Origin of the sequence: Paracoccus sp. (in: a-proteobacteria), from assembly GCF_035556475.1 — a bacterium.
Taxonomy (GTDB): domain Bacteria; phylum Pseudomonadota; class Alphaproteobacteria; order Rhodobacterales; family Rhodobacteraceae; genus Paracoccus.
The window spans coordinates 1-55114 of record NZ_DATMFA010000013.1 but is presented as its reverse complement, the minus strand read 5'-3'; the positions used below and the strand labels follow the sequence as shown (position 1 = coordinate 55114).

The following is a 55114-nucleotide window of genomic DNA, read 5'->3' as shown; positions in this document are numbered from 1 at the left end:
TGATCGACACCGATTTCTACAAGCTGCTGATGTGCCAGTCGGTGTTCAGGAACCGCCCGGACACCAATGTCACCTTCAGCCTGATCAACCGCACGACCCGCATCCGGCTGGCCGAGCTGATCGACGAGGGCGAGCTGCGCGAGCAGCTTGATTACGTGCGGGGCTTGCGGCTGACGCGGGGCGAAAGCACCTGGCTGCGCGGCAATACCTTCTATGGCAAGCGCCAGATGTTCCGCCCGGATTTCATGGAGTTCCTCGAGAATCTGCGCCTGCCGGCCTATCATCTGGAAAAGCGGGACGGGCAATATGAGCTGACCTTCGAGGGCAAATGGCCCGAGGTGATGCTGTGGGAGATCCCGGCGCTGGCGATCATCATGGAACTGCGCTCGCGCGCGGTGCTGAAGGATATGGGCCGGTTCGAGCTGCAGGTCCTCTATGCCCGCGCGATGACCCGGATCTGGGAAAAGATCGAGGCTTTGGGCGAGCTTGGGCCGGAATTGCGCATCGCCGATTTCGGCACGCGCCGGCGGCACAGCTTCCTCTGGCAGGACTGGTGCGTGCAGGCCATGATCGAGGGGCTGGGCGAGCGGTTCACGGGCACCTCGAACTGCCTGATCGCCATGCGCCGCGACATCGAGGCGATCGGCACCAATGCGCATGAGCTGCCGATGGTCTATGCCGCGCTGGCACGGACCGAGGAGGAGCTGCGCGAGGCCCCTTACCGCGTCCTTGCCGACTGGCACGAGGAGCATGAGGGCAACCTGCGCATCATCCTGCCCGATACCTACGGGACCGAGGGCTTCCTTGCCAAGGCACCGGACTGGCTGGCGAAATGGACCGGCATCCGCATCGATTCCGGCGACCCCGCCCAAGGGGCCGAGACCGCCATCGCCTGGTGGAAAAGCCGGGGCGAAGACCCGCGTGAGAAGCTGATCATCTTCTCGGACGGGCTGGATGTCGAAAAGATCAAGGAGCTGTTCCACCGGTTCCACGGCCGTGCCAAGGTCAGCTTCGGCTGGGGCACGCTGCTGACTAATGATTTCCGCGGCCTCGTTCCCGGCGACGGGCTCGCGCCGTTCTCGCTGGTCTGCAAGGCCGCCTCGGCCGAGGGCAGGCCGACCGTGAAGCTTTCGGACAATCCCGAAAAGGCGACCGGCCCCGAGGATCTGGTGGCCGAGTATCGGCGCATCTTCGGGATCGGCGAGCAGCAGCCGATGGAGGTGGTGGTCTGAGGGCCGGCGGCTACAGTCGGTCCCTCCAGCGGTTCACCAAGGGATAGCGCCGGTCCAGCCAGAACGCCTTGGGCGAGATGCGCGGGCCGGGCGCCGACTGGTAGCGTTTCCATTCGCTGCCATAAAGCAGCGTCTCGACCCGCTTCACGGTCTCGGGGTCGAAGCCCTTCGCGACCAGATCCCTCAGCGCCAGATCCTGCTCGACCAGCCCGTCGAGGATCGCGTCCAGCACCTCATAGGGCGGCAGGCTGTCCTCGTCCTTCTGGTCGGGGCGCAATTCGGCCGAAGGCGGTTTCGCGATGATGCGGGGCGGGATCACCTCTCCGCCGCGGCCCAGCATCCAGTCGCGGTGGTTGAGGTTCCGCCAGCGGCAGGTCTGGAACACGCGGGTCTTGTAAAGGTCCTTGATCGGATTGTAGCCGCCCGCCATGTCGCCATAGATCGTGGCATAGCCCACCGCGACCTCGGACTTGTTGCCGGTGGTCAGCAGCAGTTCCCCGAACTTGTTCGAAATGGCCATCAGCATGACGCCGCGCAGGCGGGACTGGATGTTTTCCTCGGTAATGTCGGGTTTCGTGTCCGTCATCAGATGCGCGAGCGCGTCGCCCACGGCATCGCGCGCCCCCTCGATATGGACGGTATCCAGCCGTGCCCCCAGCCGCGCCGCGCAATCGGCCGCATCCTCGAGGCTTTCCGCCGAGGTATATTCGCTGGGCAGCATCACGCAGCGCACGTTCTCGGGTCCGATCGCGTCGCAGGCGATGGTGGCGACCAGCGCCGAGTCGATGCCGCCCGACATGCCCAGCACCACCTTGCTGAAGCCCGACTTGCGCATGTAGTCGCCAAGGCCCAGGGTCATGGCGCGGTAATCCTGCTCCCATTCGTCGGGCTGGTGGTCCAACTGGCCCGGCGCCGCGCGCCAGCCTTCCGGGCCGCGCTGGAAATCGACATGCACGACCGCCTCGTCAAAGGGCGCAAGCTGCACCACCTTGACCGCGCCGCCATCGGGGCCGGGGTTCAGGACGAAGCTGGCCCCGTCATAGACCTGATCGTCCTGCCCGCCGACCGCGTTCAGGTAGACCAGCGGCAGGTCGCTTTCGACCACGCGGGCGACCATGTGGCCGATGCGCTGGTCCTGCTTGCCCCGGTGATAGGGGCTGCCATTCGGGACCAGCAGGATCTCGGCCCCGGTCTCGGCCAGCGTCTCGGCCACTTCGGGCCACCATGCGTCCTCGCAGATCGGGCTGCCGATCCGCAGCGGCCCGATGCGATAGGGACCGCTGATCGGCCCGGCATTGAAGAGCCGCCATTCGTCGAAAACCTGCTTATGGGGAAGGACATGCTTCAGCACCCTTGCCGCGACCTTGCCTCCGGCGAGGATCCAATAGGCGTTGTAGAGGCTCTCGCCCTCGGCATAGGGGCCGCCGATGCCGATTGCCGGGCCGTCCGCGCAGTCAAGGGCCAGACGCTCGATCGCGGCCATCGCGTCCTGGGTGAAACCGGCCTTCAGCACCAGATCCTGCGTCTGGTAGCCGGTGATGAACATTTCGGGCAGGGCCAGCATGTCCGCCCCGGCCTCGCGCGCGGCCTGCCATGCCTTGCGCGCCTTCGCGGCATTGCCGTCCAGATCGCCCACCGTGGGGTTCAACTGGCCAAGGGTAAGGCGGAAACGGTCGACCATGCCGCGGTCCTTTCGGAAAGATTGCGCCGCCGTGATAGGGCAGGGACCGCCAAAGGGAAAGTCGGGCTTTGCGCCGCAGCCGGCCTTGCGGTAAACGGTGTCAAAAGAAGCATGAAGGCGGAGGCAGGACCGATGAAGGCAGCCCTTCTCGCTTGCGCGATCATCCTGACGGGTGGCGGCATGGCCGCGGCCCAATCCGTCGTGACCAAGCAATATGACGATGGCGGTGTCTATGAAGGCACCTTTCGCAATGGCAAGCAGCACGGGCGCGGGGCTTACCGCCTGCCCTCGGGCTATGAATATGACGGCGACTGGGTCGATGGCGAGATTCTGGGACAGGGCCGCGCCAAGTTCCCGAACGGCTCGGTCTATGAGGGCAGCTTTGCCAAGGGCAAGCCGAACGGCAAGGGCAAGATCACCTATCCCGACGGCGGCACCTATGAGGGTGACTGGCTCGACGGCCAGATCACCGGGCAGGGCGTCGCGAATTATGCCAATGGCTCGGTCTATCAGGGCGGCTTCGTCAATGCGCTGCATGACGGCAAGGGCCTGATGACGCAGCCGAACGGCTATCGCTATGACGGCGACTGGAAGCAGGGCGTCAAGGAAGGCCGCGGCAAGATCACCTATCCCGACGGCGCGACCTATGAGGGAGAGATGAAGGCCAACCTGCGCTCGGGCGCGGGGCGGCTCGCCATGCCGGACGGGCTGGTCTATGAGGGCGGCTGGTCCGCCGGCCAGATGGCGGGGCAGGGCAAGCTGGTCCAGCCCTCGGGCGACAGCTACGAGGGGCGCTTCGCCAATGGCAAGCGCGAGGGACGGGGCCTTGCGCTGTTTTCCAATGGCGACCGCTACGAGGGCGAGTTCCGCGCCGACCTGCGCGCGGGCACCGGCACCTTCACCGGCGCGGATGGCTATGTCTATACCGGCGACTGGGCCGAGGGCCGGATGGAGGGGCTTGGCCGCATCACCTATCCCGACAAGTCGGTCTATGAGGGCGGGCTGAAGAATGACCTGCCCGAGGGGCGCGGCCTCATCACCTATCCCGACGGCGCGAATTACGACGGCGAATGGCTGGCGGGCGTCATCGAAGGACAGGGCGTCGCGAAATATGCCAATGGCCTCGTCTATGAGGGCGGCTTCAAGCGCGGCCGGAACGAGGGGCAGGGGCGCATGACCTATCCCGACGGCTATGTCTATAACGGCGCATGGCGGGACGGGCAGCGGCATGGGCAGGGGCAGGCGACCTATCCCGATGGCACGACCTATGACGGCTCGTTCGTCGCGGGCCTGCGCCAAGGCAAGGGCCGGCTGATCACGCCCGACGGTTTCCGCTATGAGGGAAGCTGGAAAGAAGGCGAGATCGACGGCGAAGGGGTCGCGACCTATGCCAATGGCGACGTCTATACCGGCCATTTCGTCGACGGAAAGCGTCAGGGCACGGGCGTCATGCGCTATGCCACGGGGCAGGTGGCGGCGGGGGACTGGAAGGACAACAGCCTCGCCAAGCCCGCGCCGGTCGATGGCGTCGCCCCCGAGGGGGGCGCCGCGCCCGGTGCGACGCCCGAAGGGAATGTCCCCGACGAGCCGCCGCCTGCATGATGCCGGTCAGATGATCGCGCTGGCCTCGCTCTCGGGCCAATGGGCGAAGGGCAGGACGCGGCCGTCCTCGCGGCTCTGGCGGATCTTTTCCAGATCGATGCGCGCCTTGACCCAGCCGGGACGGTCCATCTCGCCCTCGGCGAGGATGCCGGTCTCGGGCCAGATGCCGTCCGAGGGGGCATAGATCGCGGCCTTGCCGCGGTTCTCATCCACCGCCGGGTTCCAGTCGCAAAGCCCGACCGTGGGCGAGTGGACGACGATGCACTGGCTTTCCAGCGCCCGCGCCATCGCGCCGATGCGCACGCGGTTGAAGCCCGCGACGGTATCGGTGCAGGAGGGGGTCAGGATCACCTCGACCCCGGCCTCGGCCAGTTGGCGGGCCAGCAGGGGAAATTCGCTGTCATAGCAGATCAGGATGCCAAGCTTGCCGATGGCCGTGTCAAAGACGCGCAGGCCCGGCGCGCCCTCGACCTTCCATTCGTCGCGCTCGAACCGGGTCATGATCTGCTTGTCCTGATGGCCGATCCGACCCTCGGGACCGAACAGGACCGCACGGTTCAGCGGGCGCTCGCCCGCGAAATAGGGCCCCGATGCGGCAAGGATATGGATGCCGTGTTGGGCGGCCAGCTCGGCATGGATGGCGTCGCGCTCGGCCTCGTGGCGGGCGACCTCCTGCAGCGAGGCTTCGAGGTCGTTGGCGATCTCGCGCCCGCCCAGCGAGGCCAGCTCCATCGCGCCATATTCGGGAAAGACCAGCAGGTCGCAATCGGCGGCTGCCTCGACCCAGCGGATCAGCTTGGCGCGATAGGCGTCGATATCCTCGAACCAGTCAAGGTTATAGGCGGCGGCGGCGATGTTGATTTCGCGTTTCACAGTCTTTTCATCCAGAATTGCAGCGTTTTTCGCGTCGGAGCCGTCTCGTCGATGTCCTTCCATTCGAACTCGGCGGCCACGCCGGAAAGGGGTTCATAACCCCTTTTGCGCCAGAAGTCATCCAGTGGGCGGTATCCCCCCGGGCGGAGGGGATGATCCGCCGGCCGGATCACGCTGCAAAAGGCGCTGAAGCTGCGTCCAAGGGCGCGCGCCTGCGCCTCGCGCCCGTCGAAGAATGCGTGGCCGAGGCCCTGTCCGCGCCAGTCGGGAAGCAGGACGGATTCGGCGCAATAGAAGATCTCCTCCAACCGCTCGGGCCGTCCGGCGAAGGCTGCGGCGAAATCCTCGGCGTGATCCTCCATCGGGGCGCCGGTCGCTGCGCCGACCATCCGGTCGCCGTCATATGCCGCGACCACGACCGCGCCGGGCGACTGGTAGGCCTTGAGGTATTCGCGCTCATATTCCGCGTCGCCGTCATAGAGATAGGGCCAGTCGCGGAACACCCTGATCCGCAGCCGGGCGAGGTCATCCAGCACCTCGCCCACGGCCTCGCCGGTCAGGACGCGGGTGCGGATCACGCCGAAACCTGACGGGTCCAGTCGGCGAGGTTGTAATAGGTGGTGACCCGCGCGATCTTGCCGTCCCGGATAGTGAAGAACGCCCCGGCGGGCAGGACATAGGTTTGCCCTTTCGCTTCCGGCAGGCCTTCGTCGGTGCGCAGATAGGCGCCATTCACCACGAACTCGGCCGCGGCGCGGTCGCCGGCCTCGTTGGCGAAGATGACCATGTCGGTCAGCTCCTCGCGATAGCTGGCGGTCATGTGGGCATTGAACTCGCGGAACTTCTCCTTGCCGCGGCGAATCCCGCCCTCGTTGACGTGATGCTCGACCTCGTCATGCAGAAAACTCAGCATTTCCTCGGTCTTGCCGGCGTTGAAGGCGGCGTAATAGGCGGCGATCAGGGCTTTGCTGTCCATGGTCTTTCCTCTTCAGCGTCGGGCAGTGTTAGCGCGGGTCGCGCGCGCCGTCACCTGCGTCCTTGGGATGACATTCCCAAGCCCGCGCGGCTGGTGTAGCGATGGGCAGCACAGCAAAGGAACCCGCGATGTCCCCTGCGAACCCGACCATGCCCGCCCGCCGGATCGACTGCTTCAAGGCCTATGACGTCCGCGGAAGGCTGGGTGTCGAGCTTGACGAGGACGTGGCCTATCGGATCGGGCGCGCCTTTGCCCAGATGCGCGCGGCGCGCGAGGTGGTGGTGGGCCGGGACGGGCGCGAAAGCTCTCCTTCGCTGGCGCTCGCGCTGATCCGGGGGCTGACGGATGGGGGCGCGAATGTCCGCGACCTCGGCCTTGCCGGGACCGAGGAGATGTATTTCGCGACCGCCCATTACGGCGCGGATGGCGGGATCGAGGTGACGGCCTCGCATAATCCGATCGACTATAACGGCATGAAGCTGGTGGGCGCGGGGGCCGCGCCGCTGGACCCCGAGACGGAGTTCGCCGAACTGGCGGATCTGGCCCGCTCGGGCGCCTTCACCCCGGTCGCGACACGCGGAACGGTGACCGCGTTCCCCGAGGCGCGCGCCGCCTATGCCCGCGCCGTGGTCGATTTCGTCGATGTCGCGGCGCTGCGGCCGATGACGGTGCTGGTCAATGCCGGGAACGGCACCGCCGGGCCGACCTTCGACGCCATCGCGGCCGAGCTTGAGCGGCGGGGCGCGCCGCTGCGCTTCATCCGCATCAACCACCAGCCGGATGCCAGCTTCCCGAACGGCATCCCCAATCCCTTGCTGCCGGAAAACCAGCCGATGACCGCCGATGCGGTGCGCGTCGAGGGGGCGGATCTCGGCATCGCATGGGACGGCGATTTCGACCGCTGCTTCTTCTTCGACGAGAAGGGGGATTTCGTTCCGGGCGAATATATCGTCGGCCTGCTTGCGACCGCATTCCTTGAGAAACATCCGGGCGAGCGGATCGTCCATGACCCCCGCGTGGTTCTGAACACCCGCGCCATGATCGCCGAAGCCGGGGGCGAGGCGGTGCAGGCCCGGACCGGTCACGCCTTCCTCAAGCGCGCCATGCGCCAGAGCGACGCGATCTATGGTGGCGAGATGTCGGCGCATCACTATTTCCGCGACTTCCATTTCGCCGATAGCGGCATGGTGCCATGGCTTCTGGTGGTCGAGCTTCTGTCGCGCAAGCGCGCCTCGCTGGGCCAGCTTCTCGCGGCGCGGATCGCGGCCTATCCGTCGTCGGGAGAGATCAACTTCCGGCTGGAGGATCCCAAGGCGGCGATTGCCCGCGTTCTCGACCGTTTCGCGCCGCTGGCGGTCAGCAGGGACGACACCGACGGCGTCAGCCTGGAATTCGCTGGCTGGCGTTTCAACCTGCGTTCATCGAATACCGAGCCGGTGGTGCGGCTGAATGTCGAGGCAGAGGGCGACGCCGATCTGGTGCGGGCGCGGGCGGATGAGATCGGCGCGCTGCTGACGGCGGGCTGATCAGTCGCCGGCCACGTCCGGCGGCACGCGCAGGATCGATTCGTGCATGGCGATGGCCTCGTTCAGATCGTCGAAGACCAGCAGGCGGCCGCGATCCAGCACCGCGCCCATGGTGCACATCTGGCGGATCATCGGCATTGAATGGCTGACGACGATCGCGCCGGAGGTTTTCATCCGGTCATTGAAGACCCGCTGCGATTTGACGCGGAAATCGGCATCGCCAACGCTCGTCACCTCGTCGACGAGGTAGGTGTCGAAATAGATGCCCATGCTGGTCCCCATCGCGAGGCGCGAGCGCATCCCCGAAGAGTAGCTGGAGAAGGGCTGGTGAAAATGCTGGCCCAGTTCGGCGAAGTCCTGAACGTAATCGACCAACTCGTCGGTATCGACGCCATAGATGCGCGCGACGAAGCGCACGTTCTGCGCCCCGGTCAACTCTCCGTGAAAGCTGCCCGCAAAGCCCACCGGCCAGGAGATCGTGCCGTCCGATGTGACCCTGCCCGCATTGGGCGAGGCGGTGCCCGCGATCACGCGCAGAAGCGTCGACTTGCCCGCGCCGTTCCGGCCAAGCAGCGCGACCGAGGAGCCGGTCGGGAACACGGCATTGATATTGTCCGCAACCAGCGTCTTTCGGCCCTTGATCCGATAGAACTTGGTCAAATTCTCGAGGCGGATCATGTTCAGGCGCGGTCGCGGATACTGTAATAGATCAGGGCGAGGATCGACCAGCCGGCCAGCAGAAGGCCCAGCCCCACGCAGAAAAGCCACGGACGGTTCGGCACGATCGAGCTTTGCGCGACCTTGGGCTGGATATGCGCCGCAAGATAGCGGGACTGCCGCCGCGCCTCGACCACCGCGGTTTCATAGGCGACGCGGGCCGCGTGGAAGGCGCCTTCGGCATATTCGCGGTCGACCATCAGCTTTTCATATTCCGCGACCATCTGGGAATAGCTCTCGCCATTCGGCCCGGCGGCCGCATGGCCGAACTTGTCTCGCTCCGCGTCGATCATCCGGCGCAGGGCGTCGATTTTTTGCTGCGACTGGATGACGCGTTGATCGGTCGGCTTGGCATTTTCGGTCAGCAAATCATGCGCGACCAGAATCTCGGCCAACTTCTGTTGCAGCCCGGCAAGCACGCCCATCTGCCCGGTCAGGTCGGCCTGGGGGTCGACGATCTGCGTGCGCATTCGGAAGTCGGTCATCGCCTGCCGCGCCGTGGTCAGTTCCGCCCGGGCCTTGTCCAACTCGCTCTGGGCGAGCCTCGTGGCGTCCGCACGGGCGATCGAGGAGAGCTCGTTGATCTTGTCTGAGCTTTCCTTGAAGACCGCCGCGGCGATCTGCTGGGCATCCTCGGGCGAGAAGGCGTTGATCTTCAGCGTGATCAGGTCGCTCGACGTGTCATAGAGCACCTTGACCTGACGGTCCCAATATCTGGTCAGATCCTCGATATGATTGTCGGGATCGAAGGCAAAGATGAAGTCATGGGGCCAGTCGCGCGAGAAGCGCGAGCGCAGGTCAAGCTCGTCATCGATCTTCTCGACCATGTCCTGACTGCGGATATATTCGTAAAGAACGCTCGTGTCCGAAGCCCCGCTCGACCCGCCCAGAGGCGCAAGCCCGCTCAGCAGCTCGATTGAGGAAGTCGCATCCTCCTTGCGGACCGAGAAGCCCACCGTCGAGACATATTGGTCCGAAGCACGGGCCCAGAGATACCAGGCCCAGAAGAGGGCCGGGACCACGACGAGCAGCAGGAAGGACAGCAGGATGAACCAATGGCGGCGGCGTGGATAGGCGGTCGCGACCGTGCCGCGCACCGCGGCAGGGGGCGGCGCGGATCGCACCAGAGGTTTGCCTCCCTGGCGCAGGGCAACGGGATTGCGGGAGGCGTCCGACGCCGGAGCCGGCATCGGGCGGACCGGGATCGGCTGAGGAACTGCGGCATCCCCCTGTGCCGGAACCGGGGATGCGGCGCGGACTGGTCCGTCGCTGATGGCCTGAATGCGTGGGGCGGTCTGGAATGGCCGGTTGACCCGTCCGGCCGGAGTTTGGCGGGGTCCCTCCCCAGCGGCGGCGAGGTTGCCCGGACCCGGAATGCTGTCGCTCGGATCGGATGGGGTGTTCATCTTGCTCACGGCCGGGACGCTTTCACTGGTTTACCTTTTTTTGGCAGTTGATACATATTGCCATACGTCTAGACCAGTCTTTGCAATCAAATGTCCGAGATAAGCCACGAGCGCCGCATGCCGCTGCGCCCCGCCCGACGCGGCCCCCGCTTCCGCACCATCCGTATCCTTGCGGCGCTGGTCCTGCGCGAGATGGCCACCACCTACGGCAAATCCGCCGGCGGCTATGCATGGGCAATCATCGAGCCCGTGCTGGGTGTCGTTCTGCTGTCGGTCATCTTCGGCATGGTTCTGGCCCATCCTGGTCTCGGCACGAATTTCCCTCTGTTCTATGCGACCGGCTTCCTGCCATTCGCGATGTTCAACGACATGACGAACAAGGTCGCGTCGTCGATTCGGTATTCCCGGCCCTTCCTCGCCTATCCAAGCGTCACCTATATCGATGCGATCCTGGCGCGCGTCATCCTGAACACCATTACACACATAATGGTGATGACGGTGGTGATCGGAGGCATCTTCCTGATCTACCAGATGCCGGTCGTGGTGAATCTGGGCGAGTTCTTCGAGGGGCTGTTGATGATTGTCGCGGTCTCGGTCGGGGTCGGCACCCTCAATTGCTACCTGATGACCTCCTTCCCGGTCTGGGAACGGATTTGGCACATCCTGATGCGGCCGATGTTTCTTGCCTCGGGGATCTTTTTCCTTTATGAAATGATGCCTTACAAGGCGCAGCACCTTTTGTGGTTCAACCCGGTGATGCATGGCATCGCCCAAGTGCGCAAGGGGATCTACCCGACCTACGAGGCGGATTTCGTCTCTCCCTTCTTCGTCTTCGGCACCTCGATCGCGCTTTTTCTGGTCGGATTGATCCTGCTTGAGCGCAACCATCGCGACCTGCTCGAGCGCTAGAGCAGAAAGTCCCCGCGCCCGAGTGCCGCGAGGCCGTTGAGCATCAGGCTCAGGTCGGCGCGATGATCGCCGTTCAGGTCGACCTCGACCAGCATCCCGCCGGGCATGTGATGGGCGCGGACCTGTCTTGCGGCGCTGAATTCGGCATCCGCGACATAGCGCAGTCCCAGACCGACCATGTCGATGCGGTCGACGCCCCGGACAAAGTCGGTGATGACGTCCCGACTGCCGTCATGGTCTGCGGCGGCGCGGAAGACGAAGACATCGGCCCCGCCACCGCCGGTCATGGTATCCTTGCCCCGGCCGCCTTGGATGCGGTCCATGCCGCTGCCGCCGCGGATCTGGTCGTGACCGTCGCCGCCCACAAGCAGATTGTTGCCGAAAAGATCCACCAGCACATCCGATCCGGCCCCACCATATAGCGAATCATTGCCGGGCCCGCCGTCGAGCCGGTCGTTGCCGCCATCTCCATAAAGGACGTCGTGGCCGTTCTGGCCCAAAAGCGTGTCACTATCCGCGCCACCGCGCAGCAGGTCGTGGCCATCGCCGCCGAGCAGGCTGTCGCGCCCGGCGCCGCCCCAGAGGGTGTCATTGCCGGCCTGGCCGTTCAGCGTATCGTTGCCGGGCCCGCCGTCCAGGGTGTCATTGCCGTTGCCGCCGAACAGCCGGTCCCGGCCATACTCGCCCCGCAGCAGGTCGAAACCATCCTGCCCGTAGAGCCAGTCGTCCCCGATACCGCCAAGCAATGTATCCGCGCCCGCACCGCCGGCCAATGTGTCATTGCCCTGATTGCCAAGCAGCCGGTCATTGCCGTTCTGTCCGTTGAGTTTGTCGTTGCCGGCATTGCCGCTCAGGACATCGTTTCCGTCCCCGCCCGCGGCGATGTCATTTCCGCCGCCCGCGTAGATCGTGTCGTGACCGCCTCCGCCCGCAATCGTGTCATTGCCCTCGCCGCCCCAGATCGCGTCATTCTCCGCACCGGCATTGATCCTGTCGTTTCCCGCTTCGCCATAGATGCGGTCACGACCGGTTCCAGAGGTGATGGTGTCGTTGCCCGGTCCGCCCCAGATCGCATTGGCCCCGCCCATGGCCGAGATGAGGTCGTCGCCCGCCTCGCCATAGATGGTGTCGTCGCCGGAGGGGTCGGTGATCGTGTCCCGGCCGTCGCCGCCATGGATCGTGTCCCGCCCCGCCCCGCCGGCAAGGCTGTCATTGCCCGCGCCGCCGCGGATCAGGTCATTCCCGGAGCCGCCGAGCAGCGTGTCGTTTCCCGCCGCGCCGTTCAGCGTGTCATTCCCGCTTCCCCCGCTTAGCAGATCGTGGCCGATATTCCCGTTCAGCAGGTCGTTTCCGGCCAGCGCATACACGGTCGAACCAGCGGCCGAGGCGGCAAGCCTGTCGTTCCCCGATGTGCCAAGCAGGCTCGTGCGCATCCCTGTCAAGTTGTAATGGGCGATCGGGAAAAGTGAATTGTCGAAATAATTCGCTGGAAGCCCGGTCTTGTCAGCCGTGCGGACATGGATCTGGGTATCGCCGAAGCTGATGCGCAACCCGTCGGCGATGGTCTTGATCGTCAGTTGCAGGGTGCTGCGGATCATGCCGAGGCCCGAGAGGTCGAGCCGGTCTGTGCCCGGCGTGAAGTCCGAGATCAGGATCTTTCCGTTGACGGGCGAGACGACGAAGATATCCGCGCCCGCCCCCCCGGTCAGCGTCACCGGGGCGTTGCCCGAAATCAGGATATCGTCGCCGGCCCCGCCGATGATCTGGGTCGTGCCGCTGCTGGCGCGCAGCAGGTCGGACCCTGCGCTGCCGGTGTATTTACCAGCGCCGACCGTCAGGGTCTGGCCGATCTGGCCCGGATCGAACTGGAACTGGGTGATCCCGGCCTCGGTCCGCGAGGCGACGAAGACCGCGATCTTGCCATTGATCTCCAGCGCCGAGATCGCGGAGACATCGGCAAGGCTGCGTGCGTCGGTATCGGCCAGCGTTACGAGGTGGAGGAGTTGCCCATCGGGCATGACGGTAAAGACCGAGATGCCGTCATCGGCGCCACCGACAAAGACGAAGGCGCGACCGTCGACCATCACCGTGTCGAGGGCGCTCGCCCCGCTGAAGCGCGTGGTGCGTTCGTCGATGATATGATCGACCGGCAGCAGGGCACCGTCGTAGGTCAGGCGGAACATGGTCAAAGACGAGCTTTGCCCGGAGGCCACGACGGCATAGGTCACGCCTGCGACTGTCACATGGTCCAGATGGCCGGGCGCGTTCAGCCCGGCGCCCTGGTTCGCCCAGACGATATTCGCCGGGCCCAGCGTTCCGTTCGCCTCCAAGGCATGGCTGGCGATGAAATTCCCCGAGGCGGAGGTCATCAGCAGGAATTGCCGGTCGCCCACGGCCGCGACGCCCATGTCGCTGATCTCCGGGCGGTCGCGGCCGGGGATCGACAATGCCTCGGCCCCGTCGATACGCGTGAGGCCGCTGCCGGGTTGGACCTTCCAGATCTCGAAGGCGGTGGTGGCGTTCCGGGCGGAGTAGAGGAACTGCCCGGAGGCCGTGGCGAAGGAGCCGAGCTGGATCACGTCGGGGCCGAGCCTGCCTGCCCCCGCCAGCGAAATCCCGTTGCCCAGATCGCCATTCGCGGCCAGCGCCACCCCGTTCGCCATCCCGTTGACAAGACCGGGCGCAAAGACCGCATAGCGGCCATCCAGCGCGACGATGCTGGCGCCCGGCCGGTCGAGATAGGTTTGCAAACTGCCATAGGCGCGCGTCTCGATCAGGGTGATCGGACGATCCGCGCCGGTGATGCGGAAAGACGAATAGCCGCCACCCATATGGGTGACGCCCAGCAGGAGATGCCCCGATTGCAGGTGGACCACCTGCAGGTCGGCAAGGTTGCGCACGAAGGCGGGGGACAGGCCGAGATAGAGGCCGATCTGGGAATAGCTGAGCATGGACCTGACATCTGGGCATCCGAATATTGCCCGGAAGGCTAGCCACTCTGCCTTTAAGGAAGCCTTTCCCGCCGTCTTGATCCAATAAGTTGTTATCCCGCATTTTATCTATCCCGCAGCGGTGGCGACCATCCGCGCAGGGTGCTTGTGCCCCGGCAAAACATGGGCGATACGGGTTCGGTCACGCAGTTTCGCAGGTTGGAGCATTAATGCAGATTGAGCAGACCACGCTTCCGGGCGTCCTGGTCCTGACGCCACGGCGGCATGGCGATGCGCGCGGTTTCTTTTCGGAAAGCTGGAACCGCAGGACGTTGCGCGCGGCCGGGCTGGAGCTGCCGGAATTCGTGCAGGACAACCACTCGATGTCGGTCGCGGTGGGAACGCTGCGCGGGCTGCATTTCCAGTCGCCGCCCCATGCGCAGGGCAAGCTGGTGCGCTGCGGGCGCGGGCGGTTGCTGGATGTTGCGGTTGATATCCGCAAGGGCAGCCCGACCTATGGAAAATGGGTGACTGAAGAGCTGTCCTTCGAAAACGGCCGCCAGCTTTGGATTCCGGCGGGCTTTTTGCATGGCTTTGTCACGCGCGAGCCGGAGACCGAGATCTGCTACAAATGCACCGATTACTATGCCGCGGATTGCGACGGCGCGGTGGCCTGGGACAGTGTCGGCATCGACTGGGGTCTGACCGGCGCGCCGCTGCTCTCGGCCAAGGACGCGGCGGCGCAGCCCCTCGCGGATTTCGACAGCCCTTTCACCTATGAAGCCCCCCTGCATGACGAGGCGAGAGCATGAAGATCCTTGTAACCGGTGGCGCGGGCTTCATCGGCTCGGCCGTGGTGCGGCTGGCCGTGCGGCGCGGACATGAGGTCGTCAACCTCGATGCGATGACCTATGCCGCCAATCTGGAGAATGTGGCCTCGGTCTCGAACAGCCCGCTTTACGCCTTCGAACAGGCCGATCTGCGCGACCGCGCGGCACTCGACCGGGTGCTTGAGGCGCACAAGCCCGATGCGATCATGCATCTGGCCGCCGAAAGCCATGTCGACCGCTCGATCGACGGGCCGGGCGATTTCATCGAGACGAATATCACCGGCACCTACAACCTGCTGGAGGCGGCGCGCGCCTATTGGGCGGGGCAGGGCAAGCCCGAGGGCTTCCGCTTTCACCACATCTCGACCGATGAGGTCTTTGGCAGCCTTGGCGAGACGGGCCAGTTCACCGAAGAGACGCCCTATGATCCGCGCAGCCCCTATTCGGCCAGCAAGGCCGCGTCCGACCATCTGGTCCGCGCCTGGCACGAGACCTATGGCCTGCCGGTGGTGCTGACCAATTGCTCGAACAATTACGGGCCGTTCCATTTCCCCGAGAAGCTGGTCCCAGTGGTGATCCTGAACGCGCTGCATGGCCGGCCGATCCCGGTCTATGGCGATGGCGGCAATATCCGCGACTGGCTTTATGTCGAGGATCACGCCGACGCGCTGCTGCTGGTGGTGGAAAAGGGCGAGCTGGGCCGCAGCTACAATATCGGCGGCGAGAACGAGGCGAAGAACATCGACCTCGTCCGCACGATCTGCGCCCATATGGACCGCCTGCGCCCCGAAAGCGCGCCGCATGACCGGCTGATCACCTTCGTCAGCGACCGTCCGGGCCATGACCGGCGCTATGCGATCGATCCGACCCGGATCCGCACCGAACTGGGCTGGCGCCCCTCGGTCACGGTCGAGGAGGGGCTGGCGAAGACCGTCGAATGGTATCTCGAGAACGAGGGCTGGTGGCGCCCGCTGCTGGACCGCAAAGGCGTCGGCCAGAGGCTTGGCAAGGCATGACCGGGCTTCTGGTTTTTGGCCGGACCGGGCAGGTCGCGACCGAACTGGCGCGGCTTGCGCCGGATGCGCGCTTCCTCGGCCGTGGCGGGGCTGACCTTTCCGATCCCGCGGCCTGCGCGGCGGCTATTCTGGCGGCGCGGCCGCAGGCGGTGATCAACGCCGCCGCCTATACCGCCGTCGACCGCGCCGAATCCGAGGCCGGGCTTGCCAGGCTGGTCAATGCCGAAGCGCCTGCGGCGATGGCGCGGGCGGCGGCGGAACTGAGCGTGCCGTTCCTCGGCATCTCGACCGATTATGTCTTCGACGGCGCGGGCGACCGGCCCTGGCGCGAGGATGATGCGACCGGACCTCTGGGCGTCTATGGGGCCAGCAAGCTTGCCGGAGAGCAGGGGATCGCCGCGGCGGGCGGGCAATGGGCGGTGCTGCGCACCTCATGGGTCTTTTCGGCGCATGGCGCGAATTTCGTCAGGACGATGATGCGGCTGGGTGCCGAGCGCGACGAGCTGCGCGTGGTCGCCGACCAGCATGGCGGCCCGACCCCGGCGCGTGACATCGCGGCGACCTGCCTTGCCATGATCGCGGCGATGCAGGGCGACCGGGCCAAGGGCGGGATCTATCACTATTCGGGCGCGCCCGACACGACCTGGGCCGGGTTTGCCCGCGCGATCATGGCCGAGGCCGGGCTGACCTGCCGCGTCACCGATATCGCGACCACGGATTACCCGACCCCCGCCCGCAGGCCGGGCAATTCGCGGCTGGATTGCAGCGCAATCGCCCGCGATTTCGGAATCCCGCGCCCGGACTGGCGGGTCGGGCTGGCAGATGCAGTGAGGGAGCTTCAAGCATGACCGAGACGGCTACCCCCCCGAGCGGGCGCAAGGGGATCATCCTTGCTGGCGGGTCCGGCACAAGACTCTATCCGATCACCATGGGCGTGTCGAAGCAGCTTTTGCCGATCTATGACAAGCCGATGATCTACTACCCGATCTCGGTCCTGATGCTGGCCGGCATCCGCGAGATCGCGATCATCACCACGCGCGAGGATCAGGAGCAGTTCCGCCGCCTTCTGGGCGATGGCAGCCAATGGGGGCTTGCCTTCACCTATATCGTCCAGCCCTCGCCGGACGGGCTGGCGCAGGCCTATATCCTGGCCGAGGATTTTCTGGCCGGTGCGCCCTCGGCGATGGTGCTGGGGGACAATATCTTCTTCGGCCACGGCTTGCCACTGCTGCTTGAGGCCGCCGACCGGCGCGGGTCGGGCGGAACCGTTTTCGGCTATCGCGTCGCCGACCCCGAGCGTTACGGCGTCGTCGCCTTCGACGACAGCGGCGCGGTCAGCCAGATCATCGAGAAGCCCACGGCGCCGCCCTCGGATTATGCGGTGACCGGGCTCTATTTCCTCGACGGCACCGCGCCCGAGCGCGCGCGGCGGGTGAAGCCCTCCGAACGGGGCGAGCTTGAGATCACAACGCTGCTCGAAACCTATCTCCATGACGGCAGCCTGACGGTGGAGCGCATGGGTCGCGGCTTTGCCTGGCTCGACACCGGCACCCATGCGAGCCTGCTGGATGCGGGGAATTTCGTGCGCACGCTGGAAGAGCGGCAGGGCCTCCAGACCGGCTGCCCCGAGGAGATCGCCTTTGATCACGGCTGGATCGACGCCGATGCCCTGCGCGAGCGGGCGCGCCTCTTCGCCAAGAACGACTACGGCAAATATCTGGCCCGGCTGCTGGCCTGAGCCGTCCGGCTCAGCGGCCGCGCAGCCGTCCCGCCAGCGCCGCCGCCATGACCGCGGCGGTCCCGGCCCGGCTTTGCCGGTAAAGGCCGAGGTGCCGCATCTCGGCCAGCGCCCGATAGCCCGGCGCGGTCAGCAGATCGCCGAAGCGCCGCAGCAGGTCGCGGTTCTCGGGCAGGATCAGATCGGCCGCCGCCTCCAGCGCGGTCTGGTTGCGACCGAGCCAACCCGCGAAACTGCCGTCGAACAGCATCGAGGCCCGCGCGGCCTTGGCCCGCGCCGTGTCATTGCGGCCCATCACGTTCTGCTGGTGCTGGCGGTAAAGCAGAACCTGCGCCGCGTCGCGATGGATCGCCGCGCCCGCGCCGGCAAGGATCTGGTAGACCCACCAGTCATGCGAGATCACGCCCGCCGCATCCGCCGCCGCCGCGCCTTGCTGCAGGATGGCCAGCGCCTCCGCATTGGCGACGGTCGTATTGCCCGGCAGGCAGGCCTGAATCAGTGCATTGCGAAAGCCGAAGGGGCCGGGAAAATGCGGCGCGGGGGACAATTCGCGCAGCGCTTCGTCGCAGATCGTGGTGCGGGCGGCATAGACGGCGGGGCCGTTCTGGCGTGACAGATGGGCGGCGGCGCGGGCCAGCTTGTCCGCTTTCCAGACATCGTCCTGGTCGCTGAAGGCGATCCAGCCCTGCGGGTCCGCCTGCCGGATCAGGTGCAGGAAATTCGCCGTCGCACCCCGCCCCGGCCCCTCGATCAGCGAGATCTTTCCCGCGCTCCGCGCCGCATAATCCGCGACCACCTGCCGCGTGCCGTCCGTCGATCCGTCATCCGAGACCACCAGCCGCCAATCCGTCCAGTCTTGCCCAAGGATGCTGTCCAGTTGCGCGGGCAGATAGCGCGCGCCGTTATAGCTGGCCATGACGATGGTGATCTGCGGCTGCACCCGGCGCCTCCCCTTGGTTCGGCCTGAGCTAACCCGAAGGGGGGTGACTTGGCCAGTCCGCTACTGGTCCTGCCGGGCGATGTCCTCGATGAGGACGCTGGTGACGCCGGGACCGCTGGCCTTCCGTGCCGCCACCAGCAGCGACCGGCGCAGCCGCGACAGGCTCGCCTCGGAGGTGAAGTTGCCGTCGAAGCCGCCGGTATTCGCCTCGATCATCAGCGCATTGAGGAGCGCGTCCCGCAGCCGGTGCTCCTGCCGGGCGATCAGCGGGGCCGCGTCCGACGACATCTCGATCGTCAGTGACAGCACCATGACCGCATTGGTCGCGCCATTGCGCATGACGGGGACGAAGAACTGGTTCGGGAAACGGAACCAGTCCTTGCCCGCCGCGCCTTGCTGGCCATTGGCCGCATCGCCGCCATGCCCCTCGGTCTGGGCGTGGTCGTCGCTGACCGCCGCCGCTTCCTCGGCCTCGGCAGGGGCCGTCTGGCCCCCGGAGTTTTCATGCGCCGCGCCCTTGCGCAGCATCTCACCCCCGACCGCGCCGCCGAGGAAGGCGAGGATGGCCAGCAGGCCCAGAATGGCGATCTTCATCGGAGGCGTCCTCAATAGGGCAGCAGGATATCGGCCAGCTGCTGGCCATAGCGCGGCTGCTGGACATCGCTGATCTGGCCGCGTCCGCCATAGGCGATCCGCGCCCCGGCGATGCGGTCATAGGCGATCTCATTCCGCCGCCCGATATCCGAGGGGCGGACGAAGCCGCTGACGGTCAGCACCCGGACCTCGTAATTCACCCGGACCTCCTGCGAACCCTCGATCCTGAGGACGCCGTTCGGCAGCTTCTCGACGATGGTTGCGGCGACGCGCAGGGTCATCTTGTCCCGGCGCGAGATATTGCCGCTGCCCTTGAAGGTCGAGGAGCTTTTCGCCTCGACCATCTCGTCCATGCTGGCCCCTTCGGGCAGTTTCTCGTCGATCCGCTGCGGCAGACCGGCCAACTGCGGAATGCTGACCTTGTCCGAGGCGCTGCGCGACCGGCCCGAGCTGTTCTGGATCTCGGCGCGGTCGTCGATCTCGATCACCACGGTCAGGATGTCGCCGCGTCCCTGCGCACGGCGGTCGGCGACCAGCGAATGCTGCGCCCCGGTCCAGAGCGAGGCGGCGCTGTCCGGCCTTTCCGGCAGGCCCGAGGCAAGGTCGGGCGACGCCATCGCCATGTATTCGGCGGTGCTTTCGGGGGCGGTCATCGGCGGAACGCGCCCGACCTGCGAGACGCGACCGCAGGCCGAGAGGGCGAGGACAAGGGCAAGGCCGCCGATGACGAGGCGTGTCGGTGTCAGCGTGGTGAGGCGCATCGGATTTCCTTCAGTTCGGATCGACAAGGACGGTCCCGTCGGGCGCGATGCGACCCGAGACCGTGGCGCGTGAGGCATTGTTCATCGCCCGGATCATCTGGCCCGCGCCGCCGGCGCTGAGCGCGCGGCCCTCGGCCTCGATCCGCAGCGCGGCGCGTTCATAGACGAGGGTGACAATCTGGTTTCGGGCAACAAGGGTCGGCGCGGCGAGGAAGGCGGGCTCAATCGCCCGGCCCTTGCTGACCAGCACCCGAACCTCTTGGCCAATGACCTGCCCGACATCCCCGATCGCGCCCTCCTGCGTCGGATCAAGCTCGACGAGGTCCGCGGTGATCAGCGTTCCGGGGCGCAGCACCCGCGCCGCGACGACCGCATCGGCCAGCGCGGGCAGGGGCAGGGCAAGCGACAGGACCAGCAGCACCCGCATCAGCGCACCTGCACCGTGGCGCCCAGCATCTGGTCCGCGGCGGTGATGACCTTCGAGTTCAGCTCATAGCCGCGCTGCGCCTTGATCAGTTCGGTGATCTCGCGCACCGGGTCGACGGCGCTTTCCTCGAGATAGCCCGCGCGCAGCGTGCCCAGCCCTTCCTCGCCCGGCGCAGCGACAAGGGGGGCGCCCGATGCGGTGGTCTCGAGAAAGAGGTTCGACCCGATCGCCTCCAGCCCCTTTTCGTTCAGGAACCCGGCGAGCGTGATCTGGCCCAGATTCTCGGGCTCTACCCGGTCGGCGAAATAGGCGAAAACCTCGCCCGAGGGGCTGATCGAGATGCTTTTCGCCTCCTCGGGAATGGTGATGTCGGGAACCAGCGGGAAACCCTGAGAGGTGACGATCTGCCCCTCGGCCGAGCGTTTCAGGCTGCCGTCGCGGGTGTAGCCCGAGGCGCCCGAGGGCATGGTGACCTCCAGATAGCCGCCGCCCTCGATCGCGACGTCAAGGTCGCCATTGGTCTGGACCGGGCTGCCCTGACCCAGCATGACGGTCACGGCGGCGGCCCGCACGCCAAGGCCAAGCTGGACCCCGGCCGGAACCATGGCCCCGGTGGTGGCGGTCAGCGTGCCGGGGCGCGTCGCCTGCTGGTATTGCAGGTCGGCGAATTCGGCGCGACGCGGATTGTAGCCGGTCGTCGACATGTTCGCGAGGTTGTTCGAGATGACCTCGACCCGCATCTGCTGGGCGCTCATGCCCGTCGCGGCGATCTGGAGGGCCTTCATCTGGTTTCCTTTCAGCGGGTGAGCGAGGTGATGGCCTGGCGGATGCGCTTGTCTTCCTGATCGAGGAAGGACTGGCCGAGTTCATAGGCGCGCTGGACCTCGATCATGCGGGCGATCTCGGTGACCGGATCCACGTTCGATTCTTCGAGGAAGCCCTGGCGGATGACCGGTTCCTCCAGCGGTTCGGGATCGGTCCCGGCTTCGAAGAGGGTGCCCGCGACATGGCTGAGGTCGGCGGGGTCGGGACTGGCAAAGACGCCGACCCGCCCGATCGGCAGGCCGTCGGCCGAGAGCGTCCCGTCGGCCCCGATGCCGATGCTGCGCGCGCCCGGCGGCACGGCAATGGGCGCGCGCCCGTCATCGAGCAGCGGATAGCCGTCGGGATTGACGATCTCGCCCTCGGCATTGGTCTGGAAGGCGCCGGCGCGGGTCAGGCGGTTGCCCTGCGGGGTCTGGACCATGAAAAACCCGTCTCCGTCGATGGCGAGGTCATAGGTTCCCTTGGTCTCGGTCATGCCGCCCTGTCCAAGATCGACCATGCGGCCGCGGATATTCGCCATCGCCAGCGTCTCGCCGCCATTGCCAAGCGGGACCATGTATTCCGAGAACAGCACCCCCTCGCGCCGGAAGCCGGTGGTATTGGCATTGGCGATGTTGTTCGCAATCGCGCGCATTTCGCGCATCAAGCCGGATTGCCGGGTCAGCGAGGCGTAGATCGCATTGTCCATGGCCTAGAACCCCGCGATCCGGGGCAGGATCTGGTCAGTGAAGAATCCGGCCAGCGTCGCCGTCATGAAGCTCATGCTGACCCAGAACACGGCGAGCATTAGCGCGATCTTTGGCACGAAGGTGATGGTCATTTCCTGCACCGAGGTCAGCGCCTGAAAAAGCCCGATGACCACGCCGACGACCAGCGCGACGACCAGCAGCGGCGCCGACATGCGCACCGCGATCCAGAGCGCCTGCCGGGTCAGGTCGAAAATCAGGTTCTCGTCCATTGTCAGACCGGCATCCGCAGGATTTCCTGATAGGCTTCGACCACCTTGTCGCGGATGGCCACGGCGGTCTCGAGCGCGATCTCGGCCTGGGCGATGCTCTGGACCAGCTGATGCGTGTCGGTCGCACCAGTCATCGCGCCGGTGGCAGAGCGGTCGACCTCCTCCATCACGCGGGCGAAGTTTCCTGCGGCGGCGCTGACGCCCTGCGGCAGACCCTCGCCCGGCGCGACGGCGGGGCGGGCGCGGTCATAGGCGGAGGCGGCGAATGCGGATGCGATCATGTCGGGTTCCCTAGCGGCGGATCAGGTCAAGAAGCGCGCTGCCCATCTGGCGCGCCTGTTCGAAAATGCGAAGATTGGCCTCATAGCTGCGGCCGGCTTCCCTCGCGTCCGCGATCTCGACCACGAGGTCGACATTCGAGCCGCTGTAATAGCCGTCCTCGCCCGCCATCGGATTCGAAGGGTCGTGGATGCGGGGCAGCTCGCGCTGGTCGAGGCGGGTGGGGCTGGTCGTGACCGCGCCGGTCGCGCGGCCGAAATCCATCTCCTGCTGGAACGAGACCAGCTTGCGGCGATAGCCGGGCGTATCGGTATTGGCGATGTTCTCCGAGACATGGCGCAGCCGGACTGCCTGTGCGCGCAGGCCCGATGCCGCCAGCTCGACCGCCGAGAGGGGTGTGCTCATCCTCCCGCCCCTCAGACCCGGCGGCCAAGGCTGGTGCGGATCATCGAGAGGGACGAGCGCGTGACCGTCAAGGCGAGGTCGAACTCGCGCCGGATATCGGCCGCGCGGATCATCTCATCCTCAATCGCGACGGTGTTTCCGTTCGGCGCAGGCTCACCCCCGGCATCGACGGCACGGTCGGGGCCGCCCCAGCTGATACCACTCGCATGGCCCGGCCGCGTGGCCCGCAACTCGGTCGCGGGGGCCGAGCGGTAGGTCTCGGCAAAGCGGCCGAGGTCATGTGCTCTAAAGCCCGGCGTGTCGGCATTGGCGACGTTCCGGGCGGCGAGGCCCTGACGGGCGCTGGCATGGGCGGTCAGCGAACTGGCCATGCGCAGCGTGTCAATCCGGTCAAACATCGAGGTTTCTCCTCAGCTTCCGATAACCGGGTCTTAACCCCGAGAAGTTTAGAAACCCTTTCACGGCGCAATTTTTGCGCGAGGCGAGGAACCGCTATGGATAAAATTCGATCAATCCCGGCCCGGATGGGGAAACTGCGCATGGCCCGCCGCTTTGGCATGGTCACGGGCGTTCATGGCGGGGTGATCCATGTCGGCGGGCTGAACGCCCATGCCGCACTTGGGGACCGCGTGTCGCTGGTGCCCCGCATGGGTGGCGCGCTTGGCGCGGAGGTGGTGGCGCTGCACCCGGAGACGGCGGCGGTCCTGCCCGAAGGCCCGACCGAGGGTATCGCCATCGGGACCGAGGCGGAGTTGCTTTTCGCCCCGACCCTCGCGCCCGCGGACAGCTGGGTCGGGCGCATCGTCGATCCGCTGGGCCGGCCTCTGGACGGGCGGCCGCTGGTGCCCGGCCTGCGGGAGCGCGCCTATCGCCCCGCGCCGCCGCCCGCCGCCTCGCGCAACCGGCTGGGGCCGCGGCTGCGGACGGGGCTTGCGGTCTTTGACACCCTCCTGCCGCTGGTGCGTGGCCAGCGCATGGGGCTGTTCGCGGGGTCGGGCGTCGGGAAATCGACCCTGCTCTCCGCGCTCGCCAAGGGGGTGGCCGCCGATGTGGTCGTGGTCGCGCTGGTGGGCGAGCGGGGCAGGGAGTTGCGTGAGTTTGTCGAGGAGGTGCTTGGCCCCGAGGGGCTGGCGCGGTCGGTCGTCGTCGCCGCGACCTCGGACCAGTCGCCACTGATGCGCCGCCGCTGCGCCTGGGCCGCGATGACGGTGGCCGAGCATTTCCGCGATCAGGGGCGGCATGTCCTGTTCCTTGCCGATTCGATCACCCGCTTCGCCGAGGCGCATCGCGAGATCGCGCTCTCCGCCGGGGAAAGCCCCAGCTATCGGGGTTTTCCGCCCTCGGTCTCGCATCTGATCATGTCGCTTGCCGAACGCTCGGGGCCGGGGCCGGAGGGGGCGGGCGACATCACGGCGGTCTTCAGCGTGCTGGTCGCCGGGTCGGATATGGAGGAGCCGGTGGCCGACATCCTGCGGGGCGTGCTGGACGGGCATGTCGTCCTTGACCGCGCCATCGCCGAGCGGGGGCGCTTTCCGGCGGTCGATGTGCTGCGATCCGTCTCGCGCTCGCTGCCGCAGGCGGCCAGCGCCGAGGAGAACGCGCTGATCGCCCGCGCCCGCGCCGCTCTCGGCGCCTATGCCGAATCCGAGTTGATGATCCGGGCCGGGCTATATGCGCAAGGATCGGACCCGAAACTTGACGAGGCGGTGCGGATCTATCCGGCGCTGGATCAATTCTTTACCCGCGACAGCCCGACGCCGGGACAAAGCTTCGCCCTGCTGGCCCAGGCGCTCGCCTGACTATTGGCAGAGCCGGAAGCCACCCTTCCGCGTCTTGATGTCGAGGTGGAGGTGATTGTCATGCGCCGCGTTCGACCCCGGCCCCAGCACCGTCGCGAAATGCAGGCAGGCGGTCGCTCGGACCGCATGCTGGAAGGATTCCAGCAGGTCGCCGTCATCCTTCCGAGGCGCGACCTCGATCGTGCTGCCGTCATCGAAACGGAAGGCGGCGATGTCGAAGGCGTTGCCGAAAGCGTGCTCCGAGGTCTTGCCGCCGCCGTTCCCGACCGTGGCGCGGCATTGATAGGTCGATCCCGCGACCAGCCCGACAAGGCGCGGCTGGCCGGGCAGCAAGGCGCTGGCGGGGCGGACGAAATCGCGCAGCCAATGGGCGAGGTGGCGGGCAGTGTCGCAGCGCATCAGCGCGCCGCCTTCGATGGCGACCCCCGGAAGCGGTGATTGCAGCATGATCGGACGGTCGATGCCGCAATCGCGATTGGCCTCGTCGCTCACCGGCGCGCGCTCCTCGTAATCCGAGCCCAGCAGGGTCAGTTCAAGGAGGCAGGCGGAATAGGAGAAATCATCCTCGCGCAGGGTGGCATGGATCGGCGGCGCTGCGGGTCCGATGAAGTCGGGTTCGGGTTCGGTGCCCGCCTCGCGTTCGGGTTTCGATCTGGCGGCGGGCTTGGCCTGCGCCGGACCGGTTTCTTCCGGCGTGTCGACGGCCGGATCGACCTTTTCGGGTTCGGCCGGCACCTGCGGCGCTGGTTCGGGCCGGACGGATTCCGTGACGGCCGGGGCTTGCTCGGCCCCGTCAGGGGCTACTTCCTCCGGCCGATGCGCCGGCCGCTGCTCCTCAGCGATAAGCGGAGAGGGGGCGAGCGCCGCGATCAGAAGAACTGCCGCCAGCGCCCGCATCGTTCAGAGTTCCGGCGCGGATTGCAAGGGCGCGGAGGGCAGGACGCTGGTGCCGACCGCATCCTGCGCCGCATCTTGCTCGCGGCGGGCCAGCATCTCATCCGCCAAGGCTTCGGCACGGGCCAGCGCCTCGGTCAATGCCTCGCCGGGGGTCTTGACGACCGGCTCGGGCGGGACCGGGTTCGCCGTGATCGACGAGGCCACCGATGCCGCCGCCGATCCCGCGCCCGAAAGGGTGTCCGCCAGCACCTCCGGCACGCTTCCCGCGCGGATGCTGAGGCTGGTCGACCGGACCGGAGGCCGGATCGCCGTGATCTGCGCCACATTCGCCGCCGTCACCAGTGGCGCGGCGCCCAGGCCGGTGACATCCGCGATGCTGACGCCGGGGGCCAGGAACTCGACCGTGGTGACATTCGCCTTGACCATATGGGCGAGTTCCCAAGCATCCCAATTCGTCAGCCGCACGCAGCCATGCGACTGGTTGACGAACAGGCGCGAGGGCGTCGCGGTGCCGTGGATGCCATAGGTCGGCTCGCTGAGGTCGATCCAGACATTGCCGACCGGACCGTTCGGACCGGGCGGCACGATCAGCACGCGGTCATTGTCGCCTTGCTTGAAGTTCCTCTTGGGGTTGTAGGTATAGGTCGGGTTCAGCGCGACGGCCCGGACGACATGGTTGCCATGCGGCGAGGGCGTGTCCGACGAACCGACGGTCGCCGGATAATCGGCGACCATGCGGCCCTTGGCATCATAGGCGGCGACGCGACGGGTTTCCTTGTCGATGATGATGCGCGTGACACTGGCCCGGATCGGCTTCGCGGGTTTCGTGACGCTGATCGTCGCGCCCGGCTCGAAGGCGATCCCGGGATTGAGCTTGGTCAGGAACCGCTCGTCCATGTGGAAGCGTTCGCCCAGCTTTTCGAGGATGCTGGTGAAGCCTTGCGAGCTCATCGCCGCCTTTTCGGCATAGTCCGAGGGGATCTTGTCGACCAACCCCTCGGCGTCCTGGGCGGTGATGGTATAGGTCGTGGTCAGGGCCTCGCCCGAATAGATCTGCAAAAGATCCCAGGTGGCCGCGTCCATCCGGCCTGACATCGGCAGACCGGCACGCCGCTGGAATGCCTTGATCGCACTCTCGCTCATGCCGCCGCGCCAGCCGTCGATGACGCCGGGCGAGACGCCCGAGCGGTCGAGCAGGATCTGGACCTTGGCCGTCAGCGCGGATTGGCCGGGCGGCAGATCGCCGCCGCCATAAATCGCGGATTCGATCTCGGCAGCCGAGAGCGAGGCGAGTTCCTTGCCCTTGCCGGCATGGGCATGGGTCAGCTGCGAGGATTGGTGCGCTGCCTGCGCAACCCCGGTCGCCACGCCGGCGGCGGGCAATGTCGCGACCGCGCTGGTCGATCGCGCGGGCGGGCGCGGATGCGCGCCCGGTTGCGCCGTGGCCGCCAGCGGTGAGGCAAACGCGGTGACGGCGATCAGGGAAATGCGCAGAAACGCGCCGGTTGGGGTGCTGCGGAACTGCATGCTCGGATCCGTTGGTCTTGCCTGTCGTTTCTTGTCGGTTTTGTCGACGTTTGGCGCTTTAGACGCCTCGAAGCAAGTAAAGGATTCTCAATTCGTTCTCGGGCGAAGCTACATCTGGCCCTGAAACCGGTGCGTGCGCGGGAAATAACGCCGCGAGAGCGAGACCGGCATATTGTTCAACCATTCGAGCCGTTCGAGCTGCAGGACCGGATCATTCTCGGGGAGGTTGAGTTCCTGAGCGATAAAGCTACCGTCGGCTGTTTCCACACCGATCGACATGCTGGCCCGGTTCAGGGGGACATTGCCAAGCAGCCATTCGCAGGCGCTCATCGCGGCCAGAATCGTCGAGGAAAGGCCCGGCGCGGCGAAGGTATTGGTCCAACGCTCCTCGCAGCAATAGGGCGCTCCATCGGCGAAGAACACCGCGCGGCTGAAAAGCAGCGATTCGCTGCTGCGCAGCAGCATGGCCTGGGCCACATCGGCGGGGGCGGGGGCTTCCTCGGCGTCGATCAGGCGATAGCCGTAGCTCTGCCCCGCCGCCTCCAGTTCGCGCCGCAGAAGCGAGCGGACAAGCTGCACGCGGGGATGGACCGCGACCCGCGTGCCGACCTTGCGCCGCCGCTCGACCACGCCGGTTTCGGCCAGCGCCTGCATCGCGCGGTTGACGGTGGCGCGGGCGCAGCCCAGATCCGCCGCAAGCTCGCATTCGGTCGGGATCAGCTCGCCCTCCGGCCAGGTGCCGTCCTGGATGCGTTCCAGAACGATGTCCTGCACCGCCTGCCACGTCATGCCCTTGCGGCGGGAGTTCATTGCAAGGACGGGGGAGGTGGAGGCGATTCCTCGGGATATGTGAGACATTAAGCTTTGATCCGAAAAAATAGGCATAGGGAAAGCAGCTGCCGGCCGGGTAATTGGGCCGCGTCGCCCATCTGAAGGGGCTTCCTCGGCATGGTTGGTCGGCAACGTCACGAGACACATGCGAGAGGTGTTTGAAGGAATACAACGGCTAAGGTCAAGGCGCTTCCATACCGCCGGCCGCTTCTCCGCCCCGGAGAGTTGACAATCCCAAGCCCCGGATCAAATGTCGCGCGCATTCTGCGAAAGGTATGAGCGTGTCGGAAGCAGCGGCATTTCGGGGTCACAATCCCTCCACCACCGCATGGGCGGTGCTGATCGCGATCAGCGCCTGCCACATGATCAACGATGTCATGCAATCCCTGCTTGCGGCTATCTATCCGCTTTTGCAGCAGGAATTCAGCCTGTCCTATTGGCAGATCGGTCTGATGACCTTTGCCTTCCAGGTGACGGCATCGCTTCTGCAGCCGGTCGTGGGCGCGATCACCGACAAGAAGCCGATGCCCAAATCATTGGCATTCGGCATGGGCTCGACGGTGATCGGCGTGTTGCTGCTGGCGCTCGCGCGTGAATACTGGGTGTTGCTGATCGGTGCCATGCTGATCGGGGTCGGCTCGTCGATCTTCCACCCGGAAAGCTCGCGCGTGGCGCGCATCGCCTCGGGGGGACGCTTCGGCACCGCGCAATCGCTGTTCCAGCTTGGCGGCAATTTCGGGCAGGCGATGGGACCGCTGCTGGCGGCCTTCATCGTGGTGCCGCTGGGGCGGCCCTCGATCGCGATTTTCTCGGTCGCGGCCATGGCCGGCTCGGCGATCCTGTGGCGTATCGGTGCCTGGGTCGAGGGGCGGCGCAAGGCAGCCACCGCCCGCGCCGTGCCCGAGCTTGCGCTTTCGCGCGGCCGGGTGATCACCGCCATCGTCATCCTGGCCCTGCTGACCTTCACCAAGAACATCTACACGGCCAGCCTCTCGAGCTATTACACCTTCTTCCTGATCGAGAAGTTCGGCCTGACGACCCAGCACGCGCAGGTGATGCTGTTCCTGTTCCTCGGCGGCATGGCCGCGGGGGTGATGCTGGGCGGGCTGGTCGGCGACCGGATCGGGCCGCTCAAGGTGATCTGGTTCTCGATCCTCGGGATCCTGCCCTTCACGCTGGCGCTGCCCCATGTCGGGCTGGCGGCGACGGGGGTGCTGACGGTGGTGATCGGGCTGATCCTCGCCTCGGCCTTCCCGGCCATCGTGGTTTTCGCGCAAGAGCTGGTGCCGGGCCGCACCGGGCTGATCGCGGGCATCTTCTTCGGCTTCGCCTTCGGCATGGGCGGCATTGCCGCGGCCGTCCTCGGCGTGGTCGCGGACGCGAGGGGGATCGAGTTCGTCTACAAGATCTGCTCGTTCCTGCCGCTGATGGGGCTGCTGACGATCTTCCTGCCACGGATGCATCGACGCTGAGGCCAAGAGGGAGCAGAAAGAACATGGACAAAATCACGATAAGACCGATCTCGGCCGAGGCTTTCGCACCCTTCGGCGAATTGCTTGCGCCGCGCGACAAGGCCAGCCGCATGATCAATGCCGGCCACTGCGAGCGGCATCACGCGCTGGCCGAGGTCGAGAGGCATGGCGGCGAGGCGATCATCTCGATCTTCCGGTCCGAGGCGGTGAGCCTGCCCTATGACTGCACGCTGCTTGAGCGTCATCCGCTGGGCTCGCAGGCCTTCTTTCCGCTTGGTCCCGACCCCTGGATGTCGATTGTCGCCCCGGACGAGGGCGGTAGGCCCGGCGCCCCCATCGCCTTTCTGGTGCCCGCGGGCATGGGCGTGAACCTGCATGCCGGTGTCTGGCATGGCGTGCTGACCCCCCTCGACCACGCGGCGGATTTCCTTGTGGTCGATCGCGAGGGCGAGGGCGTCAATCTGGAGGAGGTCACCATCGAACCGGTGACGGTCGAAGCGTGAGCGGGCCGGACTATTCCCACGAAGAGGCCGAGATCCTCGGCGGCGCCCGATTCGTCGCCGGTGTCGATGAGGTCGGCCGGGGACCGCTTGCCGGGCCGGTGACCGCCGCCGCCGTCATCCTCGACGTGACGCGCATCCCGAAGGGCCTGAACGATTCGAAGCGCCTGACCGCGAAGCGGCGCGAGGCGCTGGCCGAGGCGCTGGTCGACTGCTGCGACTGGGCCGTCGCCCATGCCAGCGTCGAGGAGATAGACGAACTGAACATCCTGCGCGCCTCGCATCTGGCGATGTGCCGGGCGCTTGCCGCGCTGCGCCAGCGGCCCTGCATCGCGCTGATCGACGGCAATATGCTGCCCCGCGACCTCGACATGCCCGGCCGGGCGATCATCGGCGGCGACGCGCTTTGCCTCTCGATCGCGGCGGCCTCGATCCTGGCCAAAACGTGGCGCGATCGCATCATGGTGGATTTGGCGCAACAGCACCCCGGATACGGCTGGGAGGTTAACGCAGGTTACTCGACGGCAGTTCACAGGCAAGGGCTGCTAGATCTGGGTGTGACCCCACATCATAGGCGTAGCTTCGCACCCATCCACAACATCTTGTGTAAACCCCAAACGGCAACCTCTTGATTCAAAAAAGAAATTGACGCCGAATCGCCTCTGAATCATCATCGGCCCAATCATATCGGCAGACAAATAGCCGAAATCCGAGGCAGTGATGACGAAGCTAGTAACCAAATCCCGCGCTGCGGCGCGCGCACTCCCGCTCAATCAGATCCTGGCCGGGAACTGCATCGAGGTAATGAATTCACTGCCTGAAAACAGCGTGGATCTGATCTTTGCCGACCCGCCCTATAACCTTCAGTTGAAGGGGGAATTGCATCGTCCCGACAACTCGCGCGTCGATGCGGTGGACGATGCCTGGGACCAGTTCGCGGGTTTCGCCGCCTATGACGAGTTCACCCGCGCCTGGATGGCTGCGGCGCGGCGGGTGCTGAAGCCCGATGGCGCGATCTGGGTCATCGGCAGCTATCACAACATCTTCCGCGTAGGCGCCGAGTTGCAGAACCAGGGCTTCTGGATCCTGAACGACGTGGTCTGGCGCAAGTCGAACCCGATGCCGAACTTTCGCGGCAAGCGCCTGACCAACGCGCATGAGACGATGATCTGGGCCTCGAAGAACGAAGGGTCGAAATACACCTTCAACTACGAGGCGCTGAAATCGCTGAACGAAGGCGTGCAGATGCGCTCGGACTGGGTGCTGCCGATCTGCACCGGAGGCGAGCGGCTGAAGGACAAGGACGGCGCCAAGGCCCATCCGACGCAAAAGCCTGAATCGCTGCTGCACCGCATCCTCGTCGGCTCGACGAATCCGGGCGATGTGGTCCTCGACCCGTTCTTCGGCACCGGCACGACCGGCGCGGTCGCCAAGATGTTAGGTCGCGACTTCATCGGGATCGAGCGCGAGGAAGCCTATCGCGCGGTCGCCGAGAAGCGCATCGCCCGCGTGCGCAAATTCGACAGCGAGGCCATCGCGACCGTGAAGCCCAAGCGGGCCGAACCGCGCGTGCCCTTCGGTCAGGTGGTCGAGCGCGGGATGCTGCGCCCGGGCGAGGAGCTGTTCTCGATGGACAGCCGGCACCGGGTCAAGGTCCGCGCCGATGGCAGCCTTGTCGGCAATGACGTCATGGGCTCGATCCATCAGGTCGGCGCCGCGCTCGAGGGCGCGCCCTCCTGCAATGGCTGGACCTATTGGCACTACCGGCGCGAGGGGCGGATGGTCCCGATCGACACGCTGCGCCAGCAGATCCGCGCCGAAATGGCGGCTGACAAGGGCCGCCCCAACTGATCACCCGCATTCAGGTCGCCGTGTCCCGATGATCGCGAACTCTGGCGCGACCGGGACTGACTTGCCCCGTCCGGTGAAACTCCGGGCGGGGTCTTTCTTGTGATCACAATGCGCTGCGGGGCATCGGCAACTCGCCCCGGTTATAAGCGGACCAGTCCTCGACCTCCGGGTAGAATTGCCGCCGCCATGCGCGCACGCGCGGGTTCATCCGCCGCCGCCATAGCGGCGGGACCATGGCGAGGAAGGTCATCGCCGGATAGCCCATCGGAAGCTGGGGCGCTTCCTCGTCGCCATAGGTCTGCAGCAGCGGAAAGCGCCGGTCGGGCTTGTAGTGATGGTCCGAATGGCGCTGCAGGTTGATCAGCAGCCAGTTCGTCGCGGTGTGGGAGGAGTTCCAGCTATGCCGGGGCAGCACATGCTCATACCGGCCATTGCCAAGGTATTTCCGGGTCAGGCCGTAATGCTCGACATAATTCGTCAGCTCAAGCTGCCAGATCGCGACGAAGGCTTGCCAGATGAACAGCAGCAACCCCTGCCAGCCGCCAAGGATCACCGCCAGCGCCAGCATCGCCAGTTGCAGCGCGCCGTAGCGCCAGAACGGATTGCGCCGGTCCAGTTTCGACCGACCCGCCCGCGCCAGCCGCCCGGTCTCAGCCTGCCAGGCGCTTTTCGGGCAGTCGCGCAGCACGCGCAGGAAATAGCGGAAGAAGCCCTCGTTATAGCGGGCCGAGACCGCATCGCGCGGGGTCGCGACCCAGCTGTGATGGACCAGCAGATGTTCGGTGCGGAAATGCGAATAAAGCGTCGAGGCCAGCAGCAGGTCGCCCATCCAGCGCTCGACCGGGTTCTTCTGGTGCAGCAGCTCATGCGCATAGACGATGCCGATGGTCCCCGAGGCGACGCCGATCCCGAAGAATAGGCCCAGCTTCTCCCACCCGGAAAGGCCGGAATGCGTGGCATACCAGATCCCGCCGAAGATCATCAGCGCCTGAATCGGGAACCAGATGATGGTGATGGCGCGATACCAGAAAAGCTGGGCCTCCGGCGTCTCGGTATCGGGATTTTCGTCGTTCAGCCCCAGAACCGCGTCCAGCATGGTCATCAGATACCATGCGTAAAGCGGCATCAGGGCGAACCACCAGCCGCCCAACCTCGCAGCCAGAAGGGCCAGGGGGACCATGCCCAGCGAAAGCCAGAAGGGCAGCGCGTCAACAAGGCGGGCGCGGAAGGCGTTTTGCATTAGCTCAACTATTTCTTGTGTCTGAACGGCTGGCCGAAACGACATGTTGTCGCGGGCGGGCGGTTGAGGGCTGGGCAAGCGCCCAGGCCTTGCGCATCAGGCCCGGCAGCGCCGTGGGGCTGAAGTCGCGAAGCGGCACAAGCCTGCCCCGATTGGCCGGCGCGGTCAACTCAGCCGTCATCACGGTCAGGTCAAGCGCGAAATGGGTAAAGACATGGCGGACGAGGCCAAGCTCGCGCCACTCCGCCACGGCGGGTGGCGGCAGGGCCGAGCCGTCCCAGCCGGTCGAGGGAAAGGCCAGTGTGCCGCCGAGAAGGCCGCGCTCGGGCCGCGTCTCGACCAGCACCGCATCCCCCTCGAAGCCGATCCAGACCACGCCGGCGCGCAGGGGTTTTGCCTTTTTCGGGGTCTTGCGCGGCAGCTCCGCCGCGATGCCTTGCCGGCGTGCCTCGCAGGGATCGGAAAGCGGGCAGATGCCGCAGGCCGGGCTGCGCGGCGTGCAGATCGTCGCGCCAAGATCCATCATCGCCTGTGCATGGTCGCCCGGCCGCGCTTGCGGGGTCAGGGATTCCGCAAGCTCATGGATCTGCGGCTTCGAGGCGGGGAGCGGCGTCTCGATCGCGAAAAGGCGCGAGATCACGCGCTCGACATTGCCGTCCACCACCGTCTCGGGCAGGTCGAAGGCGATGGCACTGATTGCGGCCGAGGTATAGGGGCCGATGCCCGGCAATTCGCCAAGCCCCGCCCGCGTCCGGGGGAAGCCACCTTGCGCGGCCACGGCGCGGGCGCAGGCCAGCAGGTTCCGGGCCCGCGCGTAGTAGCCAAGGCCCGCCCACTCGGCCATGACCGCAGCATCCTCGGCCGCGGCCAGATCCTCGACCCGCGGCCAGAGGCTGGTGAAGCGTTCGAAATAGGATTTCACCGCAGCCACGGTGGTCTGTTGCAGCATGACCTCGGACAGCCAGACGCGATAGGGATCGGCGCGGCCTTGCCCCGGCGGCACGCGCCACGGCAGGTCGCGGGCGTGGCGATCATACCAGCCAAGCAGCTCTGCCGATATTCCCATTAAGTCACGCAATTTTCAGATTCTCCGCTCTGGCGTCCGGGCACGGGTCGGTCCAGACTGCATCAGGATAAACCACATGGTCTCGTCATGGCCCAGAAGAAACCCGACTTTACGCCGCGCCGCCGGATGCGCGGGTTCGAGGCAGCGTCCCAGCTGGTCGCGCATCGGGTGCGTGCCGTGGGCGAGACGCGCGGCTTTGCCGTCGCGCGTCTGCTGACCAACTGGGCCGAGGTGGTCGGCCCCGAGATCGCCGCCCATGCCCGCCCTGTCAAGATCAGCCATGGCAAGGGCTTTGGCGCGACGCTGACGCTGCTGGTGCCGGGGGCGCGCGCGCCGCTGATCGCAATGCAGCTTGAGCAGATCCGCGAGCGGGTGAACGCCTGCTATGGTTTCAACGCCGTGGCGCGGATCACGCTGACCCAGACCGCGCCCACGGGTTTCGCCGATGCCTCTGGCTTTGCCGAGGAGCAAGCGGCCTTCGCCCGTCCGCGCCAGCCCGCCGCCAAGCCCGATCCGGCGCAGGCCGCCCGCGCGGAGGAGGTGGCGCAAGGCTTTGACGATCCCCAGCTTTCGGCCGCGATGCGGCAGATGGCTTTGAACATCATGTCCCGCAGGGACGCCAACGACCGAAAGGCCAATCCATGAACCCCATTCGCCGCTCTCTGATCGCCGCCGCGACGGCTGCGCTGACCATTGCCGCCGTCCAGCCGGTTCTGGCGCAGGAGGCACAGACCGCCCCGGCCGAGCAGGCACCGGAGGGCAAGATCCTTGAGGATATCGCGCTGGGTCAGGCCGATGCGCCGGTCACGGTGATCGAATATGCCAGCTTCACCTGCAGCCATTGCAAGGCCTTCCACGACGAGAACTGGCCGAAGCTGAAGGCCGAATATGTCGAGACCGGCAAGGTCAAGTTCATCCAGCGCGACGTCTATTTCGACGCGGTCGGCCTTTGGGCCGGGATCCTTGCGCGCTGCGGGGGCGATGCGAAATACTATGCCGTCTCGGACCTGATCTTCGACGACCAGCAGACCTGGCTGAACGCCAAGTCCGGCGACGAGATCGCGGCGAACCTGCGCAAGGTCGGCGCCAAGGCCGGCATGACGGACGAGCAGATGGATGCCTGCTGGGCCGACAAGCAGAAGGTCGCCGATCTGGTCGCGACCTTCCAGAAGAACGCCACCGCCGACAAGGTCGAGGGCACGCCGACCTTCATCATCAATGGCGAGACGGTCCAGAACCAGCCCTGGGATGACCTGAAGAAGATCATCGACGCCAAGGTGGCGGAAAAGCAGGGATGACGCCACTCGCCGGCCTGAAGGTCGTCGAGCTTGCACGCATTCTGGCCGGTCCATGGGCCGGCCAGATTCTTGCGGATCTGGGCGCGACCGTCACCAAGGTCGAGGCGCCGGAGGGCGACGACACCCGCCGCTGGGGACCGCCCTTCATCCAGCATGAAGGCGAGAGTTCGGCGGCCTATTTCCACGCCGCGAACCGTGGCAAACGCTCGACCATCGCGGATTTCCGCACGCCCGAGGGGCAGGCGAAGGTGCGCAAGCTGATCGCCGATGCCGATGTGGTGATCGAGAATTTCAAGGTCGGCGGGCTTGCCAAATACGGCCTCGACTACGCCTCGCTTTCGGCACTGAACCCCCGGCTGGTCTATTGCAGCGTGACGGGGTTCGGACAGGACGGGCCATATTCGCACCGGGCGGGCTATGACTACATCATCCAGGGTATGTCCGGGTTGATGAGCGTGACGGGCGAGCCTTCGGCCCAGCCGCAAAAGGTCGGCGTCGCGGTGGTGGACATCCTGACCGGGATCTATTCGGTCGTCGGCATCCTTGCCGCGCTGCACCAGCGCCGCGCGACCGGGCGCGGCCAGCATGTGGACATGGCGCTTTTCGACGTCGCGACGGCGGTGATGGCCAATCAGGCGATGAACTACCTCGCGACCGGCGCGGCGCCGCAGCGGCTGGGGAATGCGCATCCGAACCTTGTCCCCTATGCGGTCTTCGATTGCGCGGATGGCTGGATTATCATTGCGACTGGCAATGACGCGCAATATCGCAGACTCTGCACCGTGCTTGGCCTGCCCGCGCTGGCCGACGCGCCCGCCTATGCGACGAATGCCGACCGCATTGCCAATCGCGAGGCGCTGACGGGGGCGCTGTCCTCGGTCACGGTGACATGGCGGCGCGACGCGCTGCTGGCCGCGCTTGAGGCCGAGGGCGTCCCGGCCGGGCCGATCAACGACATGGCCGATGTCTTTGCCGATCCGCAGATCGTGGCGCGCGGCCTTCGGATCGAACCCGAGGGGGTGCCGGGGGTGCGGCTGCCGATCCGCTTTTCGGAGGCGGAGTTGTCCCTTGACCGCGCCTCGCCCCGGCTGGGCGAGGCGGATCAGAGCCCGAGCGCCTGAAGCCTTTCATCGAGGGGGCGGATGTCCTCGACCTCCAGCCGGACGGGCAGGGTCAGCACCTTCGGCCGGAAGCTGCGGGGCAGGCGGGCCGCGTCCTTCTCGGTCGTGACGAGCTGGGCGCCGATCAGCCGCGCCTCGGCCTCCAGCCGGGTCAACAGCGCGGGCGTGAAGGGCTGGTGATCCTCAAGCGGTTCCGCGCGCAGGATCCGCGCCCCTACGCCGCGCAGCGTGTCGAAGAATTTCTCGGGATGGCCGATCCCGGCAAAGGCGAGGACCGAAAGATCCTGCCAGTCCATGCCCGTCTGCAAGGGCGCGAGCCGGCCTTTCAGATGCGGCAGCGCCAGCCTGCCGGCCCATTCCGCCGCAAAGGCGGCCTGCGCCCCGGCCTCGCCGATCGACAGCAACAGATCGGCCCGCGCGAGGCCGCGATCGACAGGCTCGCGCAGCGGGCCGGCGGGCAGGCAGAGGCCGTTTCCGAAGCCTTTCGCGGCATCGACCACGACCAGCGACAGGTCATGGGCAAGCGACGGATCCTGAAACCCGTCATCGAGGAGGATCGCCCCCGCGCCCGCGGCGACCGCCGCGCGCGCCCCGGCAAGCCGGTCATCCGCGACCCAGACCGGGGCGAAGGCGGCCATCAGCAGCGGCTCGTCCCCGACCTCCTCGGCGCGGTGGCGCGCTTCCTCGACCCTGAGCGGCCCCTTTTCGCTGCCGCCATAGCCGCGCGAGACGATATGGACCGCGACGCCCCGCGCTTGCAGGTGCTGGGCCAGCATGATCGTGCTGGGCGTCTTGCCGGTGCCGCCCGCATTGATATTGCCGACGCAGATCACCGGGACGCCGACGCGGGCCCGCGCGCCACGGGCAAGCCTCCGGGCGGTGCCTGCGGCATAAAGCGCGCCAAGCGGTGACAGCAGCCGCGCGGCCAGACCCGGAGGCCGGAACCAGAAATCCGGGGCGCGGCGGTGGCCCTTGGTGCTCATCCCTCGGTCTCCATGGCTTCGATCACGGTATAGGCGATGCGGCGCAGCACGGCGGCACCGCCGGTGCTGACCGACCAGGCGCTCCCGGCCAGCGTGGCGGCCTGATCCGGCGCGGTCAGGTCGGCGACGGCGCGGCTCAGCGTCTCGGCATCGGTGACGAGGCGCGCGGCCCCCGCGCCGTCAAGCTGCACCCATTCCGCGGCATGAGGCCCGGAGAGCGGGCCGTGGATGATGGCCGAGCCGAGCGCCGCAGGCTCGAACGGATGGCGGGGCGGCAGGCTAGGGCCGGGGATCAGCGTCCCGCCCATGAACGAGACTGGAGCCAGCCGATACCAGAGCCCCATTTCATAGGGATCCTCGGCAATCAGCACATGGTCGTCGGCGCTCGGGTCGTCATCCTCGGACCGCAGGACGGTCGCGAGGCCAAGCGCCTCGGCCTCGGCCCTGATCTCGGGAATGGCGCTTTCGGGCATGCCGCCAAGGATCAGCAGCGCCCGGTGGTTGTGATGCAGCGCCGCCTGATGGGCGACCAGCATGGCCTTGGCCTCGGGCAGGGTGGGCGCGGCGGCAAGCCAGACATGGCGCCCGCGCAGGATCTGCGCCAATGCCGAACGCTCGGCTTCATTCGCGGAAAGGGGCGGGCGCGTCTCGGTCACCGGACCGACCAGTTCGATCCGGGCGGGATCGGCGCCAAGCTGGCGGGCAGCGGCGGCGGCGGTCAGGTCGGGGGCAAGGATATGCGAGATGCGGCGCATCAATCCGCGATTGATGGCGCTGCGCCATGTGCCGCTGCGCTCATAAGTGACAAGCCGCCCCTCTGCCATCAGGATGGGCAGCCCCGCCTCGGCCATTCCGGTGATCAGGGCCGCGGGCAGCTGATCGCCCAGCAGCAGCAATCCGGCGGGTTGCAGATGCGCAATCACCTCGTCCACGGTGGCTGGATCGCGCGGCCAGCCCAGATGGGTCCAGCGCAGGTCGGCGGGCAGGCTTTCCGCCGCAGGCTTCGCTCCGGTCAGCGCGAAGCGCAGCCTTGGCCGCCGCGCCAGCATGGTCTGGATCAGCGAAAGCAGCGGCGCGGGTTCGTCGCTGCCTTCGGTGACATGGATCATCAGAAGCGGGCCGTCGCCCGGCGGCGGGGCGACCGCGCCACCCTCGCCCCGCAGCGCCGAGCGCCGCCGCAGGTGCAGCCAAAGCGCCAGGTTCGCCGTCGTCTGTCCTGCGATGGGCATCTGCCGGGCGCCCTGTCAGCGGGTCTCAGTCGCCGAGTTCGGCGGTCGGGCTTACCTCACGCTCTTCGTCGCGCAGGCGATGCAGATGCGCGATGAAATAGCGGGTATGGGCGCTGTCCACGGTGCGCTGCGCCTCGGCTTTCCAGGCGGCGAAGGCAGAGGCATAGTCCGGGAAAATACCCACGATATGGATCTGGGTGGTGTCGCGGAATTCGGTCCGGGTGGGGTCCACAAGCTCGCCACCAAAGACGAGGTGAAGGCGCTGAGCCATCGTATTCTCCTGCTGTCGCAATTCGCCGCGAACCTATCCGAGTGGCGGGCCGGAACCAAGGGCATTCCAGCCATGCAACGTTGCGTGAGCTGGGCTTGGGGGGTGGTGCGGGCGGCGGGACTCGAACCCGCACAGGCTTGCGCCCCAGGGAGTTTAAGTCCCATGCGTCTACCATTCCGCCACGCCCGCGCCGGATTGTCGCTAGCGGGCCGGGCGGCGCTTGGCAAGATCAGAAGCTGCGGGTCGGGCGGTCGAAGACCTTGCGGCCCATCAGCGATCCCACCAGATCGACCATCAGTCGCGCCGTGCGGCCGCGATCGTCGAGGAAGGGGTTCAGCTCGACCAGGTCGAGCGAGCTGACCAGCCCGGATTCGTGCAAAAGCTCGCAAACCAGATGCGCCTCGCGGAAGGTCGCGCCGCCCGGAACCGTGGTGCCCACGGCGGGTGCGATCGAGGGGTCGAGGAAATCGACATCGAGGCTGACATGCAGCAGGCCGTTCTCGGCCCTCACCCGGTCGAGAAAGGCGCGGAGCGGCGCGGCGATGCCATGCTCGTCCAAGACCCGCATGTCGTTCACCGTGATCTCGGTTTCCTCGAGCGCGGCATGTTCCGCCGGATCGACCGAGCGGATGCCGAACATGCAGATATTCCGCGCGGGCACCGGGGCGGGGAAGGGCGGAAAGGGCTCGAACCCCTCGCGCCCCGCCGCATAGGCCATCGGCGTGCCGTGCAGATTGCCCGAGGTCGTCGTCCGCACGCTGTGAAAATCGCTATGCGCGTCCAGCCAGATCACGAAAAGCGGACGGCCGGCGGCCTCGGCATGGGCCGCGACACCCGAAACCGTGCCCAGCGACAGCGAGTGGTCGCCGCCCATGAAGATCGGCATGCCGTCGGTCATGGCGGCGGTCGAGGCGGCGGCAAGCGCCTCGGTCCAGGCAATCACCTCGGGCAGGTGATGGACGGCGGGATTGTCGCAACGCTGGCCGCGACCTGCGGCCGGGACGACATCGCCGCGATCCTCGACGCTGTGGCCAAGCTCGGCCAGGGTCCGGGCCAGACCGGCGACGCGATAGGCGGCCGGTCCCATCAGGCAGCCGGCGCGGCGCTGGCCTTCATCGACGGGCGCGCCGATCAGGATGCAATGGGTCACGTCGGTCCTCCTGCTGAGTTGCTTTGGCCCAACGCGCGCGATTCAGCTACGGATCCCCTTGAAGCGTTCCTGCCACGCGTCGCGGTCCTCGTCGCTGATCTTGGCGAAAAGCACATCGGGGGTCGAGAAGGCGTGACCGGCGGGCAAAGCCGACAGCGCCTCGGACAGATCGCCCGGCCAATCGGCGTTTTCCGTCTGCATCGCCGCCAGCATCGCGGCCGAGGCGAAGGGGATGAACGGCGACGAAAGCACGGCATAAAGGCGGATCAGGTTCAGGCCCAGACGGACCTGCATCGCGGCCTTTTCCGGGTCGGTCTTGAAGGTCGACCAAGGTGCTGCGGATTGCAGGTATTCATTGCCCAGCACCCAGATCGCGCGCAGTTCGGAGGCGGATTTGCGGACCTCCATATGGTCCATGAATCCCTCATAGGCGCGGACGCGGGCGGTCAGCGCCTCGATCAGCGCCTCCTCCTCGGGGCGATAGCTGCCGCCTTCGGGGATCACCTCGCCGAACTTCGAGCGGCAGAACTTGGTGATGCGGCTGACGAAGTTGCCCAGAACGTCCGCCAGATCCTTGTTCACCGATTGCTGGAAATTGTCCCAGGTGAACTCGCTGTCGCCGCTTTCGGGGGCGTGCGACAGCAGCCACCAGCGCCAGTAGTCGGCGGGCAGGATCGAGAGCGCCTGATCCATGAAGACGCCACGGCCTTGGCTGGTCGAGAACTGGCCGCCGTCATAGGTCAGGTAGTTGAAGGACTTGATGTAATCGACAAGCTTCCACGGCTCGCCCGAGCCGATGATCGTGGCGGGGAAGCTCAGCGTGTGGAAGGGGACATTATCCTTGCCCATGAACTGGGTATAGGTCACGTCCTCGGCCCCTTCGTCCAGACGCCACCAGCGGCGCCATTCGCTGTCGGGCAGGCCCTTCTTGTCGGTGCCCTCGGCGGTGCCGGCGATATATTCGATCGGCGCGTCGAACCAGACGTAGAAGACCTTGCCCTCCATCCCCGGCCAGGGCTTGTCGCCCTTCTTGACCGGAATCCCCCAGTCGAGGTCGCGGGTGATGCCGCGGTCCTGCAAGCCGTCGCCGTCGTTCAGCCATTTCTTCGCGATCGAGGTGGTCAGGATCGGCCAGTCGGTCTTGCTGTCGATCCATTCCGCGATCTGGTCGCGCAGCGAACGCTGGCGCAGATAGAGGTGCTTGGTCGCCCGCACCTCCAGATTGGTCGAGCCCGAGATCGCCGAGCGCGGGTTGATCAGATCGGTCGGGTCAAGCTGCTTGGTGCAGTTCTCGCACTGGTCGCCGCGGGCCTTGTCATAGCCGCAATTCGGGCAGGTGCCCTCGATATAGCGGTCGGGCAGGAAGCGGCCGTCGTCGATCGAATAGACCTGACGCTCCTCGACCTCCGAGATGAAGCCGTTCTCGTCGAGCTTCCCGGCGAAATGCTGGGTCAGGATATGGTTCCGCTCGCTCGACGAGCGGCCGAAATGGTCGAAGCTGAGACCGAAGTTCCGCGCGATCTCGGCCTGAACCTCGTGCATCTCGGCGCAATAGACCGCGACCGGCTTGCCGGCCTTCTTCGCCGCCAGCTCGGCCGGGGTGCCGTGTTCGTCGGTGGCGCAGATGAACATCACCTCATGCCCACGCTGGCGCAGGTAGCGGGCGTAAAGGTCGGCCGGAAGCTGCGAGCCGACCAGATTGCCGAGGTGCTTGATCCCGTTGATATAGGGGATCGCCGAGGTGATGAGATGCCGGGCCATTGGATGCGTCCTTTCGATCGGCGCCATGTCTAGCCGCGAAGCGCCGCGATGGAAAGTCCCGCGCATATCCTGACCTGGACCCGCGCCCGGTGCGAAAAAGGGCCGGCGCCCTGGCGCCAGCCCGTCACGCCGCAATCAGAGGTCGAAGACGAAATCGCCGATATCAAGCTGGCTCCGCTGGAAATCGGCCAGCCGCACGCTGGTATTCGCGTCGAGGTTGATGACCACGCCCGAGCCGCTTTGCACCGCGGAATTGATCGCCGCGCGGACCTGCGCCGTCGAGAAATCGTCGAAATGCAGCCGGTCGACGCCGTTCTGGAAGTCGAGAACCACATCGCGCCCGTCGCCACGCTCGAAATCGAAGAAATCGACCCCGCTTCCGCCGGCCAGACGGTCGTTCTGCTTGCCGCCCTCCAGCGTGTCGCGCCCGGCCCCGCCGTTCAGATAGTCGGCGCCGGTTCCCCCCTCGAGGTCATCATTGCCATTCTGCCCGTAGAGGGAATCGTTTCCGGCCTCGCCCTCGAGTTCGTCATTGCCATCGCCTCCCCACAGGGTGTCGTTGCCAGCCCCTCCCTCCAGATCGTCAGCGCCGGCCTCTCCGAAGAGTTTGTCCCACCCGGCGTCGCCATCCAGATCGTCATTGCCATAGCCACCCAAAAGGCGGTCATTGCCGTCGCCACCGTATAGCCGATCGTTTCCGGCCTGACCGGAAAGCGTGTCATTGCCGGCCTGACCGGCCAGCGTGTCGTTGCCCGCTCCGCCGACCAACTGGTCGAAGCCGTCACCGCCATTGAGCTGATCTCGGCCGATCCCGCCGGCCAGCGTATCATGCCCGTCCCCGCCCAAAAGGCGGTCATCGCCGTCGCCACCGTTCAGCCGATCGTTTCCGGCCTCACCCGAAAGCGTGTCATTGCCGGCCTGACCGGCAAGCGTGTCGTTGCCGGCTCCGCCGATCAACTGATCAAAGCCCGCTCCGCCGACCAACTGGTCAAATCCGGCGCGGCCATAAAGTTGATCGTGGCCACCATAGCCAAGGATGGTGTCGGCCAGATTCGTGCCGTTGAGAACGTCGTTGCGGGCAGTTCCGGTGATACGTGCCATGATTGAGTTCCTGCATTGGGTTTCATCGGTCTGGCCGACCCCGATTCGAGTCGTCAGAGACGGGCAAGCTTCCTTGGGCTATCGTCCTGACAGCCAGCTGACACAGCCTGTCAGGCTGTGGTCAGCAATGGGGGGCTCCGGTTAAAACAATGCAGGGCGGTCAGGGTTCCACGCCACTGGCGCCGGGCTATGCCCGCTCGGCGCGCATCGCCATGGCGCGCCCGAGGGTCCGTTCCACATGCGTGCTCAGCGGCAGTCGCCCGGCGATCACGTCCTGAAGCGGGAACCAGCCCGCGTCGAGCGCGTCGTCGGCTGCCACCGGCTCGCCCGAGACATAGTCGCAAAGCACCGCTGTCAGCAGGAAATGAAAACGCAGGGCACCGTCGGCCCCGCGCTCGATCAGGTCGATATTGTCGAGATAGGCGCGCGGCGTCGCGATGACGCCGGTTTCCTCGGCCAGCTCGCGCGCCGCTGCGTCAAGCGCCGTCTCGCCCGGCTCGACATGGCCGCCGGGGAAACCCCAGAGGCCGGCATCGGGCGGGTTCCGGCGCTGGACCAGCAGCACCCGGTCGCCGTCCAGCGTGACGGCCAGCGCGGCGAGCCGGGGGAAATGCGGCAAGATCAGCGCCGCCGGTCGCGGCGCGAGCTCATCGGCTGGAAGGCGACGCCGACATGGGCCTCGCAATAGGGTTTGCCGGGAACCGAGGGCAGGCCGCAGAACCAGAACTTGTCCGTCGCCGGGTCGCCGATCGGCCATTTGCAGGTGCGCTCGGTCAGCTCCATCAGCGTGAGCTTGCGGGCGCGCTTCTCGACCTCGCGGACCGAGGCCAGCGCCTCGGGGCTGATCTCGTTCGCCGAAGGCTGCGGGGGCAGGGGCTGGCCCGCAGGGACGATCGGGCGGCGGTTGAAATTCACCGCCTGCGGCACCGCCACCGCTTCGGGCTGGGGCGCTGCGGCGGGCTTTGCCGCGGGTTCCGGCTCGGGCGCCGGTTTCGGCTCGGGCGCGGCTGCGGCGGGTTGCGGGGCGGGCTTCGCCTCGGGCGCGGGCGCGGCCGGAGCCTCGGTCCCGTCCTCGGCCCGGTTCGACAGGCCCAGCCGATGCACCTTGCCAATGACCGCGTTCCGGGTCACGCCGCCCAGCTCTTTCGCGATCTGGCTGGCCGACTGGCCTTCGGCCCACATGCGTTTCAGCGTCTCGACGCGCTCATCGGTCCAGGACATGCTATGCCTTTCCTGCGCCGGGCAAACTCAACCGGCGCTCTCTCTCGTGCTAGTGGCTTCAATTCCGCGAACCCCGGTCTTAAACCGGGGATAGCCAGATTTACCCGTCCGATGCCGTAAATTCAAGGAGCGCCGATGCAGCCGAACCCCACCAGCCCCGGATTTCGCCAGATGGGCGTCAGGCGCTTTGGCCGCGTGAACTGGCTTGGCCTCTATACGCTGGCCCGGCGCGAGATCATGCGATTCATGAACGTATGGCAGCAAACGGTGTTTGCGCCGCTGATGACGGCGGGGCTTTTCGTCATCGTCTTTGCCCTCGCGCTGGGGCGCGACCGGGGCGAGGTGATGGGCCTGCCTTACCTTGCGTTCCTTGGTCCCGGCATCCTGATGATGACCGTGATCCAGAACGCCTTCGCCAATACCTCCTCCAGCGTCATCTCGGCCAAGATGCAGGGCAATATCGTCGATACGCTGATGCCGCCGCTTTCGGCGGGCGAGATCCTGACCGGCTATCTGGCAGGCGCGCTGGTCAGGGCGCTGATCGTCGCGACCGCCATCGGGATCGGTATGATGCTGCTTCTGGGGCAGGGGATCGCCCATCCGCTCTGGGCGCTGGTCTTCGTCATCCTCGGCGCGCTGCTGATGGGCGGGCTTGGCCTTCTGGGCGGCATCGTCGCGCAGAAATTCGACCAGATGGCGGCGATTACCAATTTCGTCGTGACCCCGCTCTCGTTCCTCTCGGGCACCTTCTATTCGGTCCAGTCACTCCCGCAGCCCTTTCGGACGCTCGCGCATTGGAACCCGATCTTCTATCTGATCGACGGAGCGCGTTACGGCTTTGCCGGCGTCTCGGACGCGCCGCCGCTCCGGGGGCTGGTCGTCTGCCTGATCGTGGTCGGGCTGGTGCTTTTCACCGGCTGGCGCTGGCTGCGCACCGGCTATCGGATGAAGCCGTGAAAGCCGTTGCGCGGTCGGGCGTTCCGCGCTATTCGGGCGAAATGATCGTTCGGACCGCATATCTCGCCCGTCCCCGACGTTGATCCTTCAACGTCCGATCCCGCCTGCCTTTTTCCGTTACCCCACGTGCCGCATGTCAGCGGCCACCGTCTGCAAAGGGACAATCCCATGATTCCGCACGTCCTGCCGACCTATAACCGTGCCGACCTTGCCTTTGAACGTGGCGAGGGAAGCTGGGCCATCACGACGGATGGGACCCGATATCTGGATCTGGGCGCGGGGATCGCGGTCAATGCGCTGGGTCATGCGAATCCCGATCTGGTCGCCACGCTGACCGAGCAGGCGGGCCGGATCTGGCATGTCTCGAACCTCTATCACATCCCCGAGCAGGAGCGGCTGGCCGACCTGCTGGTCGAGCATACCTTCGCCGACACCGCCTTCCTGACCAATTCCGGCACCGAGGCCGCCGAGCTTGCGATCAAGATGGTGCGCAAATACTGGGCCGAGCAGGGGGACGCGGACCGGATCGAGATCCTGACCTTCGAGGGCGCGTTCCACGGCCGCTCGACCGGCGCCATCGCTGCGGCGGGGTCCGAGAAGATGGTCAAGGGCTTCGGCCCGCTGATGCCCGGCTTCCGGCAATTGCCCTGGGGCGACATGGAGGCGCTGAAGGCCGCGATCAGCGACCGCACCGCCGCCGTGATGATCGAACCGATCCAGGGCGAGGGCGGGATCCGCACCCTTGCCGATGGCGACCTGCGCCTGATCCGCGAGCTTTGCGACCAGACCGGCGCGCTGCTGGTGCTGGACGAGGTGCAATGCGGCATGGGCCGCACCGGGCGGCTGTTCGCGCATGAATATGCCGGGATCACCCCCGACATCATGATGGTGGCGAAGGGCATCGGCGGCGGCTTCCCGCTGGGCGCGGTTCTCGCGACGGAGGACGCCGCGGCGGGCATGGTCGCGGGCACCCATGGCTCGACCTATGGCGGCAATCCGCTGGGCTGCGCGGTCGGAGCGAAGGTCATGGAGATCATCGCCGCGCCCGAGTTTCTGGCCGAGGTCAACCGCAAGGCCGGGCTTTTCCGCCAGAAGCTGGAAGCACTGGTCGCGGGTCACCCGACGGTTTTCGAAAGCGTGCGCGGGCAGGGGCTGATGCTGGGGCTGAAATGCCGCGTCTCCCCCGCCGATCTGGTCAAGGCCGGCTATGCCGAGCATATCCTGACCGTTCCCGCCGCCGACAACACGCTGCGCTTGCTGCCGGCGCTGAACATTACGGACGAGGACATTGCCGAAGCCGTGGCGCGTCTGGACCGGGCTGCCGCCCGGCTGGATGCCTAGGTTCGGCTTCAGGCCGGTGACGCAAGCCGATCTGCCTTTGCTGGCGGATTGGCTGGCCGCGCCCGAGGTCTCGCGCTGGTGGCGCGGGGGCGAGGCGGAGCTGGCAGGGATCGCCGAGGATCTGGACGAGCCCGCGATGTGGCAATGGCTGGTGCTGGAAGGGGACATGCCGATCGCCTATGCGCAGGCCTATCCCGCGCATCACTGGCACGCGCCGCATTTCCACGACCTGCCGGGGGATGCGCTGGCCATCGACTGTTTCTCGGGGCCTCAGGGCTTTGGCCGGGGCGGGCTGTGGCTGTCCGCGCTGGCCGAGATCCTGCTGGCCGAGGCCCCGGTGCTGGTCATCGACCCGGAGCCGGGAAATCATCGCGCGATCCGTGCTTATGAAAAGGCTGGCTTTTCGGGCGCTGAACTCCGCATGGCCGAGGATGGCGGCAGGGCGCGGATCATGACGCGCCTCCGATGAGGTTTTGTCTTTCTCCACCCGCGTGAAACGGGCCACGGGCCTTGACCTCCTGCCGGCAAAGCGGCTTCCTTGCCGGATCAATCCGAAAGACAGCATGAAATGAACAGTTTTCTCGACATCCACACCACCGACAAGGCAGAGCTGCGCGGCATGATCGACAATGCACGCCGCATGAAGGATGCGCGCAGCGGCAAGCCACGAGGGGCGCCGGATGCCGAGCAGCCGCTGAAGGACCGCATGGTGGCGCTGATCTTCGAGAAGCCCTCGACCCGCACGCGGGTCAGCTTCGATCTGGGCGTGCGCCAGATGGGCGGGCAGACCATGGTGCTTTCCGGCAAGGAGATGCAGCTTGGCCATGGCGAGACCATCGCCGACACCGCCCGCGTGCTGTCGCGCTATGTCGACCTGATCATGATCCGCACCTTTGAGGAAGCGACCCTGCAGGAGATGGCGGAATATGCCAGCGTTCCCGTCATCAACGGCCTGACGAACCGCACGCATCCCTGTCAGGTAATGGCCGATGTGATGACCTTCGAGGAACATCGCGGCCCCATCGCCGGCAAGAAGGTGGTCTGGTCGGGCGACGGCAACAATGTCTGCGCCTCGATGATCCATGCCGCCGGGCAGTTCGGCTATGACTTCACCTTTACCGGCCCGCCGACGCTGGACCCCGAGCGCGAGGCAATGGACTTCGCGCGCGCTCAGGGCGTCAAGGCAGTGATCGAGCGCGATCCCGCGAAGGCGGTCGAGGGGGCCGATCTGGTGGTCACGGATACCTGGGTCTCGATGCATGACCCGCAATCCGCGCGCGAGCGGCGGCATAACCAGCTGCGCGCCTATCAGGTCAATGACGCGCTGATGGCCCATGCCCGGCCCGACGCGCTCTTCATGCATTGCCTGCCCGCCCATCGCGACGACGAGGTGACGAGCGCGGTGATGGACGGCCCGAATTCGGTCATCTTCGACGAGGCCGAGAACCGGCTGCACGCGCAGAAGGCGGTGATGCGCTGGTGCCTCGGCGTCTGAGCAGGCCGGATTTGCCTCGGGGCGCCGCGATTGCGGCGCCTTTTCAGTTCTCGCGGAAGGCGCGGATGAAATAGTCGCTGAGCGGCTTCACCAGATAGGTGAAGGGGCTGCGCTTTCCGGTCTGGATATAAACCTCGACCGGCATCCCCGGAACGAGGTCGAGGCCCTTCAGCTTGGCGATCTGCTCGGGCGGGATGGTGACTTCGGCGCGGTAATATTGCACATGCGTCGCCTGATCGACCAGCGTGTCGGGAGAGACGCGGCTCAGCACCCCGTCGATCTCGGGCGTGGTGCGGGACGAGAAGGCCGAGAAGCGCAGCACCACTTCCTGCCCGGCATGAACCTCGTCCACATTGATGGTCGCGACGCGCGCGGCGACGACCAGCGGCCGGTCCTGCGGGATGATGTAGAGGATCGGATCGGCGGCCCGGATGACCGAGCGCGGCGTCGTCACCTGCAATTCCTGCACGACACCCGAAACCGGAGCGCGGATCTCGAGCCGCGATATCTGCTCGATCAGCGAGCGGCGGCGTTCGGCCAGCTCAAGCTCGCGGTAGCCCAGCTCGCGCAGCTCGGTCTCGGCCTGTTCGCGATAGGCTGCCGATTTCTCAAGCTGGGACAGGTCGATTTCGGAACGCTGCGTCTCGGCCCGGGCGCGATTTGCGGTCGTCTCGCCCAGAAGCCCGTCGAGGCGCGCCGCCTCGCGTTCCAGCGCCAGCACGCGGGGCGCCTGCGCCAGTCCCTTGTCGAGGAGTGAGCGCTGGTCGCGCAACTCCTGCGAGATGAAGTCCCGCTGAAGATGCAATGCCGCGTCCTGCGCGTCGATGCCGTTGATCTGGGACTGCACCTGCTCGGACTGCTTGGCAAGCTGCCCGAGCGAGCGGCCGAGCGTGTCGAGCCGGGCGCGGAACAGGCTCTCCTGCCCGTGCATCAGGTTCTCCAGATCCGCGCGGCCCGACGAGGCTTTGACCAGCTCCTCGGGGAAGTCGATCGCCTTCCGGTCGGAGCGCTCTGCCTCCAGCCGTCCGCGACGGGCGAGGATCTCGAAATACTGGCTCTCGACGATATTGAGTTCGGTGCCCAGCAGCGCGCCGTCCAGCCGGATCAGCGGTTGGCCCGCCTCGACCGTCTGGCCGTCATGGATCAGGATTTCCTCGACCACGCCGCCATCGGGATGCTGGACGATCTGGCGGCGCTGCTCGACCTCGACCTGACCCGAGGCGACCACGGCGCCGGCGATGCGCGCGGTCAGCGCCCAGACCCCGAAGCCGCCGAACAGGACCAGAAGCGCGCAAAGCCCAAGGATGACCGGGCCATGCGCCGACCATTGCGGCCGGGGCGGCGGGGCGGCGGGCAAAAGGACCGGCTGTGCGGCGGGGCGTTCGCCCGGCGGACGGGTCTCGTTCATGTCACTCCTCCGCCAAGGCCCTGGGCCTTGGAGATCTGCTCGGCATTTCGGACGAGGGAGCGCAGAACCTCGTCGCGCGGCCCGAAGGCGCGGCGCAGGCCCTGATCCATCATCAGCAGCAATTCGCATTCGGTGATCGCGGCGGGCCGGTGGGCCATGATGATGACCGCGCCGCCCCGCGCCTTGATGTTGCGGATCGCGAGGTTCAGCGCCGTCGAGCCGTCGTTGTCGAGGTTCGAGTTCGGCTCATCCAGAACGAAGATCACCGGGTCGGCATAAAGCGCGCGGGCCAGCCCGATGCGCTGGATCTGCCCGCCCGAGAGGCGCCCGCCGCTTTGGGTGACCGGCGTGTCATAGCCCTGCGGCAGATCGAGGATCATGCGATGAGCCGCGGCGGCGGTCGCGGCGGCGACGATCTGGGCCGGGTCGGGCTGAGGCGAGAGGCGGGCGATGTTCTCGGCGATGGTGCCGTCGAACAGCGTCACCTGCTGGGGCAGATAGCCGATCAGGCTGCCCAGCACGTCAGGGTCGTATTGGTCGAGCGTCGCGCCATCCAGCCGGATCGAGCCGCCGGCGACCGGCCATGCCCCGATCAGCGCCCGGCCGAGGGTGGATTTCCCGGCCCCCGAGGGGCCGATGACGCCAAGCGCCTGTCCGGGGGCGAGGTCGAAGCTGACCCCGCGCAACGTCGGCGTGTTCTGGCCGGGCGGCACCACGGTCAGGTTGCGCACCTCAAGCCGGGCGGTGGGGCGGGGCAGGGGCGTGCGCCTCACCGGCGGCGGTCGCCGCGACAGCAATCCGGCGAGCCGGTCCCAGCCGTCCAGCGCCCGCTGGACCAGCGACCAGCCGCCCACCACCTGCTCGATGGGCGAAAGCGCGCGTCCCATCAGGATCGACGAGGCGATCATCGCGCCGGGCGTGATCTCCTGCTTCAGGACCAGATAGGCGCCCGCCGCCAGCAGGGCGCTTTGCAGGAACAGCCGGAAGGTCCGCGAAAAGACCGAGAAGGCGCTGGCGCGGTCCTGACCCAAGATCATCGCCTCGGTCGCCTGATCCCGCGCAGCCTGCCAGCGCCGGAACGTCGCCCCCCGCATCCCGAGAGAGCCAATCAGCTCGCCCTCGTCGCGGTAGAGGTCCGACATGCGCTCGGCCGATTGCGCGGCGATGGTGGTCTTTTGCAGGGGTTCGCGGCTGAGCCACTGGTTCAGCAGGGTCGAGACGACAAGGATCAGCAGTCCCGCCGTCGCGACCGCGCCGAGCAGCCAGTGGAAAAGAAAGACTGCGGCAAGGAAGAATGGTGCCCATGGCAGGTCGAAAAGTGCCATCAGTACCGGCGAGCCGATCAGGCGCTGCACCGCCTCGAGGTCGCGCATCCCGCCGCGCGCCACGGCGTCGGAGCCGGTGGCGCTGCCTTCCTGCAGCGAGGCGGTGAAGACCCGCCCCTCGACCTGTTCCTGAAAGCGGGCGGCGACGCGGGCCATGATCCGGCTGCGGGCCAGATCCAGCACACCCATCAGCGCGAAAAGCAGCACGACCAGCAGGAACAGCGCCGTCAGCGTCTCGACCGAGCGGCTGGCGAGGACGCGGTCATAGACCTGCAGCATGAACAGCGGCCCGGTCAGCATCAGCAGGTTCACCGCGAAGGAAAACAGCCCGACAAAGGCATAGAGACGCCAGCCCGCGGCGCGCGCCTCGCCAAGCTCGCGGCGACCGTTCTCTCGTGACGGCGGCAAGGCCATGCCGGTTCCTTTCCCAACAGTTGCGCCGGACTTGCCGGGGCCGGTTCTAGCGCATATCCCGAATTCAGGGGCGGTGCAGCAGCTGCATCGGGGTTGGGCGGCAGAATCGCCCCGCTCGCAGGGCTATATCAACGGAAGGTTAGCAGAATATTGAAGCGCATAATCATCCTGCCTTTCGCATTTCTGGCCGGGCTCGCCGCCTGCAGCGCGCCATCCGGTCCCGAGGGCATCAACGACCCCTATGAGCCGATGAACCGCAAGGTCCATGAGTTCAACCGGAATCTGGATGCGAAGGTGGTGAAACCCGCAACCTCGGGCCTGTCATCGGGCAAGGGGAACGGCGGGCGCGGTCCCGCAAGCTATGCGCTTGAAGGCGTGGGAAATTTCGGCTCGAACCTCGCGCAGCCGGGCAAGGCGGTCAACCATCTGTTGCAGGGCCGGCCCGAGCCTGCGGTCAAGACGACGTTCCGCTTCCTCGTGAACTCGACCCTGGGCCTTGCCGGTTTCCTCGATCCCGCGATGGCCGATTTCGCCCTGCCCGAGCAGGATACGGATTTCGGTGCGACGCTCGCCGCATGGGGTGTGCCCGAGGGGGCCTATCTGGAACTGCCGGTCCTTGGCCCCTCGACCACGCGGGACACCACCGGGCGGGTGGTCGATCTGGTCATCGACCCGATGCATGCGGTGCTGGACCTTGACGAATGGTTGATCGGCCTTGGCGCCCGTGTGGTCGCGAAGGCCGGGGAGCGGGCGCGTTTCGGCGATACGGTGGATTCCGTCCTGCATGAAAGTGCCGACAGCTATGCGCAGACCCGGCTGATCTGGTTGCAGCATCGCCGTCACGAACTGGGCGAGGAAGGAGAGGAAATTGACCCTTATGCCGAATGAGACCCGCCGCGGATTCCTCTGGATGATCGGTGCCGGGCTGGCGCTGGCGGCAACCCCCGCCCGCGCGCTCGACACCGCGCAAGCCAGCGCCCTTGTCCAGAAGTCGCTGGACGAGGTCTATGCCGTCATCAATTCCAGTCAGCCTCCGGCGCAGATGTACAAGGCCTTCGAGGCGATCTTCGCCCGCTATGCGGATGTGGACATCATCGCCCGCTCGGCGCTGGGACCGGCGGCGCGTCAGGCCAGCGCGGCCGAGTTCGCGGCCTACAAGAGGGCCTTCCAGGGCTATATCGGGCGCAAATACGGCAAGCGTTTCCGCGAATTCGTCGGCTCGAAGATCGAGGTGACGGGCGCGCGTCCGGTCAAGTCCTTCTTCGCCGTGACGTCGATCGCCTATCTCAAGGGCCGCAGCCCGATGGAAGTCGAATGGCATGTCTCGGACAAGTCCGGGCAGAGCAAGTATTTCAACATCATCATCGAGGGGGTGAACATGCTCGCCTCGGAGCGGGCCGAGATCTCGGCGATGCTGGCGCGGCGCAAGGGCGACATGGCGGGCCTGACGCAGGATCTGCAACAGGCGGGCTGAGCCGGAAGGCCGCGCGCAAGAAAAAGGGCCGGTCCAGTGGACCGGCCCTTTTCTTATTCCTGAAAGACGCCCGTGATGCCTTTCAAGGCCTGTGTTAGTGGGTCGTCGGGGGTCAGTTCGGTATCCGCGCCCATCCCCTCGGTCGAGGAGGTCTCGGCCGGGAAGCTGGGCGGCGCGCCATTCGCCCCGGCGCCGGGATCGGGCAGGACGCGCCCGCCCACGGGGGCCGGCTGCGTCGCCGCATCGCCCTGCGGGGCCGGTGCCGTCTGGCCAAGCGCCTGCGAGAGCGCGGCGGCCAGCGGATCGGCCGACCCGTCCTCGCCCGTGCTGCTGACGACCTGCGGCACCGCGCCGCTGGCGTCGAAGACGAAGTTCCCCAGCGATTCCACCGGCAGGCCCTCGTGGATCTCGCTCATCACCGCCTGCCAGATCTCGGCCGGCAGGCCGCCGCCGGTGACGCCCTTCAGCGGCTTGTTGTCGTCATTGCCCAGCCAGACGCCGGTGACATATTGCCCGGTGAAGCCGATGAACCACGCATCGCGATAGCTGGAGGTGGTGCCGGTCTTGCCCGCGACCGGGCGGTTGCCGAGCTTCGCGCGGCCGCCGGTTCCGTGCTGGATCACCTGCTCCATCATGCCGATCAGCTCACCCGCCGCCTTTTGCGAGATGACGCGCTGGCCCATGCCGCCCGACTGGCCGACCAGCGGCTGGTCGTCACCCTTGATGCGCAGCTCGACCAGACCATAGGGCCGCACGGCGGTCCCGCCATTGCGGATCCCGGCATAGGCGCCGGTCATGTTGAGCAGGGTCGATTCCGACACGCCAAGCCCCAGCGACGGTCCCGAGGCGAGGTCATTGGCAAAGCCGAAATCCTGCGCCACGCGGCGGACGGCGTCGCGGCCCGCGATCTCCTGCAGGCGGATGGTCGCGGTGTTCAGCGATTGCGCCAGAGCGTTCGTCAGCGTCACCTCGCCATGATAGCGGCGGGTGTAGTTCTGCGGCGACCACGGGCCGGAGCCGCGGACATTGATCGTCAGGGGCGCGTCGAGGATCAGGTCGTTCGGGCCATAGCCCTGATCCAGCGCGGCTGCATAGACGAAGGGCTTGAAGCTCGACCCGGTCTGGCGCATCGCCTGCGTCGCGCGGTTGAAGGTGCCGCTGACCGTATTGTCGAGGCCGCCGATCATGGCGCGGACCGCGCCGTCGGGCGACATCACGACGACTGCCGCCTGCGCGGTCGAGCCTTTCGCGACCTTTTCGTCAAAGACCCGCTTCAGCGCACGTTCCGCCGCGCGCTGGATGCGCTCGTCGAAGGTCGTGGTGATGGTCACGTCCTCGGTCGTCTCGCTGGTCAGGAAGCCGGGGCCGGATTCCATGACCCAATCGGCGAAATAGCCGCCGGCACGCGCCGCCGCCGCCTTGGAGAGCACGGCGGGATGGGTCTTGGCCTCGGCCAGCTGCTTGTCGTCGAGATAGCCTTGGTCATGCATCAGGCCAAGGATCACCGTCGCGCGGTCCTGCGCGCGCTGGAGGTTCGAGGTCGGAGCGAAATAGCTGGGCGCCTTCAGCAGCCCCGCGAGCATCGCGGCCTCGGACGGGGTCACCTCAGCCGCGGATTTGTCGAAATAGCGTTGCGACGCCGCCTCGAAACCACGCGCCCCCGCGCCCAGATACGAGCGGTTCATGTAGATGTTCAGGATGTCCTGCTTGGAGTATTTGATCTCCATCGCGAGGGCATAGGGCACTTCCTTGACCTTCCGCCAGATCGAGGACTTGCGGCACTCGGCCTCGTATTCGGCCTCGGACTTCCAGCGCGTCGGGTCGAAGCTCTCGCCAAGGCACAGAAGTTTCGCGACCTGCTGGGTGATGGTCGAGCCGCCATTTCCCTCCAGCGGGCCGCGGCCTTCGGCGAGGTTGATCTTGATGGCGCTGGCGATACCCTGCGGGTCGACGCCGAGATGGCGATAGAAGCGCTTGTCCTCGGTCGCGACGACGGCGTCCTTCAGCGCCGGCGCGATCTTGTCGGCGCTGACCATGCCGAAAGTTTCACCACGCCAGGCAAAGACCCGCCCCTCGGTGTCGAGCATCGTGACCGATCCGCGCGCACGGCCGTCAAATAATGCGGAGGCTTCGGGCAGAGTCGTGTAGAAGTAGAACGTGGCGGCGGCGACTATCGCAAAGACCGTTGCGGTCAGCCGCCAGACCGATCCCCAGAGCACGTGCCAGATCAGGGCGATCAATCCGGTGATTCCACGGGACAGGACATTGCCGCCGCGCCGCCGGGGCGGGCGCCCGCCACGGCCGGATTTCCGGGTGGTTTTCTGAGGTTTCTTGGGTGCTTGGTCGAAATTGCGCTTGTCAGCAACAATCCGGCCATTGCCGGTCGGTTTCTTCATGCCTGTTATTTCCTGCCCGGCCCGTGCTGCGGCCATTTGCGCGGCAAGATACAGGAAGCGGAACAGTTTGAGAACCGAGATGACCTATCAGTGAACTGCCCTCTCGCTCCGCAGTCTGGAAATCGGATGATTAAATTCTGTGCTTGTCGCGGCGGAGCCCTGGGATTGGCTGCACATCTCTTGTGCTAAGCGGAAAGCCGCGCGTTTTCTGGCCCCGACACGGAACTGCTCGTCGCAGAGAGAAGGTGCAGCACAGATGAAAACAAGACCCGCGATCAAATCCCTGATCCCGGCGCTTGCCCTCCCGCTCGTCGGGTTGGCGGTGCCGGCCATGGCGCAGGAGGCGACCGAAACGGTGGAG

At 66.5% G+C, this 55114-nt stretch carries 55 protein-coding genes and 1 tRNA gene (1 of these 56 cut by a window edge); 22 read left to right on the top strand and 34 right to left on the bottom strand.

Annotation, left to right across the window (positions count from 1 at the left end):
- Window positions 1–1232, top strand: the 3' portion of a protein-coding gene (gene pncB, locus VNQ78_RS01545) for a nicotinate phosphoribosyltransferase (RefSeq protein WP_325685864.1). It extends 76 nt beyond the left edge of the window; the window shows 1232 of its 1308 coding nt (coding positions 77–1308); its start codon lies beyond the left edge, outside the window; it ends in the stop codon at window positions 1230–1232.
- A gap of 10 nt (window positions 1233–1242) precedes the next feature.
- Here pncB and VNQ78_RS01540 read toward each other — a convergent pair whose 3' ends face one another.
- Window positions 1243–2913 carry an NAD+ synthase gene (locus VNQ78_RS01540; protein WP_325685862.1) on the bottom strand — a complete coding sequence of 557 codons (1671 nt, stop codon included), beginning with the start codon at window positions 2911–2913 and terminating at the stop codon, window positions 1243–1245.
- Window positions 2914–3045: 132 nt separating this feature from the next.
- On the opposite strand from VNQ78_RS01540, the gene VNQ78_RS01535 reads away from it, so the two are divergent.
- Window positions 3046–4515 carry a 2-isopropylmalate synthase gene (locus VNQ78_RS01535; protein ID WP_325685860.1) on the top strand — a complete coding sequence of 490 codons (1470 nt, stop codon included), beginning with the start codon at window positions 3046–3048 and terminating at the stop codon, window positions 4513–4515.
- A gap of 6 nt (window positions 4516–4521) precedes the next feature.
- On the opposite strand, the gene VNQ78_RS01530 is transcribed toward VNQ78_RS01535, so the two are convergent.
- Genes VNQ78_RS01530 through VNQ78_RS01520 form a run of 3 tightly spaced genes read right to left on the bottom strand, consistent with a single transcriptional unit; the run spans window position 4522 to window position 6364 of the window.
- On the bottom strand, window positions 4522–5376 hold the full coding sequence (locus VNQ78_RS01530) for a carbon-nitrogen hydrolase family protein (RefSeq protein ID WP_325685909.1): 855 nt from the start codon (window positions 5374–5376) through the stop codon (window positions 4522–4524).
- Window positions 5377–5384: 8 nt separating this feature from the next.
- Window positions 5385–5966, bottom strand: coding sequence for a GNAT family N-acetyltransferase (locus VNQ78_RS01525; protein ID WP_325685858.1), 582 nt, complete (start codon window positions 5964–5966; stop codon window positions 5385–5387).
- The gene (locus VNQ78_RS01520) at window positions 5963–6364 is read right to left on the bottom strand and encodes a ketosteroid isomerase-related protein (protein ID WP_325685856.1); all 402 of its coding nucleotides are present in this window, start codon (window positions 6362–6364) and stop codon (window positions 5963–5965) included. The genes VNQ78_RS01525 and VNQ78_RS01520 overlap by 4 nt, the downstream gene beginning before the upstream one ends.
- Window positions 6365–6492: 128 nt before the next feature.
- Between VNQ78_RS01520 and VNQ78_RS01515 the strand changes: the two genes are divergently transcribed.
- Entirely contained in the window at window positions 6493–7890 is a 1398-nt protein-coding gene (locus tag VNQ78_RS01515; RefSeq protein WP_325685854.1) for a phosphomannomutase, read from the top strand.
- Here the strand turns inward: VNQ78_RS01515 and VNQ78_RS01510 are convergent, their stop codons facing one another.
- Window positions 7891–8568 (bottom strand): ABC transporter ATP-binding protein, encoded by a 678-nt coding sequence (locus VNQ78_RS01510; RefSeq protein WP_325685852.1) that lies wholly within the window; start codon window positions 8566–8568, stop codon window positions 7891–7893.
- A gap of 2 nt (window positions 8569–8570) precedes the next feature.
- Window positions 8571–9731 (bottom strand): capsule biosynthesis protein, encoded by a 1161-nt coding sequence (locus VNQ78_RS01505; RefSeq protein WP_325685850.1) that lies wholly within the window; start codon window positions 9729–9731, stop codon window positions 8571–8573.
- 399 nt (window positions 9732–10130) lie between these two features.
- Here VNQ78_RS01505 and VNQ78_RS01500 point away from each other — a divergent pair, with 399 nt between their 5' ends.
- Window positions 10131–10922 (top strand): ABC transporter permease, encoded by a 792-nt coding sequence (locus VNQ78_RS01500; RefSeq protein WP_325685848.1) that lies wholly within the window; start codon window positions 10131–10133, stop codon window positions 10920–10922.
- Here VNQ78_RS01500 and VNQ78_RS01495 read toward each other — a convergent pair.
- Window positions 10919–13873: a M10 family metallopeptidase C-terminal domain-containing protein gene (locus VNQ78_RS01495; protein ID WP_325685846.1), complete on the bottom strand. Its 2955-nt coding sequence runs from the start codon at window positions 13871–13873 to the stop codon at window positions 10919–10921. The genes VNQ78_RS01500 and VNQ78_RS01495 overlap by 4 nt on opposite strands.
- Window positions 13874–14082: 209 nt before the next feature.
- On the opposite strand from VNQ78_RS01495, the gene rfbC reads away from it, so the two are divergent.
- Genes rfbC through rfbA form a run of 4 tightly spaced genes read left to right on the top strand, consistent with a single transcriptional unit; the run spans window position 14083 to window position 17436 of the window.
- On the top strand, window positions 14083–14664 hold the full coding sequence (gene rfbC / locus VNQ78_RS01490) for a dTDP-4-dehydrorhamnose 3,5-epimerase (RefSeq protein WP_325685844.1): 582 nt from the start codon (window positions 14083–14085) through the stop codon (window positions 14662–14664).
- Window positions 14661–15698 carry a dTDP-glucose 4,6-dehydratase gene (rfbB, locus tag VNQ78_RS01485; RefSeq protein WP_325685842.1) on the top strand — a complete coding sequence of 346 codons (1038 nt, stop codon included), beginning with the start codon at window positions 14661–14663 and terminating at the stop codon, window positions 15696–15698. Before rfbC ends, rfbB begins: the two co-directional genes overlap by 4 nt.
- Window positions 15695–16546, top strand: a complete 852-nt coding sequence (gene rfbD / locus VNQ78_RS01480; protein WP_325685840.1) for a dTDP-4-dehydrorhamnose reductase — start codon at window positions 15695–15697, stop codon at window positions 16544–16546. Before rfbB ends, rfbD begins: the two co-directional genes overlap by 4 nt.
- Window positions 16543–17436: a glucose-1-phosphate thymidylyltransferase RfbA gene (gene rfbA, locus VNQ78_RS01475; RefSeq protein ID WP_325685838.1), complete on the top strand. Its 894-nt coding sequence runs from the start codon at window positions 16543–16545 to the stop codon at window positions 17434–17436. The genes rfbD and rfbA overlap by 4 nt, the downstream gene beginning before the upstream one ends.
- 10 nt (window positions 17437–17446) lie before the next feature.
- On the opposite strand, the gene VNQ78_RS01470 is transcribed toward rfbA, so the two are convergent.
- The 10 genes from VNQ78_RS01470 to VNQ78_RS01425 are packed head-to-tail and all read right to left on the bottom strand — an operon-like array spanning window position 17447 to window position 23023.
- On the bottom strand, window positions 17447–18376 hold the full coding sequence (locus VNQ78_RS01470) for a glycosyltransferase (protein ID WP_325685836.1): 930 nt from the start codon (window positions 18374–18376) through the stop codon (window positions 17447–17449).
- Between the two features lie 60 nt (window positions 18377–18436).
- Window positions 18437–18970: a hypothetical protein gene (locus VNQ78_RS01465; protein ID WP_325685833.1), complete on the bottom strand. Its 534-nt coding sequence runs from the start codon at window positions 18968–18970 to the stop codon at window positions 18437–18439.
- A gap of 11 nt (window positions 18971–18981) precedes the next feature.
- Window positions 18982–19731 carry a flagellar basal body L-ring protein FlgH gene (gene flgH, locus VNQ78_RS01460; RefSeq protein ID WP_325685831.1) on the bottom strand — a complete coding sequence of 250 codons (750 nt, stop codon included), beginning with the start codon at window positions 19729–19731 and terminating at the stop codon, window positions 18982–18984.
- A 10-nt stretch (window positions 19732–19741) separates the two neighbouring features.
- Window positions 19742–20158, bottom strand: coding sequence for a flagellar basal body P-ring formation chaperone FlgA (gene flgA, locus VNQ78_RS01455; RefSeq protein WP_325685829.1), 417 nt, complete (start codon window positions 20156–20158; stop codon window positions 19742–19744).
- Window positions 20158–20943, bottom strand: coding sequence for a flagellar basal-body rod protein FlgG (flgG, locus tag VNQ78_RS01450; protein WP_325685827.1), 786 nt, complete (start codon window positions 20941–20943; stop codon window positions 20158–20160). Before flgG ends, flgA begins: the two co-directional genes overlap by 1 nt.
- 11 nt (window positions 20944–20954) lie before the next feature.
- Window positions 20955–21671, bottom strand: a complete 717-nt coding sequence (locus VNQ78_RS01445; RefSeq protein WP_325685825.1) for a flagellar hook-basal body complex protein — start codon at window positions 21669–21671, stop codon at window positions 20955–20957.
- A 3-nt stretch (window positions 21672–21674) separates the two neighbouring features.
- Window positions 21675–21941 carry a flagellar biosynthetic protein FliQ gene (locus VNQ78_RS01440; protein ID WP_325685823.1) on the bottom strand — a complete coding sequence of 89 codons (267 nt, stop codon included), beginning with the start codon at window positions 21939–21941 and terminating at the stop codon, window positions 21675–21677.
- Window positions 21942–21943: 2 nt separating this feature from the next.
- On the bottom strand, window positions 21944–22222 hold the full coding sequence (fliE, locus tag VNQ78_RS01435; protein ID WP_325685821.1) for a flagellar hook-basal body complex protein FliE: 279 nt from the start codon (window positions 22220–22222) through the stop codon (window positions 21944–21946).
- 10 nt (window positions 22223–22232) lie between these two features.
- Window positions 22233–22625, bottom strand: a complete 393-nt coding sequence (flgC, locus tag VNQ78_RS01430) for a flagellar basal body rod protein FlgC (RefSeq protein ID WP_325685819.1) — start codon at window positions 22623–22625, stop codon at window positions 22233–22235.
- Window positions 22626–22636: 11 nt separating this feature from the next.
- On the bottom strand, window positions 22637–23023 hold the full coding sequence (locus VNQ78_RS01425) for a FlgB family protein (protein ID WP_325685817.1): 387 nt from the start codon (window positions 23021–23023) through the stop codon (window positions 22637–22639).
- 96 nt (window positions 23024–23119) lie between these two features.
- Between VNQ78_RS01425 and VNQ78_RS01420 the strand changes: the two genes are divergently transcribed.
- Window positions 23120–24424 (top strand): FliI/YscN family ATPase, encoded by a 1305-nt coding sequence (locus VNQ78_RS01420; protein WP_325685815.1) that lies wholly within the window; start codon window positions 23120–23122, stop codon window positions 24422–24424.
- Here the strand turns inward: VNQ78_RS01420 and VNQ78_RS01415 are convergent, their stop codons facing one another.
- From VNQ78_RS01415 to VNQ78_RS01405, 3 genes are all read right to left on the bottom strand, one after another.
- Window positions 24425–25321, bottom strand: coding sequence for an extensin family protein (locus tag VNQ78_RS01415; protein ID WP_325685813.1), 897 nt, complete (start codon window positions 25319–25321; stop codon window positions 24425–24427).
- A 3-nt stretch (window positions 25322–25324) separates the two neighbouring features.
- Complete coding sequence (locus VNQ78_RS01410; protein WP_325685811.1) at window positions 25325–26848, bottom strand: L,D-transpeptidase; 1524 nt, start codon at window positions 26846–26848, stop codon at window positions 25325–25327.
- A 108-nt stretch (window positions 26849–26956) separates the two neighbouring features.
- The gene (locus tag VNQ78_RS01405; RefSeq protein ID WP_325685809.1) at window positions 26957–27658 is read right to left on the bottom strand and encodes a GntR family transcriptional regulator; all 702 of its coding nucleotides are present in this window, start codon (window positions 27656–27658) and stop codon (window positions 26957–26959) included.
- A 296-nt stretch (window positions 27659–27954) separates the two neighbouring features.
- Between VNQ78_RS01405 and VNQ78_RS01400 the strand changes: the two genes are divergently transcribed.
- The 4 genes from VNQ78_RS01400 (at window position 27955) to VNQ78_RS01385 (ending at window position 31502) form a co-directional block, all read left to right on the top strand.
- Window positions 27955–29151: an MFS transporter gene (locus VNQ78_RS01400; protein ID WP_325685807.1), complete on the top strand. Its 1197-nt coding sequence runs from the start codon at window positions 27955–27957 to the stop codon at window positions 29149–29151.
- 23 nt (window positions 29152–29174) lie between these two features.
- Window positions 29175–29654 carry an ureidoglycolate lyase gene (locus VNQ78_RS01395; protein ID WP_325685805.1) on the top strand — a complete coding sequence of 160 codons (480 nt, stop codon included), beginning with the start codon at window positions 29175–29177 and terminating at the stop codon, window positions 29652–29654.
- Window positions 29651–30283 carry a ribonuclease HII gene (locus tag VNQ78_RS01390; protein WP_325685803.1) on the top strand — a complete coding sequence of 211 codons (633 nt, stop codon included), beginning with the start codon at window positions 29651–29653 and terminating at the stop codon, window positions 30281–30283. Before VNQ78_RS01395 ends, VNQ78_RS01390 begins: the two co-directional genes overlap by 4 nt.
- Before the next feature lie 88 nt (window positions 30284–30371).
- On the top strand, window positions 30372–31502 hold the full coding sequence (locus VNQ78_RS01385; RefSeq protein ID WP_325685801.1) for a site-specific DNA-methyltransferase: 1131 nt from the start codon (window positions 30372–30374) through the stop codon (window positions 31500–31502).
- A gap of 103 nt (window positions 31503–31605) precedes the next feature.
- On the opposite strand, the gene VNQ78_RS01380 is transcribed toward VNQ78_RS01385, so the two are convergent.
- Complete coding sequence (locus VNQ78_RS01380; RefSeq protein WP_325685799.1) at window positions 31606–32742, bottom strand: alkane 1-monooxygenase; 1137 nt, start codon at window positions 32740–32742, stop codon at window positions 31606–31608.
- A gap of 4 nt (window positions 32743–32746) precedes the next feature.
- The gene (locus tag VNQ78_RS01375; RefSeq protein WP_325685797.1) at window positions 32747–33808 is read right to left on the bottom strand and encodes an A/G-specific adenine glycosylase; all 1062 of its coding nucleotides are present in this window, start codon (window positions 33806–33808) and stop codon (window positions 32747–32749) included.
- Window positions 33809–33895: 87 nt separating this feature from the next.
- Here VNQ78_RS01375 and VNQ78_RS01370 point away from each other — a divergent pair, with 87 nt between their 5' ends.
- From VNQ78_RS01370 to VNQ78_RS01360, 3 genes are read left to right on the top strand one after another with little or no spacing between them, the layout of a single operon-like run.
- A complete protein-coding gene (locus VNQ78_RS01370; RefSeq protein ID WP_325685795.1) occupies window positions 33896–34453 on the top strand; it encodes a DUF721 domain-containing protein in 558 nt (185 codons plus the stop codon).
- Window positions 34450–35106, top strand: coding sequence for a DsbA family protein (locus tag VNQ78_RS01365; RefSeq protein WP_325685793.1), 657 nt, complete (start codon window positions 34450–34452; stop codon window positions 35104–35106). Before VNQ78_RS01370 ends, VNQ78_RS01365 begins: the two co-directional genes overlap by 4 nt.
- Window positions 35103–36227 (top strand): CaiB/BaiF CoA-transferase family protein, encoded by a 1125-nt coding sequence (locus tag VNQ78_RS01360; protein WP_325685791.1) that lies wholly within the window; start codon window positions 35103–35105, stop codon window positions 36225–36227. Before VNQ78_RS01365 ends, VNQ78_RS01360 begins: the two co-directional genes overlap by 4 nt.
- Here the strand turns inward: VNQ78_RS01360 and lpxK are convergent.
- The 9 genes from lpxK to VNQ78_RS01315 all read right to left on the bottom strand — a co-directional run bounded on the left by lpxK (window position 36209) and on the right by VNQ78_RS01315 (window position 43943).
- Window positions 36209–37210 carry a tetraacyldisaccharide 4'-kinase gene (gene lpxK / locus VNQ78_RS01355; RefSeq protein ID WP_325685789.1) on the bottom strand — a complete coding sequence of 334 codons (1002 nt, stop codon included), beginning with the start codon at window positions 37208–37210 and terminating at the stop codon, window positions 36209–36211. The genes VNQ78_RS01360 and lpxK overlap by 19 nt on opposite strands.
- Complete coding sequence (locus VNQ78_RS01350; protein ID WP_325685787.1) at window positions 37207–38439, bottom strand: 3-deoxy-D-manno-octulosonic acid transferase; 1233 nt, start codon at window positions 38437–38439, stop codon at window positions 37207–37209. The genes lpxK and VNQ78_RS01350 overlap by 4 nt, the downstream gene beginning before the upstream one ends.
- 25 nt (window positions 38440–38464) lie before the next feature.
- Complete coding sequence (locus VNQ78_RS01345) at window positions 38465–38710, bottom strand: DUF4170 domain-containing protein (RefSeq protein WP_325685785.1); 246 nt, start codon at window positions 38708–38710, stop codon at window positions 38465–38467.
- Between the two features lie 103 nt (window positions 38711–38813).
- Window positions 38814–38899, bottom strand: a tRNA-Leu gene (locus tag VNQ78_RS01340).
- Window positions 38900–38939: 40 nt separating this feature from the next.
- Window positions 38940–39860 (bottom strand): arginase, encoded by a 921-nt coding sequence (rocF, locus tag VNQ78_RS01335; RefSeq protein WP_325685783.1) that lies wholly within the window; start codon window positions 39858–39860, stop codon window positions 38940–38942.
- 42 nt (window positions 39861–39902) lie between these two features.
- Window positions 39903–41621, bottom strand: a complete 1719-nt coding sequence (gene metG, locus VNQ78_RS01330; protein WP_325685781.1) for a methionine--tRNA ligase — start codon at window positions 41619–41621, stop codon at window positions 39903–39905.
- A 135-nt stretch (window positions 41622–41756) separates the two neighbouring features.
- A complete protein-coding gene (locus VNQ78_RS01325; RefSeq protein WP_325685779.1) occupies window positions 41757–42722 on the bottom strand; it encodes a calcium-binding protein in 966 nt (321 codons plus the stop codon).
- A 187-nt stretch (window positions 42723–42909) separates the two neighbouring features.
- On the bottom strand, window positions 42910–43341 hold the full coding sequence (locus tag VNQ78_RS01320; RefSeq protein ID WP_325685777.1) for an NUDIX hydrolase: 432 nt from the start codon (window positions 43339–43341) through the stop codon (window positions 42910–42912).
- Between the two features lie 2 nt (window positions 43342–43343).
- Complete coding sequence (locus VNQ78_RS01315; protein WP_325685775.1) at window positions 43344–43943, bottom strand: GcrA family cell cycle regulator; 600 nt, start codon at window positions 43941–43943, stop codon at window positions 43344–43346.
- A gap of 135 nt (window positions 43944–44078) precedes the next feature.
- Here VNQ78_RS01315 and VNQ78_RS01310 point away from each other — a divergent pair, with 135 nt between their 5' ends.
- The 4 genes from VNQ78_RS01310 (at window position 44079) to argF (ending at window position 47736) form a co-directional block, all read left to right on the top strand.
- The gene (locus VNQ78_RS01310; RefSeq protein ID WP_325685773.1) at window positions 44079–44900 is read left to right on the top strand and encodes an ABC transporter permease; all 822 of its coding nucleotides are present in this window, start codon (window positions 44079–44081) and stop codon (window positions 44898–44900) included.
- A gap of 168 nt (window positions 44901–45068) precedes the next feature.
- Window positions 45069–46241, top strand: coding sequence for an aspartate aminotransferase family protein (locus VNQ78_RS01305; RefSeq protein WP_325685771.1), 1173 nt, complete (start codon window positions 45069–45071; stop codon window positions 46239–46241).
- Entirely contained in the window at window positions 46234–46710 is a 477-nt protein-coding gene (locus tag VNQ78_RS01300) for a GNAT family N-acetyltransferase (RefSeq protein ID WP_325685907.1), read from the top strand. The genes VNQ78_RS01305 and VNQ78_RS01300 overlap by 8 nt, the downstream gene beginning before the upstream one ends.
- A gap of 99 nt (window positions 46711–46809) precedes the next feature.
- A complete protein-coding gene (gene argF / locus VNQ78_RS01295; RefSeq protein WP_325685769.1) occupies window positions 46810–47736 on the top strand; it encodes an ornithine carbamoyltransferase in 927 nt (308 codons plus the stop codon).
- 43 nt (window positions 47737–47779) lie between these two features.
- Here the strand turns inward: argF and VNQ78_RS01290 are convergent, their stop codons facing one another.
- Together VNQ78_RS01290 and VNQ78_RS01285 are read right to left on the bottom strand one after the other, a co-directional pair.
- Window positions 47780–49144 carry an HlyD family type I secretion periplasmic adaptor subunit gene (locus VNQ78_RS01290; protein ID WP_325685767.1) on the bottom strand — a complete coding sequence of 455 codons (1365 nt, stop codon included), beginning with the start codon at window positions 49142–49144 and terminating at the stop codon, window positions 47780–47782.
- A complete protein-coding gene (locus tag VNQ78_RS01285; protein ID WP_325685766.1) occupies window positions 49141–50883 on the bottom strand; it encodes a type I secretion system permease/ATPase in 1743 nt (580 codons plus the stop codon). Before VNQ78_RS01285 ends, VNQ78_RS01290 begins: the two co-directional genes overlap by 4 nt.
- 150 nt (window positions 50884–51033) lie before the next feature.
- Here VNQ78_RS01285 and VNQ78_RS01280 point away from each other — a divergent pair, with 150 nt between their 5' ends.
- Window positions 51034–51771, top strand: a complete 738-nt coding sequence (locus VNQ78_RS01280; protein WP_325685764.1) for a VacJ family lipoprotein — start codon at window positions 51034–51036, stop codon at window positions 51769–51771.
- Window positions 51761–52357, top strand: a complete 597-nt coding sequence (locus VNQ78_RS01275) for an ABC transporter substrate-binding protein (protein WP_325685762.1) — start codon at window positions 51761–51763, stop codon at window positions 52355–52357. The genes VNQ78_RS01280 and VNQ78_RS01275 overlap by 11 nt, the downstream gene beginning before the upstream one ends.
- 53 nt (window positions 52358–52410) lie before the next feature.
- Here VNQ78_RS01275 and VNQ78_RS01270 read toward each other — a convergent pair whose 3' ends face one another.
- Entirely contained in the window at window positions 52411–54753 is a 2343-nt protein-coding gene (locus tag VNQ78_RS01270; protein ID WP_325685760.1) for a transglycosylase domain-containing protein, read from the bottom strand.
- Window positions 54754–55114: the final 361 nt, after the last annotated feature.

Coding starts and splice junctions, on each gene's coding strand:
- VNQ78_RS01270 (WP_325685760.1), bottom strand. CDS start 54,753: ATGAAGAAACCGACCGGCAATGGCCGGATTGTTGCTGACAAGCGCAAT.
- argF (WP_325685769.1), top strand. CDS start 46,810: ATGAACAGTTTTCTCGACATCCACACCACCGACAAGGCAGAGCTGCGC.
- VNQ78_RS01415 (WP_325685813.1), bottom strand. CDS start 25,321: ATGCGGGCGCTGGCGGCAGTTCTTCTGATCGCGGCGCTCGCCCCCTCT.
- VNQ78_RS01465 (WP_325685833.1), bottom strand. CDS start 18,970: ATGAAGATCGCCATTCTGGGCCTGCTGGCCATCCTCGCCTTCCTCGGC.
- flgH (WP_325685831.1), bottom strand. CDS start 19,731: ATGCGCCTCACCACGCTGACACCGACACGCCTCGTCATCGGCGGCCTT.
- VNQ78_RS01290 (WP_325685767.1), bottom strand. CDS start 49,144: ATGAACGAGACCCGTCCGCCGGGCGAACGCCCCGCCGCACAGCCGGTC.
- VNQ78_RS01310 (WP_325685773.1), top strand. CDS start 44,079: ATGCAGCCGAACCCCACCAGCCCCGGATTTCGCCAGATGGGCGTCAGG.
- VNQ78_RS01365 (WP_325685793.1), top strand. CDS start 34,450: ATGAACCCCATTCGCCGCTCTCTGATCGCCGCCGCGACGGCTGCGCTG.
- rfbC (WP_325685844.1), top strand. CDS start 14,083: ATGCAGATTGAGCAGACCACGCTTCCGGGCGTCCTGGTCCTGACGCCA.
- VNQ78_RS01410 (WP_325685811.1), bottom strand. CDS start 26,848: ATGCAGTTCCGCAGCACCCCAACCGGCGCGTTTCTGCGCATTTCCCTG.
- VNQ78_RS01370 (WP_325685795.1), top strand. CDS start 33,896: ATGGCCCAGAAGAAACCCGACTTTACGCCGCGCCGCCGGATGCGCGGG.
- VNQ78_RS01420 (WP_325685815.1), top strand. CDS start 23,120: ATGGATAAAATTCGATCAATCCCGGCCCGGATGGGGAAACTGCGCATG.
- VNQ78_RS01300 (WP_325685907.1), top strand. CDS start 46,234: ATGCCTAGGTTCGGCTTCAGGCCGGTGACGCAAGCCGATCTGCCTTTG.
- VNQ78_RS01345 (WP_325685785.1), bottom strand. CDS start 38,710: ATGGCTCAGCGCCTTCACCTCGTCTTTGGTGGCGAGCTTGTGGACCCC.
- VNQ78_RS01400 (WP_325685807.1), top strand. CDS start 27,955: ATGAGCGTGTCGGAAGCAGCGGCATTTCGGGGTCACAATCCCTCCACC.
- VNQ78_RS01535 (WP_325685860.1), top strand. CDS start 3,046: ATGAAGGCAGCCCTTCTCGCTTGCGCGATCATCCTGACGGGTGGCGGC.
- VNQ78_RS01395 (WP_325685805.1), top strand. CDS start 29,175: ATGGACAAAATCACGATAAGACCGATCTCGGCCGAGGCTTTCGCACCC.
- VNQ78_RS01305 (WP_325685771.1), top strand. CDS start 45,069: ATGATTCCGCACGTCCTGCCGACCTATAACCGTGCCGACCTTGCCTTT.
- VNQ78_RS01520 (WP_325685856.1), bottom strand. CDS start 6,364: ATGGACAGCAAAGCCCTGATCGCCGCCTATTACGCCGCCTTCAACGCC.
- VNQ78_RS01440 (WP_325685823.1), bottom strand. CDS start 21,941: ATGGACGAGAACCTGATTTTCGACCTGACCCGGCAGGCGCTCTGGATC.
- VNQ78_RS01445 (WP_325685825.1), bottom strand. CDS start 21,671: ATGGACAATGCGATCTACGCCTCGCTGACCCGGCAATCCGGCTTGATG.
- VNQ78_RS01385 (WP_325685801.1), top strand. CDS start 30,372: ATGACGAAGCTAGTAACCAAATCCCGCGCTGCGGCGCGCGCACTCCCG.
- VNQ78_RS01350 (WP_325685787.1), bottom strand. CDS start 38,439: ATGCCCATCGCAGGACAGACGACGGCGAACCTGGCGCTTTGGCTGCAC.
- metG (WP_325685781.1), bottom strand. CDS start 41,621: ATGGCCCGGCATCTCATCACCTCGGCGATCCCCTATATCAACGGGATC.
- VNQ78_RS01500 (WP_325685848.1), top strand. CDS start 10,131: ATGCCGCTGCGCCCCGCCCGACGCGGCCCCCGCTTCCGCACCATCCGT.
- rfbB (WP_325685842.1), top strand. CDS start 14,661: ATGAAGATCCTTGTAACCGGTGGCGCGGGCTTCATCGGCTCGGCCGTG.
- VNQ78_RS01510 (WP_325685852.1), bottom strand. CDS start 8,568: ATGATCCGCCTCGAGAATTTGACCAAGTTCTATCGGATCAAGGGCCGA.
- VNQ78_RS01375 (WP_325685797.1), bottom strand. CDS start 33,808: ATGGGAATATCGGCAGAGCTGCTTGGCTGGTATGATCGCCACGCCCGC.
- VNQ78_RS01425 (WP_325685817.1), bottom strand. CDS start 23,023: ATGTTTGACCGGATTGACACGCTGCGCATGGCCAGTTCGCTGACCGCC.
- VNQ78_RS01515 (WP_325685854.1), top strand. CDS start 6,493: ATGTCCCCTGCGAACCCGACCATGCCCGCCCGCCGGATCGACTGCTTC.
- rfbD (WP_325685840.1), top strand. CDS start 15,695: ATGACCGGGCTTCTGGTTTTTGGCCGGACCGGGCAGGTCGCGACCGAA.
- VNQ78_RS01285 (WP_325685766.1), bottom strand. CDS start 50,883: ATGGCCTTGCCGCCGTCACGAGAGAACGGTCGCCGCGAGCTTGGCGAG.
- fliE (WP_325685821.1), bottom strand. CDS start 22,222: ATGATCGCATCCGCATTCGCCGCCTCCGCCTATGACCGCGCCCGCCCC.
- VNQ78_RS01325 (WP_325685779.1), bottom strand. CDS start 42,722: ATGGCACGTATCACCGGAACTGCCCGCAACGACGTTCTCAACGGCACG.
- rfbA (WP_325685838.1), top strand. CDS start 16,543: ATGACCGAGACGGCTACCCCCCCGAGCGGGCGCAAGGGGATCATCCTT.
- VNQ78_RS01315 (WP_325685775.1), bottom strand. CDS start 43,943: ATGTCCTGGACCGATGAGCGCGTCGAGACGCTGAAACGCATGTGGGCC.
- flgA (WP_325685829.1), bottom strand. CDS start 20,158: ATGCGGGTGCTGCTGGTCCTGTCGCTTGCCCTGCCCCTGCCCGCGCTG.
- VNQ78_RS01275 (WP_325685762.1), top strand. CDS start 51,761: ATGCCGAATGAGACCCGCCGCGGATTCCTCTGGATGATCGGTGCCGGG.
- VNQ78_RS01405 (WP_325685809.1), bottom strand. CDS start 27,658: ATGAACTCCCGCCGCAAGGGCATGACGTGGCAGGCGGTGCAGGACATC.
- flgG (WP_325685827.1), bottom strand. CDS start 20,943: ATGAAGGCCCTCCAGATCGCCGCGACGGGCATGAGCGCCCAGCAGATG.
- VNQ78_RS01540 (WP_325685862.1), bottom strand. CDS start 2,913: ATGGTCGACCGTTTCCGCCTTACCCTTGGCCAGTTGAACCCCACGGTG.
- VNQ78_RS01360 (WP_325685791.1), top strand. CDS start 35,103: ATGACGCCACTCGCCGGCCTGAAGGTCGTCGAGCTTGCACGCATTCTG.
- flgC (WP_325685819.1), bottom strand. CDS start 22,625: ATGAGCACACCCCTCTCGGCGGTCGAGCTGGCGGCATCGGGCCTGCGC.
- VNQ78_RS01380 (WP_325685799.1), bottom strand. CDS start 32,742: ATGCAAAACGCCTTCCGCGCCCGCCTTGTTGACGCGCTGCCCTTCTGG.
- lpxK (WP_325685789.1), bottom strand. CDS start 37,210: ATGAGCACCAAGGGCCACCGCCGCGCCCCGGATTTCTGGTTCCGGCCT.
- VNQ78_RS01495 (WP_325685846.1), bottom strand. CDS start 13,873: ATGCTCAGCTATTCCCAGATCGGCCTCTATCTCGGCCTGTCCCCCGCC.